Annotated in this window: 48 protein-coding genes, 5 tRNA genes, 6 rRNA genes, 1 other RNA gene and 1 other annotated feature; of the genes, 55 read left to right on the forward strand and 5 right to left on the reverse strand. The window is 42.5% G+C overall.

The window, feature by feature from the left end:
- From dnaA to rrf (AC503W_RS00065), 13 genes are all read left to right on the forward strand, one after another.
- Positions 1 to 1350, forward strand: coding sequence for a chromosomal replication initiator protein DnaA (gene dnaA / locus AC503W_RS00005; RefSeq protein WP_402869917.1), 1350 nt, complete (start codon positions 1 to 3; stop codon positions 1348 to 1350).
- Positions 1351 to 1541: 191 nt separating this feature from the next.
- Entirely contained in the window at positions 1542 to 2678 is a 1137-nt protein-coding gene (gene dnaN / locus AC503W_RS00010; protein ID WP_402869915.1) for a DNA polymerase III subunit beta, read from the forward strand.
- 212 nt (positions 2679 to 2890) lie between these two features.
- Positions 2891 to 3103: a S4 domain-containing protein YaaA gene (gene yaaA, locus AC503W_RS00015; protein WP_402869913.1), complete on the forward strand. Its 213-nt coding sequence runs from the start codon at positions 2891 to 2893 to the stop codon at positions 3101 to 3103.
- A gap of 21 nt (positions 3104 to 3124) precedes the next feature.
- Positions 3125 to 4243 (forward strand): DNA replication/repair protein RecF, encoded by a 1119-nt coding sequence (gene recF, locus AC503W_RS00020; RefSeq protein WP_402869912.1) that lies wholly within the window; start codon positions 3125 to 3127, stop codon positions 4241 to 4243.
- 12 nt (positions 4244 to 4255) lie between these two features.
- On the forward strand, positions 4256 to 4507 hold the full coding sequence (gene remB, locus AC503W_RS00025) for an extracellular matrix regulator RemB (protein WP_402869910.1): 252 nt from the start codon (positions 4256 to 4258) through the stop codon (positions 4505 to 4507).
- A gap of 73 nt (positions 4508 to 4580) precedes the next feature.
- A complete protein-coding gene (gene gyrB / locus AC503W_RS00030) occupies positions 4581 to 6506 on the forward strand; it encodes a DNA topoisomerase (ATP-hydrolyzing) subunit B (RefSeq protein WP_402871286.1) in 1926 nt (641 codons plus the stop codon).
- Between the two features lie 95 nt (positions 6507 to 6601).
- Positions 6602 to 9181 (forward strand): DNA gyrase subunit A, encoded by a 2580-nt coding sequence (gene gyrA, locus AC503W_RS00035; protein WP_402869908.1) that lies wholly within the window; start codon positions 6602 to 6604, stop codon positions 9179 to 9181.
- A 277-nt stretch (positions 9182 to 9458) separates the two neighbouring features.
- A complete protein-coding gene (locus AC503W_RS00040) occupies positions 9459 to 10454 on the forward strand; it encodes an HD-GYP domain-containing protein (protein WP_402869907.1) in 996 nt (331 codons plus the stop codon).
- A 310-nt stretch (positions 10455 to 10764) separates the two neighbouring features.
- Positions 10765 to 12315: ribosomal RNA gene (locus AC503W_RS00045) — 16S ribosomal RNA — on the forward strand.
- A gap of 113 nt (positions 12316 to 12428) precedes the next feature.
- A tRNA-Ile gene (locus AC503W_RS00050) sits at positions 12429 to 12505 on the forward strand.
- Positions 12506 to 12522: 17 nt separating this feature from the next.
- Positions 12523 to 12598, forward strand: a tRNA-Ala gene (locus tag AC503W_RS00055).
- 101 nt (positions 12599 to 12699) lie between these two features.
- Positions 12700 to 15633: ribosomal RNA gene (locus tag AC503W_RS00060) — 23S ribosomal RNA — on the forward strand.
- A 64-nt stretch (positions 15634 to 15697) separates the two neighbouring features.
- Positions 15698 to 15813: ribosomal RNA gene (gene rrf / locus AC503W_RS00065) — 5S ribosomal RNA — on the forward strand.
- The 16S, 23S and 5S rRNA genes sit together here with 2 tRNA genes alongside, the layout of an rRNA operon.
- 70 nt (positions 15814 to 15883) lie before the next feature.
- Here the strand turns inward: rrf (AC503W_RS00065) and AC503W_RS00070 are convergent.
- A complete protein-coding gene (locus AC503W_RS00070; RefSeq protein WP_494915647.1) occupies positions 15884 to 16867 on the reverse strand; it encodes a YaaC family protein in 984 nt (327 codons plus the stop codon).
- Positions 16868 to 16979: 112 nt separating this feature from the next.
- Between AC503W_RS00070 and guaB the strand changes: the two genes are divergently transcribed.
- From guaB to AC503W_RS00090, 4 genes are all read left to right on the forward strand, one after another.
- Positions 16980 to 18443 carry an IMP dehydrogenase gene (guaB, locus tag AC503W_RS00075; RefSeq protein WP_402876122.1) on the forward strand — a complete coding sequence of 488 codons (1464 nt, stop codon included), beginning with the start codon at positions 16980 to 16982 and terminating at the stop codon, positions 18441 to 18443.
- 173 nt (positions 18444 to 18616) lie between these two features.
- Positions 18617 to 19933 carry a D-alanyl-D-alanine carboxypeptidase family protein gene (locus AC503W_RS00080; RefSeq protein ID WP_402876124.1) on the forward strand — a complete coding sequence of 439 codons (1317 nt, stop codon included), beginning with the start codon at positions 18617 to 18619 and terminating at the stop codon, positions 19931 to 19933.
- A gap of 67 nt (positions 19934 to 20000) precedes the next feature.
- Positions 20001 to 20228: a binding site (T-box leader), on the forward strand.
- A gap of 62 nt (positions 20229 to 20290) precedes the next feature.
- The gene (serS, locus tag AC503W_RS00085; protein WP_402876126.1) at positions 20291 to 21571 is read left to right on the forward strand and encodes a serine--tRNA ligase; all 1281 of its coding nucleotides are present in this window, start codon (positions 20291 to 20293) and stop codon (positions 21569 to 21571) included.
- A gap of 129 nt (positions 21572 to 21700) precedes the next feature.
- Positions 21701 to 21793, forward strand: a tRNA-Ser gene (locus tag AC503W_RS00090).
- Positions 21794 to 21914: 121 nt separating this feature from the next.
- On the opposite strand, the gene AC503W_RS00095 is transcribed toward AC503W_RS00090, so the two are convergent.
- The 3 genes from AC503W_RS00095 to AC503W_RS00105 form a co-directional block, all read right to left on the reverse strand.
- Positions 21915 to 22586: a deoxynucleoside kinase gene (locus tag AC503W_RS00095; RefSeq protein WP_402876127.1), complete on the reverse strand. Its 672-nt coding sequence runs from the start codon at positions 22584 to 22586 to the stop codon at positions 21915 to 21917.
- The gene (locus AC503W_RS00100) at positions 22573 to 23223 is read right to left on the reverse strand and encodes a deoxynucleoside kinase (protein ID WP_402876129.1); all 651 of its coding nucleotides are present in this window, start codon (positions 23221 to 23223) and stop codon (positions 22573 to 22575) included. The genes AC503W_RS00095 and AC503W_RS00100 overlap by 14 nt, the downstream gene beginning before the upstream one ends.
- Before the next feature lie 153 nt (positions 23224 to 23376).
- Positions 23377 to 23925: a cysteine hydrolase family protein gene (locus AC503W_RS00105; protein WP_494915650.1), complete on the reverse strand. Its 549-nt coding sequence runs from the start codon at positions 23923 to 23925 to the stop codon at positions 23377 to 23379.
- A gap of 137 nt (positions 23926 to 24062) precedes the next feature.
- On the opposite strand from AC503W_RS00105, the gene tadA reads away from it, so the two are divergent.
- The 23 genes from tadA to rsmI all read left to right on the forward strand — a co-directional run bounded on the left by tadA (position 24063) and on the right by rsmI (position 41836).
- Entirely contained in the window at positions 24063 to 24569 is a 507-nt protein-coding gene (gene tadA, locus AC503W_RS00110; protein WP_494915651.1) for a tRNA adenosine(34) deaminase TadA, read from the forward strand.
- 142 nt (positions 24570 to 24711) lie between these two features.
- Positions 24712 to 24976: signal recognition particle sRNA large type (gene ffs / locus AC503W_RS00115), an RNA gene on the forward strand.
- A 163-nt stretch (positions 24977 to 25139) separates the two neighbouring features.
- On the forward strand, positions 25140 to 26828 hold the full coding sequence (gene dnaX / locus AC503W_RS00120) for a DNA polymerase III subunit gamma/tau (protein ID WP_407406871.1): 1689 nt from the start codon (positions 25140 to 25142) through the stop codon (positions 26826 to 26828).
- A gap of 21 nt (positions 26829 to 26849) precedes the next feature.
- Positions 26850 to 27167: a YbaB/EbfC family nucleoid-associated protein gene (locus AC503W_RS00125; protein WP_494917231.1), complete on the forward strand. Its 318-nt coding sequence runs from the start codon at positions 26850 to 26852 to the stop codon at positions 27165 to 27167.
- A gap of 60 nt (positions 27168 to 27227) precedes the next feature.
- Positions 27228 to 27824, forward strand: a complete 597-nt coding sequence (gene recR / locus AC503W_RS00130) for a recombination mediator RecR (RefSeq protein ID WP_402876135.1) — start codon at positions 27228 to 27230, stop codon at positions 27822 to 27824.
- A gap of 20 nt (positions 27825 to 27844) precedes the next feature.
- Positions 27845 to 28063, forward strand: coding sequence for a YaaL family protein (locus AC503W_RS00135; RefSeq protein ID WP_402959830.1), 219 nt, complete (start codon positions 27845 to 27847; stop codon positions 28061 to 28063).
- A gap of 102 nt (positions 28064 to 28165) precedes the next feature.
- Positions 28166 to 28435 carry a pro-sigmaK processing inhibitor BofA family protein gene (locus AC503W_RS00140; RefSeq protein ID WP_402876139.1) on the forward strand — a complete coding sequence of 90 codons (270 nt, stop codon included), beginning with the start codon at positions 28166 to 28168 and terminating at the stop codon, positions 28433 to 28435.
- A 364-nt stretch (positions 28436 to 28799) separates the two neighbouring features.
- Positions 28800 to 30350, forward strand: a 16S ribosomal RNA gene (locus AC503W_RS00145).
- Between the two features lie 113 nt (positions 30351 to 30463).
- Positions 30464 to 30540: transfer RNA gene (locus AC503W_RS00150), tRNA-Ile, on the forward strand.
- Between the two features lie 17 nt (positions 30541 to 30557).
- A tRNA-Ala gene (locus tag AC503W_RS00155) sits at positions 30558 to 30633 on the forward strand.
- 101 nt (positions 30634 to 30734) lie between these two features.
- Positions 30735 to 33668, forward strand: a 23S ribosomal RNA gene (locus AC503W_RS00160).
- A 64-nt stretch (positions 33669 to 33732) separates the two neighbouring features.
- Positions 33733 to 33848, forward strand: a 5S ribosomal RNA gene (gene rrf, locus AC503W_RS00165).
- A gap of 252 nt (positions 33849 to 34100) precedes the next feature.
- Entirely contained in the window at positions 34101 to 34319 is a 219-nt protein-coding gene (locus AC503W_RS00170) for a sigma factor G inhibitor Gin (RefSeq protein WP_402875864.1), read from the forward strand.
- Positions 34320 to 34500: 181 nt separating this feature from the next.
- Complete coding sequence (locus AC503W_RS00175; RefSeq protein WP_494915654.1) at positions 34501 to 35970, forward strand: aminotransferase class I/II-fold pyridoxal phosphate-dependent enzyme; 1470 nt, start codon at positions 34501 to 34503, stop codon at positions 35968 to 35970.
- Positions 35971 to 36009: 39 nt separating this feature from the next.
- Positions 36010 to 36645, forward strand: coding sequence for a dTMP kinase (gene tmk, locus AC503W_RS00180; protein WP_402991803.1), 636 nt, complete (start codon positions 36010 to 36012; stop codon positions 36643 to 36645).
- Between the two features lie 111 nt (positions 36646 to 36756).
- Complete coding sequence (gene darA / locus AC503W_RS00185) at positions 36757 to 37086, forward strand: cyclic di-AMP receptor DarA (RefSeq protein ID WP_402875870.1); 330 nt, start codon at positions 36757 to 36759, stop codon at positions 37084 to 37086.
- Between the two features lie 24 nt (positions 37087 to 37110).
- The gene (locus AC503W_RS00190; protein ID WP_402875872.1) at positions 37111 to 37551 is read left to right on the forward strand and encodes a YaaR family protein; all 441 of its coding nucleotides are present in this window, start codon (positions 37111 to 37113) and stop codon (positions 37549 to 37551) included.
- A 13-nt stretch (positions 37552 to 37564) separates the two neighbouring features.
- Positions 37565 to 38563: a DNA polymerase III subunit delta' gene (gene holB / locus AC503W_RS00195; protein ID WP_402875874.1), complete on the forward strand. Its 999-nt coding sequence runs from the start codon at positions 37565 to 37567 to the stop codon at positions 38561 to 38563.
- A 1-nt stretch (position 38564) separates the two neighbouring features.
- Positions 38565 to 39395 carry a competence/sporulation regulator complex protein RicT gene (gene ricT / locus AC503W_RS00200; RefSeq protein ID WP_402875876.1) on the forward strand — a complete coding sequence of 277 codons (831 nt, stop codon included), beginning with the start codon at positions 38565 to 38567 and terminating at the stop codon, positions 39393 to 39395.
- A gap of 14 nt (positions 39396 to 39409) precedes the next feature.
- Complete coding sequence (yabA, locus tag AC503W_RS00205; protein WP_402875877.1) at positions 39410 to 39784, forward strand: DNA replication initiation control protein YabA; 375 nt, start codon at positions 39410 to 39412, stop codon at positions 39782 to 39784.
- Between the two features lie 176 nt (positions 39785 to 39960).
- Positions 39961 to 40704 carry a tRNA1(Val) (adenine(37)-N6)-methyltransferase gene (locus tag AC503W_RS00210; protein WP_407407072.1) on the forward strand — a complete coding sequence of 248 codons (744 nt, stop codon included), beginning with the start codon at positions 39961 to 39963 and terminating at the stop codon, positions 40702 to 40704.
- Entirely contained in the window at positions 40691 to 40951 is a 261-nt protein-coding gene (locus AC503W_RS00215; RefSeq protein WP_402875881.1) for a GIY-YIG nuclease family protein, read from the forward strand. The genes AC503W_RS00210 and AC503W_RS00215 overlap by 14 nt, the downstream gene beginning before the upstream one ends.
- 3 nt (positions 40952 to 40954) lie before the next feature.
- Complete coding sequence (gene rsmI, locus AC503W_RS00220; protein ID WP_402959594.1) at positions 40955 to 41836, forward strand: 16S rRNA (cytidine(1402)-2'-O)-methyltransferase; 882 nt, start codon at positions 40955 to 40957, stop codon at positions 41834 to 41836.
- 45 nt (positions 41837 to 41881) lie between these two features.
- Here rsmI and abrB read toward each other — a convergent pair whose 3' ends face one another.
- Entirely contained in the window at positions 41882 to 42166 is a 285-nt protein-coding gene (gene abrB, locus AC503W_RS00225) for a transition state genes transcriptional regulator AbrB (protein WP_402875885.1), read from the reverse strand.
- A gap of 615 nt (positions 42167 to 42781) precedes the next feature.
- Between abrB and metG the strand changes: the two genes are divergently transcribed.
- The 15 genes from metG to AC503W_RS00300 all read left to right on the forward strand — a co-directional run bounded on the left by metG (position 42782) and on the right by AC503W_RS00300 (position 57496).
- Entirely contained in the window at positions 42782 to 44743 is a 1962-nt protein-coding gene (gene metG / locus AC503W_RS00230; protein ID WP_402875886.1) for a methionine--tRNA ligase, read from the forward strand.
- Between the two features lie 197 nt (positions 44744 to 44940).
- Entirely contained in the window at positions 44941 to 45708 is a 768-nt protein-coding gene (locus AC503W_RS00235) for a TatD family hydrolase (RefSeq protein WP_494915659.1), read from the forward strand.
- Between the two features lie 347 nt (positions 45709 to 46055).
- The gene (locus AC503W_RS00240) at positions 46056 to 47141 is read left to right on the forward strand and encodes a ubiquitin-like domain-containing protein (RefSeq protein WP_402959599.1); all 1086 of its coding nucleotides are present in this window, start codon (positions 46056 to 46058) and stop codon (positions 47139 to 47141) included.
- 237 nt (positions 47142 to 47378) lie between these two features.
- Positions 47379 to 47942, forward strand: a complete 564-nt coding sequence (gene rnmV, locus AC503W_RS00245; RefSeq protein WP_402875892.1) for a ribonuclease M5 — start codon at positions 47379 to 47381, stop codon at positions 47940 to 47942.
- Positions 47935 to 48813, forward strand: a complete 879-nt coding sequence (rsmA, locus tag AC503W_RS00250) for a 16S rRNA (adenine(1518)-N(6)/adenine(1519)-N(6))-dimethyltransferase RsmA (protein ID WP_402875893.1) — start codon at positions 47935 to 47937, stop codon at positions 48811 to 48813. The genes rnmV and rsmA overlap by 8 nt, the downstream gene beginning before the upstream one ends.
- A 200-nt stretch (positions 48814 to 49013) precedes the next feature.
- Positions 49014 to 49892, forward strand: a complete 879-nt coding sequence (gene yabG / locus AC503W_RS00255) for a sporulation peptidase YabG (RefSeq protein ID WP_402875895.1) — start codon at positions 49014 to 49016, stop codon at positions 49890 to 49892.
- Positions 49893 to 50200: 308 nt separating this feature from the next.
- Positions 50201 to 50452: a biofilm formation stimulator Veg gene (veg, locus tag AC503W_RS00260; RefSeq protein ID WP_402875897.1), complete on the forward strand. Its 252-nt coding sequence runs from the start codon at positions 50201 to 50203 to the stop codon at positions 50450 to 50452.
- A 148-nt stretch (positions 50453 to 50600) separates the two neighbouring features.
- Positions 50601 to 50777 carry a small, acid-soluble spore protein, alpha/beta type gene (locus AC503W_RS00265; RefSeq protein WP_402875898.1) on the forward strand — a complete coding sequence of 59 codons (177 nt, stop codon included), beginning with the start codon at positions 50601 to 50603 and terminating at the stop codon, positions 50775 to 50777.
- Positions 50778 to 51102: 325 nt separating this feature from the next.
- Positions 51103 to 51972: a 4-(cytidine 5'-diphospho)-2-C-methyl-D-erythritol kinase gene (gene ispE, locus AC503W_RS00270; protein ID WP_402875900.1), complete on the forward strand. Its 870-nt coding sequence runs from the start codon at positions 51103 to 51105 to the stop codon at positions 51970 to 51972.
- Positions 51973 to 52034: 62 nt separating this feature from the next.
- Entirely contained in the window at positions 52035 to 52859 is an 825-nt protein-coding gene (purR, locus tag AC503W_RS00275; RefSeq protein ID WP_402875902.1) for a pur operon repressor, read from the forward strand.
- A gap of 12 nt (positions 52860 to 52871) precedes the next feature.
- Complete coding sequence (locus tag AC503W_RS00280) at positions 52872 to 53246, forward strand: RidA family protein (RefSeq protein ID WP_402875903.1); 375 nt, start codon at positions 52872 to 52874, stop codon at positions 53244 to 53246.
- 191 nt (positions 53247 to 53437) lie between these two features.
- Positions 53438 to 53734: a septation regulator SpoVG gene (spoVG, locus tag AC503W_RS00285; protein ID WP_034316332.1), complete on the forward strand. Its 297-nt coding sequence runs from the start codon at positions 53438 to 53440 to the stop codon at positions 53732 to 53734.
- 574 nt (positions 53735 to 54308) lie between these two features.
- Positions 54309 to 55682, forward strand: coding sequence for a bifunctional UDP-N-acetylglucosamine diphosphorylase/glucosamine-1-phosphate N-acetyltransferase GlmU (gene glmU, locus AC503W_RS00290; protein WP_402875905.1), 1374 nt, complete (start codon positions 54309 to 54311; stop codon positions 55680 to 55682).
- Positions 55683 to 55697: 15 nt separating this feature from the next.
- Positions 55698 to 56651 (forward strand): ribose-phosphate diphosphokinase, encoded by a 954-nt coding sequence (locus AC503W_RS00295; protein ID WP_402875907.1) that lies wholly within the window; start codon positions 55698 to 55700, stop codon positions 56649 to 56651.
- 206 nt (positions 56652 to 56857) lie between these two features.
- Complete coding sequence (locus AC503W_RS00300) at positions 56858 to 57496, forward strand: 50S ribosomal protein L25/general stress protein Ctc (protein WP_402875909.1); 639 nt, start codon at positions 56858 to 56860, stop codon at positions 57494 to 57496.
- Positions 57497 to 57671: the final 175 nt, after the last annotated feature.

The following is a 57671-nucleotide window of genomic DNA, read 5'->3' on the forward strand; positions in this document are numbered from 1 at the left end:
TTGGATAACATCGATAGCCTCTGGAATCAGGCACTCGGAAAAATTGAGAAAAAGATCAGTAAACCAAGCTTTGAAACTTGGCTTAAATCAACTAAAGCTTATTTACTTCAAGGTGACATCTTAACAGTCACCGCTCCCAATGAATTTGCTAGGGATTGGCTTGAGGAACGTTATTCTCACCTTATTTCTGATGTTTTATTCGAACTGACCGGCGAAGAATTGGAAGCGAAGTTCATTATTCCGCCCAATCAGGAAGATGATGACTTTTCCGCTCCCGTTCAGCCTAAAAAGATAAAAAAACAGGATAAGGAAAACAATCCATTTCCACAGCATATGCTTAACTCGAAAAATACCTTCGATACGTTTGTCATTGGCTCCGGCAATCGTTTTGCCCATGCTGCGTCTCTCGCTGTCGCAGAAGCACCCGCCAAAGCCTATAACCCGTTGTTTATATATGGAGGAGTAGGGCTTGGTAAGACTCATTTAATGCATGCCATTGGTCATTACGTACTTGAGCATAATCCAAAGGCAAAAGTCGTTTATCTATCCTCTGAAAAATTCACGAATGAATTCATCAATTCGATCCGGGATAATAAGGCCGGGGAATTTCGTGATAGATATCGTACGGTAGATGTTTTATTAATTGATGATATTCAATTCCTAGCAGGAAAAGAACAAACTCAAGAAGAGTTTTTCCATACATTCAATGCCTTGCATGAAGAAAGTAAACAGATCGTCATCTCGAGTGATCGTCCACCCAAAGAGATTCCAACACTTGAAGATCGTCTCCGTTCCCGCTTTGAATGGGGCTTGATTACGGATATTACGCCACCTGACTTAGAAACGAGGATTGCCATTTTACGTAAAAAGGCCAAGGCGGAAGGACTCGATATTCCGAATGAAGTAATGCTTTATATAGCCAACCAAATCGATTCGAACATCAGGGAGCTTGAAGGTGCACTTATTCGTGTTGTCGCCTATTCTTCGCTGATCAATAAAGATATTAATGCTGATTTAGCTGCTGAGGCTTTGAAAGACATCATTCCAAGCTCAAAACCTAAAATAATCACGATCTTGGAAATTCAAAAAACGGTCGGTGAGCATTACAGCGTAAAACTTGAGGACTTCAAAGCGAAAAAGAGGACTAAATCCGTAGCTTTTCCAAGACAGATTGCTATGTACCTCTCCCGGGAAATGACCGACTTTTCGCTTCCTAAAATAGGCGATGAATTCGGAGGGCGAGACCATACGACCGTTATCCATGCCCATGAAAAAATCTCGAAACTTATGCAAACGGATACCCAGCTGCAACGTCAGGTCAAGGAAATCCAGGATCAATTGAAGGTATAATAGATTCTGGATAATGTGTATAACTGATGACTACTTACACACAGTCTGTCCACATGTGGATAGACTGTTTTATCTTAGCTTCAACCGGGTTATCCACATATCCACAAGCCCTACTACTATTACTACTATCTTTTTTAAATAAAATTATTAATAAATATGCCATTTAGGCAATTAAAATTGGAGGATGGAACATGAGATTCGTAATTCAAAGAGATCGATTAGTTCATAGTGTCCAAGAAGTAATGAAAGCTATCACATCGAGAACGACGATTCCTATTTTAACGGGGATAAAAATAAGTGTGACAACAGAAGGAGTTACCTTAACAGGAAGTGACTCGGATATTTCCATACAGTCATTTATTCCAGCTGAAGTAGATGGTGATGAAATCGTCGAAGTTAAAAGCAGCGGTGGAATTGTCCTTAATGCACGCTTTTTCAGTGAAATCGTCAAAAAACTACCGATGGATACAGTAGAAATCGAGGTCCAAAATAATTTTCAAACGATCATCCGGTCTGGTAAAGCTGAATTTAACTTAAATGGATTAGATCCAGAAGAATATCCTCATTTACCGATCATTGAAGAAGAAAATATCTTCAAACTTCCAACGGATCTTTTAAAAACACTGATTCGTCAAACCGGGTTTGCAGTGTCCACCTCAGAAACACGACCTATCTTAACAGGTGTAAACTTGAAGGTTCAGGATGACGAATTAACCTGTATTGCAACAGATAGCCATAGATTGGCCATGAGGACAGCTAAAATTGAGAACAAGATTAACGGAGCTTATAGTGTCGTCATTCCAGGGAAAAGCCTAAGCGAGTTAAGTAAGATTCTGGATGATACGAATGAACTTATAGAAATCGTCATCACGGATAACCAAGTCTTATTCAAAGCAGAAAACCTATTGTTCTTCTCACGTCTACTTGAAGGAAACTACCCGGACACTTCCCGATTGATTCCAACCGATAGCAAAACGGATGTGACAGTCCATACAAAAGACTTCCTGCAAGCGATTGATCGGGCATCTTTATTAGCTCGAGAGGGAAGAAATAATGTGGTTAAACTAACAACCATAGAGGGTCGCATCATCGAAGTGTCTTCCAATACACCAGAAATAGGTAAAGTGAGCGAGGAAGTACAAGCTGAAGCCATCGAAGGGGAAGACTTGAAAATATCCTTCAGTGCAAAATTTGTCATGGATGCATTAAAGGCATTAGAAGGATCCGATATCAAAATAAACTTTACTGGTGCTATGCGTCCATTTGTCATCCGACCGTTACATGATGAATCAATGCTCCAATTAATCCTGCCAGTAAGAACTTACTAAAATAATATTTCACAAAATTAAAGACCTGCTACCGGGTCTTTAATTTTTTAGCCCAAATGTATGGGGAGACAAGGATTAGCCAAGACTGCAACCTATGCAAAGAAGGTACAATCTGTTAAATAAAGGATAAGCAAAAGCTATACTTTGTCTTAATCCAATTTATTTAGTAAAATAAAGTATTAAAGACTACTTAGAAATGAGTGAGGCACCTAATGGACTCAATAAAAATAAGCACGGAATATATTACGCTAGGACAATTCTTGAAGTTGGCCGATTTAATTCAAAGCGGCGGCATGTCAAAATGGTTTTTAAGCGAATATGAGGTTTTCATCAACGGCGAATTAGATGTGAGACGAGGCAGAAAGTTACGGTCAGGCGATAAAATCGAAATCCCTGAATTCGGCACCTTCACAATAACAAGCTAAAACATAAGGGAAGAGCGGATTATGTACATTGAAAAAATAAGTTTGAAAAACTACCGCAACTATACCGAATTAGACCTTACCTTTGAAAATAAGGTCAATGTAATCCTTGGGGAAAATGCCCAAGGAAAAACAAATGTAATGGAATCCATTTTCGTATTAGCAATGGCAAAATCCCACCGTACCTCAAATGACAAAGAACTTATTCGCTGGGATGAAGAGTATGCTAAAATAGAAGGCAGAGTAAGAAAGAGAAATACATCAATCCCACTTGAGCTGACCATTTCGAAAAAGGGTAAAAAGGCGAAGTGCAACCATATTGAACAGAGAAAATTAAGTCAGTATGTCGGCAATATGAATGTGGTCATGTTTGCTCCTGAGGACTTGAATCTCGTAAAGGGAAGTCCTCAAGTCAGACGCCGTTTTATAGATATGGAAATTGGCCAGGTTTCTCCTGTATACCTTCATGATATGAGCCAATATCATAAAATACTTCAACAAAGAAATCATTACTTAAAGCTTCTGCAGACCCGTAAACAAAAGGACGAGGCGATGCTTGATGTATTAACTGACCAGATTATTCAGTATGCAGCGAAAATTGTCGAAAGAAGGTTTCACTTTCTTTCTAAGCTTCAGCAATGGGCAGAGCCGATTCATTCAGGGATCTCCAGGAATCTAGAAGTATTGAAAATCCAATATAAGCCGTCGCTTGATGTATCAGAATCCATGAATTTGACGAAAATAATAGAAGTATACACAGAAAAATTTGATAAAATAAAGGCAAGAGAAATTGAGCGGGGTGTAACCTTGATAGGACCTCACCGGGATGATTTGACTTTTTATGTAAATGATCGTGATGTCCAGACCTATGGTTCCCAGGGACAGCAGCGTACGACTGCGTTATCTTTGAAACTTGCTGAAATTGAATTGATTCATGAGGAAATCGGTGAGTATCCGATTTTACTATTGGATGATGTGTTATCGGAACTTGACGATTATCGTCAAACTCATTTACTAAATACGATACAAGGAAAAGTGCAGACGTTTGTGACGACACCTTCTATCGATGGAATCGATCATCAAACCCTCAGAGAAGCGTCCACCTTTTATGTGAGTCAAGGAAGTATAAAAAAGCTTAAATAACGAGGTGAAAGCATGTATCTCCATATTGGTGAGGATATTCTTGTGAAAACGGATGATATCATAGCTATTTTAGATAAAAAGATGCTTCACTCCTCTCCCATAATCGATGAATTCTTGGAGAAAAGGGTAGATGTGATCTCTCATTTAACAAAAAACTCGATTAAATCGATTGTAGTGACAGAAAAGCAGGTCTATTATTCACCGCTTGCCTCGGTCACCCTGAAAAAACGCTCGCTGCAGTCACCTTCCTTAATCGATGAATAAATGCTCTATAGATTATTGTTATCCTTTAAAGTGATAAATGCCAAAAGAAAAGTGTAGGTGGATACGTATGACAATGGAACAAAAAGAAGTACAAGCTCAGGCATACGATGAGAATCAGATACAGGTTTTAGAAGGCTTAGAAGCAGTACGTAAGCGTCCCGGCATGTATATCGGTACCACATCTGCAAAAGGACTTCACCATCTTGTTTGGGAAATTGTCGATAATAGTATTGATGAAGCGCTAGCAGGTTTTTGTGATGAAATAAAAGTGACAATTGAAAAGGACAACAGTATTACTGTTGTCGATAATGGTCGTGGTATACCAGTGGGTATACATGAAAAAATGGGTCGTCCTGCAGTAGAAGTAATCATGACTGTACTTCATGCTGGCGGGAAGTTCGGCGGCGGAGGCTATAAGGTTTCCGGAGGTCTGCATGGTGTAGGTGCCTCAGTCGTAAATGCCCTATCGACAGTGTTAGAAGTATTTGTTCATCGTGACGGAAAAATACACTATCAACAATTTAATCGCGGTGTACCTAAAGAGGACCTAAAGGTTATCGGAGAAACTGACCATACGGGTACAACGGTCCACTTTGTTCCGGATAAGGAAATATTCACGGAATCCATAGAATATGATTTTGATACGCTGGCAACTCGTATCCGAGAGCTCGCTTTCCTAAATAAAGGATTGAAGCTGATCATTGAAGATAAGCGTGAAGAAGAGGAAAAAATCAAGGAATTCCACTATGAAGGTGGAATTAAGTCATATGTAGAGCATTTGAACCGTTCTAAAGAAGTACTCCATGAAGAACCCATTTTCATGGAAGGTGAAAAAGATGGCATTTCTATCGAGTTAGCTCTTCAATACAATGATAGCTATATTAGTAACCTTTTTTCTTTTGCCAATAATATTCATACCTATGAAGGCGGTACGCATGAATCAGGTTTCAAGACTGCGTTGACCCGCGTAATCAATGATTACGCTAGGAAAAACGGACTTTTGAAGGAAGCGGATAATAATTTCTCTGGTGAAGATGTGCGTGAAGGATTAACCGCAATCATATCGATTAAGCACCCTGAGCCCCAATTCGAAGGGCAAACGAAAACAAAACTGGGGAACTCTGAAGTCAGGACTGTAACGGATTCCATTCTTTCCGAAAGGTTGGATTCCTTCTTATACGAAAACCCTGCAGTCGCCAGAAAAATCATAGATAAAGGGCTTATGGCTGCAAGGGCAAGAATGGCTGCCAAGAAAGCACGTGAGTTAACAAGAAGAAAAAGTGCATTGGAAGTCTCCAATCTACCGGGTAAACTGGCGGATTGTTCGTCCAAGGATCCTAGTATCAGCGAATTGTACATCGTGGAAGGAAACTCTGCCGGAGGATCTGCCAAACAAGGCCGTGACCGCCACTTCCAAGCTATTTTGCCACTACGGGGTAAAATTTTAAACGTTGAAAAAGCGCGATTGGATCGAATTCTTCATAATGAGGAGATTGGTACGATTATTACTGCACTTGGAACGGGTATTGGCGATGAATTCAATATTGAAAAGGCAAGATATCATAAAATTGTCATCATGACCGATGCGGATGTAGATGGTGCCCATATTAGAACGTTGATGCTGACATTCTTCTACCGCTATATGAGAAAAATCATCGAATATGGTTATATCTATATCGCCCAGCCACCTCTTTTCAAGATTCAACAGGGGAAAAAGGTGGATTATGCCTATAATGACCGGGAGCTTGAAACAATAATGGCAAGCCTTCCAAGCACACCGAAGCCTAACCTACAGCGCTATAAAGGGCTGGGGGAAATGAATCCAGAACAACTATGGGATACGACCATGAGCCCTGACACGAGAACGTTGCTTCAGGTTAGTTTAAAAGATGCCGTTGAAGCGGATGAAACGTTCGAGATGCTCATGGGGGATAAGGTTGAACCACGTCGAAATTTCATTGAAGAAAACGCGATTTATGTAAAAAATCTAGATATTTAATTTGTTTAACAGGATGATCTTATATCCTGTTCTTTACATAGTTCACGACCCGATCCAAAAATGAAAGTATAAGCTTTATAAAGGAGGTTGGCTCCATGTCAGAAATAGAAAGATCAGGTGTGCAAGAGATAAATATAAGCAAGGAAATGCGGACGTCCTTTTTGGATTATGCCATGAGTGTTATTGTAGCTCGGGCTTTGCCTGATGTAAGGGATGGCTTGAAACCGGTGCACCGGAGAATTCTTTATGCAATGAATGATCTTGGGATGACGTCGGATAAACCATTTAAAAAATCAGCCCGTATTGTAGGTGAAGTAATCGGTAAGTATCATCCTCATGGTGATTCTGCTGTGTATGAAACGATGGTCCGGATGGCGCAGCCCTTTAACTATCGTTATATGCTTGTCGACGGTCATGGGAACTTCGGATCTGTCGATGGTGACCAAGCGGCTGCAATGAGGTATACGGAAGCAAGGATGTCGAAAATATCGATGGAATTGCTTCGTGATTTAAACAAAGATACAGTTAGCTTCCAAGATAACTATGATGGTTCGGAAAGAGAGCCTGCTGTTATGCCGGCTCGTTTCCCAAACTTATTAGTGAATGGTTCTTCAGGGATAGCTGTCGGAATGGCAACCAATATCCCTCCTCACCAATTAGGCGAGGTAATTGATGGCGTATTGGCATTAAGTAAAAATCCAGAAATTACGATTCCAGAGTTGATGGAACACATTCCTGGACCCGATTTCCCGACTGCAGGGCTTATATTAGGCCGGAGTGGTATCAGGAAAGCCTATGAAACAGGAAAAGGTTCAATCATTCAACGTGCTAGAGTTGAAATCGAAGAGAAATCCAATGGTAAACAAGTCATTATCGTTAAGGAAATCCCTTATCAAGTGAACAAGGCAAGATTGATAGAAAAAATTGCCGAGCTTGCTCGGGATAAGAGGATTGAAGGCATAACCGATCTACGGGATGAGTCGGATCGTAACGGTATGAGAATTGTCATGGAGCTTAGGAAAGACGTAAATGCGAATGTCCTCCTAAATAATTTATACAAACATACTGCCATGCAAACGACTTTTGGAATTAACCTGCTTGCTTTGGTAAACGGTCAGCCTAAGGTCTTGAACTTGAAGGAATGCCTGTATCATTACTTGGAACATCAAAAGATTGTCATTCGTCGTAGAACGGAATTTGAACTGCGTAAAGCGGAAGCTCGGGCCCATATACTAGAGGGATTACGAGTAGCACTTGATAATTTGGATGCAGTCATTGCATTAATCCGTGGTTCACAGACTACTGAAATAGCTAGAGAAGGGTTAATGACTCAATTCTCGCTTTCAGAAAAGCAAGCCCAAGCTATTTTGGATATGCGTTTACAACGCTTAACTGGTTTGGAACGAGAAAAAATTGAAGAAGAGTATCAAGCCTTGATGGCATTGATCGCAGAATTCAAAGCGGTCTTGGCCAATGAAGAGAAGGTTCTTGAAATCATTCGTGAAGAGCTTCTAGAAATAAAAGAGCGTTTCAATGATAAGAGGAGAACTGAAATTACATTAGTAGGCTTTGAAAGTCTGGAAGATGAGGATTTAATCCCTGAAGAAAATATTATCGTGACCCTAACGCATAATGGATATATCAAAAGGTTACCTGCCACTACGTATCGTAGTCAAAAACGTGGAGGGCGAGGCATACAAGGTATGGGTACAAATGCTGACGACTTTGTCGATCATCTGTTAACGACATCGACTCACGATACATTATTATTCTTCACCAATAAAGGGAAAGTCTATCGTTCTAAAGGATATGAAATACCTGAATATGGACGGACAGCAAAAGGGCTCCCTCTTATCAATCTGTTAGAAGTTGATAAAGGAGAATGGGTCAATGCAATCATTCCAGTGAGGGAATTCACTAATGATTGGTACTTGTTCTTCACAACAAGACACGGTATATCTAAGCGTACACCGTTGTCATCCTTCGCTAATATCCGAAATAATGGATTGATAGCTGTAGGTCTCCGTGAAGATGATGAACTGATTTCGGTTCGACTCACGAATGGAGAAAAGCAAATTATCATCGGTACTAAAGCGGGAATGATGATTCGTTTCCCAGAAACCGATGTCCGTACAATGGGACGTACAGCTGCTGGGGTAAAAGGGATTTCCTTAAGAGCCTCCGATGAAGTAATCGGCATGGAGATTTTGGAAGAAGATGAAGAAGTACTGATTGTTACGAAAAATGGTTATGGAAAGCGGACAAACGCTGAGGAATACCGTATCCAAAGCCGTGGTGGTAAAGGTATCAAAACTTGTAATGTCACAGAGAAAAACGGTGAGCTTGTTGCCGTGAAAACCGTTACAGGGGAAGAAGAAGACTTGATGCTGATTACAGCTGCCGGTGTATTGATCCGAATGGAAGTTGAAGGAATTTCTAAGACAGGTCGTAATACACAGGGTGTTAAGCTTATCCGTCTTGAGTCTTCGGAAAATGAATATGTTTCGACTGTGGCTATCGTTGGACGTGAAGAGGAAGAAGAAGAACTTCTTGAACCAGTAGAAGGCATCGATGAAGATGCTCCTGTTGAGGAGTCAGTTCAAGACGCTGGTGAAACTGCAGTGAACGATGAAACTGAAATAGATGTAGATACAGATACAGATACGGAAGAATAAAAAGGTGTAGCAAAGGGGACCCAGGCTAATTTAGCTGGGCCTTTTTTTGTTGTACATACACCAATGTGGTTATAAATGCCTAACTTATTTTTTGAATCATTGAATGATTAATGGGTAATTTATCATAAAAAGATGGATATCTCCGTAAATTTCTAGTAAAATAGTCTGTGTTAAATAACTGTTACAGAGGTGAACAGTTTTGCTGGTGAAAACCGACTTTTTAGTAGAAGGTTGCATACTTTCAAAAGATATTAAGGGATACATGGGCCACCCTATCATGAACAAGAAAACGATATTGACTTCTGAATTGATAGAAGTCTTGAAAGTCTTCTTAATACAAGAAGTTAGTGTTGAAAAGATGTTGATTGACGGAGAAAGATTTATCCCGAAGGAAATCATTGATAAGGAACTAGACGATACAGAAGATTCCTCCGACTTCATCACCCACTATTTAAAAACTGTCCAAACCTATAAGCAGCTTTTTAAAAATTGGCAGGCAGGTAGTAAAGTCGAAGTGGCCATCATTCGGTCGTCTCTTATCCCTCTAGTGGTTAAAGCATTGGAAGAACCTAGTGCTATCCTGAAGCTTCATCATTACAGCAATAAAGAAGATTATATCTATCACCATGCTATATCAACTGGCTTAATAGGAGCACTCATCGCGTTTAAAATGAAATGTGAGTTAGCTGATATCTACCAAGTAGCTCTTGGTGGGTGCTTGGCTGACTGTGGGATGGCCAAACTCCCCCCCAGCATTTTCAATAAAGCCACAAGCTTGTCTTTGGAAGAGAATGAAGAGGTCCAGAATCACCCCATTTCCAGTTATCAAATGATTAAAGATAGTTCAATCATTACGGATAGCGTGAAGCTAGCAGTACTAGAGCATCACGGGAGGTTGGATGGGAGCGGGTATCCTCACAAGATGAGAGCGAAAACTATGCATCTATTCTCGAAAATAATAGCAGTGGCGGATGTTTTTCATGCAATGACATCCGAAAGAGTCTATAGAAAGAAACAGCCGCCGTTCAAAGTAGTGGAAATGATTCTCCATGATAGTTTTGGCCAATTTGACATTACGGTCGTTCAAGCGCTTTTAGCTTGCTTCTCCAGTTTTGCGGTTGGGACCAAAGTCAAATTAAATGATGGTTCCATAGCTGAGATCATGTTCATAAATGCTAATTCACAAACTAGGCCACTGGTTCGTTTATATGATAATGGTGATATAATTGATTTGGGATCCAATAGGGAAATATATATAGAGGAAATCCTATAATTTATGGGTAGCTTACTAGATTAATTAGTAAGCCTCCTTATAAAAGGGTGACGATTCAAGGTGAACCTATTGGTCATTTTATTTTATTTTAAAATAACACTTGCAATTAGTAGCGATAATAGATATACTAATTAAGTCGACAGCGAGTTAATAAAAAGTTGTTGACAACAAATAATATATTTGATATATTATTAAAGTCGCTTCAGGGCGATTGAATAATTGCTCTTTGAAAACTGAACAAAACAAAGCGCCAACGTAAATTTTGAGTGAGCACACACTATAAAAAAGCAAAATGAGCAAGTCAAACATTTCTTCGGAGAGTTTGATCCTGGCTCAGGACGAACGCTGGCGGCGTGCCTAATACATGCAAGTCGAGCGAATCGATGGGAGCTTGCTCCCTGAGATTAGCGGCGGACGGGTGAGTAACACGTGGGCAACCTGCCTATAAGACTGGGATAACTTCGGGAAACCGGAGCTAATACCGGATATGTTCTTTTCTCGCATGAGAGAAGATGGAAAGACGGTTTCGGCTGTCACTTATAGATGGGCCCGCGGCGCATTAGCTAGTTGGTGAGGTAATGGCTCACCAAGGCGACGATGCGTAGCCGACCTGAGAGGGTGATCGGCCACACTGGGACTGAGACACGGCCCAGACTCCTACGGGAGGCAGCAGTAGGGAATCTTCCGCAATGGACGAAAGTCTGACGGAGCAACGCCGCGTGAACGAAGAAGGCCTTCGGGTCGTAAAGTTCTGTTGTTAGGGAAGAACAAGTACCAGAGTAACTGCTGGTACCTTGACGGTACCTAACCAGAAAGCCACGGCTAACTACGTGCCAGCAGCCGCGGTAATACGTAGGTGGCAAGCGTTGTCCGGAATTATTGGGCGTAAAGCGCGCGCAGGTGGTTCTTTAAGTCTGATGTGAAAGCCCACGGCTCAACCGTGGAGGGTCATTGGAAACTGGGGAACTTGAGTGCAGAAGAGGAAAGTGGAATTCCAAGTGTAGCGGTGAAATGCGTAGAGATTTGGAGGAACACCAGTGGCGAAGGCGACTTTCTGGTCTGTAACTGACACTGAGGCGCGAAAGCGTGGGGAGCAAACAGGATTAGATACCCTGGTAGTCCACGCCGTAAACGATGAGTGCTAAGTGTTAGAGGGTTTCCGCCCTTTAGTGCTGCAGCTAACGCATTAAGCACTCCGCCTGGGGAGTACGACCGCAAGGTTGAAACTCAAAGGAATTGACGGGGGCCCGCACAAGCGGTGGAGCATGTGGTTTAATTCGAAGCAACGCGAAGAACCTTACCAGGTCTTGACATCCTCTGACACTCCTAGAGATAGGACGTTCCCCTTCGGGGGACAGAGTGACAGGTGGTGCATGGTTGTCGTCAGCTCGTGTCGTGAGATGTTGGGTTAAGTCCCGCAACGAGCGCAACCCTTGATCTTAGTTGCCAGCATTCAGTTGGGCACTCTAAGGTGACTGCCGGTGACAAACCGGAGGAAGGTGGGGATGACGTCAAATCATCATGCCCCTTATGACCTGGGCTACACACGTGCTACAATGGATGGTACAAAGGGCTGCAAACCTGCGAAGGTAAGCGAATCCCATAAAGCCATTCTCAGTTCGGATTGTAGGCTGCAACTCGCCTGCATGAAGCCGGAATCGCTAGTAATCGCGGATCAGCATGCCGCGGTGAATACGTTCCCGGGCCTTGTACACACCGCCCGTCACACCACGAGAGTTTGTAACACCCGAAGTCGGTGAGGTAACCTTTATGGAGCCAGCCGCCTAAGGTGGGACAGATGATTGGGGTGAAGTCGTAACAAGGTAGCCGTATCGGAAGGTGCGGCTGGATCACCTCCTTTCTAAGGATAATACGAGAGCGCTTTTGTTTTGTTCAGTTTTGAATGAGTAATTCATTCCTAAATAATATCCCACAATAAGCTTGGAAAGCAGAAGCTTATTATTTTATGTGAATGGGCCTATAGCTCAGCTGGTTAGAGCGCACGCCTGATAAGCGTGAGGTCGATGGTTCGAGTCCATTTAGGCCCACCATTCATTCCCTTTTAAATGGGGCCTTAGCTCAGCTGGGAGAGCGCCTGCCTTGCACGCAGGAGGTCAGCGGTTCGATCCCGCTAGGCTCCACCAATATTCAATCACTTTGTGATTGAGACACTTGTTCCTTGAAAACTAGATAATAGATAGAAGGCAATTAATTTTTTTCAAAGCATCAGTAAGATCTTTTTAACGGTTAAGTTAGAAAGGGCGCACGGTGGATGCCTTGGCACTAGGAGCCGATGAAGGACGGGACTAACACCGATATGCTTCGGGGAGCTGTAAGTAAGCTTTGATCCGGAGATTTCCGAATGGGGAAACCCACTGTTCGTAATGGAACAGTATCTCTACCTGAATACATAGGGTATTGAAGGCAGACCCGGGGAACTGAAACATCTAAGTACCCGGAGGAAGAGAAAGCAATAGCGATTTCCTGAGTAGCGGCGAGCGAAACGGAATGTAGCCCAAACCAAGAGGCTTGCCTCTTGGGGTTGTAGGACACTCAATATGGAGTTACAAAGGAACGGGGTAAATGAAGTGACCTGGAAAGGTCCGTCAAAGAAGGTAAAAACCCTGTAGTTGAAACTTCGTTCCCTCCTGAGTGGATCCTGAGTACGGCGGGACACGAGAAATCCCGTCGGAAGCAGGGAGGACCATCTCCCAAGGCTAAATACTACCTAGTGACCGATAGTGAACCAGTACCGTGAGGGAAAGGTGAAAAGCACCCCGGAAGGGGAGTGAAATAGATCCTGAAACCGTGTGCCTACAAGTAGTCAAAGCCCGTTAATGGGTAATGGCGTGCCTTTTGTAGAATGAACCGGCGAGTTACGATTTCATGCGAGGTTAAGTTGATAAGACGGAGCCGCAGCGAAAGCGAGTCTGAATAGGGCGAATGAGTATGAGGTCGTAGACCCGAAACCAGGTGATCTACCCATGTCCAGGGTGAAGTTCAGGTAACACTGAATGGAGGCCCGAACCCACGCACGTTGAAAAGTGCGGGGATGAGGTGTGGGTAGCGGAGAAATTCCAATCGAACCTGGAGATAGCTGGTTCTCTCCGAAATAGCTTTAGGGCTAGCCTCAAGATGAGAGTATTGGAGGTAGAGCACTGATTGGACTAGGGGCCCCCAACGGGTTACCGAATTCAGTCAAACTCCGAATGCCAAATACTTATTCTTGGGAGTCAGACTGCGAGTGATAAGATCCGTAGTCGAAAGGGAAACAGCCCAGACCACCAGCTAAGGTCCCAAAGTATACGTTAAGTGGAAAAGGATGTGGAGTTGCTTAGACAACCAGGATGTTGGCTCAGAAGCAGCCACCATTTAAAGAGTGCGTAATAGCTCACTGGTCGAGTGACTCCGCGCCGAAAATGTACCGGGGCTAAACGTATCACCGAAGCTGTGGATTGACACCGTATGGTGTCGATGGTAGGAGAGCGTTCTAAGGGCGTTGAAGTCAGACCGTAAGGACTGGTGGAGCGCTTAGAAGTGAGAATGCCGGTATGAGTAGCGAAAGAAGGGTGAGAATCCCTTCCACCGAATGCCTAAGGTTTCCTGAGGAAGGCTCGTCCGCTCAGGGTTAGTCGGGACCTAAGCCGAGGCCGAAAGGCGTAGGCGATGGACAACAGGTTGATATTCCTGTACCACCTATACATCGTTTGAACGATGGGGGGACGCAGAAGGATAGGGTAAGCGCGCTGTTGGATATGCGCGTCCAAGCAGTTAGGCCGGAAACGAGGCAAATCCCGTTTCCATTAAGGCGGAGCTGTGATGGCGAGGGAAATATAGTACCGAAGTTCCTGATTCCACACTGCCAAGAAAAGCCTCTAGTGAGATGTAAGGTGCCCGTACCGCAAACCGACACAGGTAGGCGAGGAGAGAATCCTAAGGTGTGCGAGAGAACTCTCGTTAAGGAACTCGGCAAAATGACCCCGTAACTTCGGGAGAAGGGGTGCTTTTTAGGGTGAATAGCCCAGAAAAGCCGCAGTGAATAGGCCCAGGCGACTGTTTAGCAAAAACACAGGTCTCTGCGAAGCCGCAAGGCGAAGTATAGGGGCTGACACCTGCCCGGTGCTGGAAGGTTAAGGGGAGAGGTTAGCGCAAGCGAAGCTTTGAACCGAAGCCCCAGTAAACGGCGGCCGTAACTATAACGGTCCTAAGGTAGCGAAATTCCTTGTCGGGTAAGTTCCGACCCGCACGAAAGGTGTAACGATCTGGGCACTGTCTCAACGAGAGACTCGGTGAAATTATAGTACCTGTGAAGATGCAGGTTACCCGCGACAGGACGGAAAGACCCCGTGGAGCTTTACTGCAGCCTGATATTGAATTTTGTTACAGCTTGTACAGGATAGGTAGGAGCCTGAGAAGCCGGAGCGCTAGCTTCGGTGGAGGCGTTGGTGGGATACTACCCTGGCTGTATTGAAATTCTAACCCGCGCCCCTTATCGGGGTGGGAGACAGTGTCAGGTGGGCAGTTTGACTGGGGCGGTCGCCTCCTAAAGAGTAACGGAGGCGCCCAAAGGTTCCCTCAGAATGGTTGGAAATCATTCGCAGAGTGTAAAGGCACAAGGGAGCTTGACTGCGAGACCTACAAGTCGAGCAGGGACGAAAGTCGGGCTTAGTGATCCGGTGGTTCCGCATGGAAGGGCCATCGCTCAACGGATAAAAGCTACCCCGGGGATAACAGGCTTATCTCCCCCAAGAGTCCACATCGACGGGGAGGTTTGGCACCTCGATGTCGGCTCATCGCATCCTGGGGCTGTAGTCGGTCCCAAGGGTTGGGCTGTTCGCCCATTAAAGCGGTACGCGAGCTGGGTTCAGAACGTCGTGAGACAGTTCGGTCCCTATCCGTCGCGGGCGCAGGAAATTTGAGAGGAGCTGTCCTTAGTACGAGAGGACCGGGATGGACGCACCGCTGGTGTACCAGTTGTCTTGCCAAAGGCATAGCTGGGTAGCTACGTGCGGAAGGGATAAGTGCTGAAAGCATCTAAGCATGAAGCCCCCCTCAAGATGAGATTTCCCATGGCGCAAGCTAGTAAGATCCCTGAAAGATGATCAGGTTGATAGGTCAGAGGTGGAAGCGTGGCGACATGTGGAGCTGACTGATACTAATAGATCGAGGACTTAACCAACGCTTTAAAAAGATGAACACCTTCTGATATTATCTAGTTTTGAAGGAACAACGTTCCTGATATGTTTGGTGGCGATAGCGAAGAGGTCACACCCGTTCCCATTCCGAACACGGCAGTTAAGCTCTTCAGCGCCGATGGTAGTTGGGGGTTTCCCCCTGTGAGAGTAGGACGCCGCCAAGCCATTTTAAAGGTCAGCCATTAGGCTTGGCCTTTTTTTGTGTGCAAAAAAGGGGTGTATGCCCCTAGTGACTTATGATCTTTCAGGAATTTCACCGACCAAGACTTCCAGGTTTAGCCATTCGAAGACTAACAAAGGTATCTTGGCTTGGCTTATTTTAAGGAACTGTACAATAGAGGGGTAATCATCATTCGGCATTGTTTTCAGGAGTTCTGCCCACCATTCTGTTTCATAACGAGCTATTATACTAAGGTTGTATGAGATTAAATAATGAATCAGGAGTTCAGGTAGTGAAAAAGCCGATGAATTCTTATTGAGTGATAGCATAAAAAGTTCAGCCTCCATATTGAATCGCATAGGAGATGGCCCATTCATATCGAGTGGCCCATCTACTTTTAATGATAGCTTCCCCTTCATCTCTTTCAAGTCAGTTACTTCTTTCGTTTTACCCTTCATGAATTCGAAGAAACGGTCGGCCGTCATTTGGTAGCTATCGAGTATAGAAGAAGGTAGTTCAAAACCATCATGGATATAAACGGGCGTGATGAAATTTGTTTTGGAATGGGTCCACGCAATCGATTGCAATTCAGGAATTTCTGCCAATAAGGATTCCATCGAAAACTTCTCCCCTTCCAAATGTTTAATATGGAATAAGTTTTCGGCAACCGAAGTGAAAAGTCCATTCTTCTGTGTTTTTACTTCATCCTTTAAAAAATCATATTGCTGTTTTTTTCTTTTCCTTGTCGTGACTCCATGGGCAAGTAAAGAGGTAGACTCCGGATAGTTAGGATTAACGGTAAGGAGGCAGGCTTTTAATAAATGGGTAAACCCATAAAAGGATAAGATTGGTTGTATGCAAAGAGGTGCTTTGGCTGATTGGTTATAGTAGATTTTAGAGTGCTCAATATAGTAAATGAATGGGTAACAGTTTTCATAACTTTTTTTTTCGGCATCTTCTATTTTTCCTTGCGTATAACGTTTTTGTAAAAAAAGTTGAGAAGAAGTAGCCGAAAAAAAGTGGGTAAATTTATCGAAATTATCATTGTTTTCAGGCATAATGAGTACTCCTTTTAATTAATAGAATAATCAAACATTTCATTCTTATCTTGACAGTAGTATAACCAATTGATAACCTACAAATAATATTTTTAAGTAGGAGGGGAAAAAAATGTGGGAAAATAAATTTGCAAAAGAGGGTTTAACTTTTGATGATGTCCTATTAATACCGGCAAAATCAGAGGTTTTACCGAAAGATGTTAATCTTCAGGTCAATCTAGCAGAAAATTTAAGGCTTAACCTTCCTATCATCAGTGCAGGAATGGATACCGTAACAGAAGCTGAAATGGCAATTGCGATGGCCCGTCAAGGTGGATTAGGTATCATTCATAAAAATATGTCGATTGAGGCTCAAGCTGAACTGGTTGATAAAGTAAAACGGTCAGAAAGTGGTGTCATTACGGATCCATTTTTCTTGACGCCCGATCATCAAGTGTTTGACGCAGAGCATTTAATGGGTAAATACCGGATCTCAGGTGTTCCTGTCGTTAATAATGAAGAGGAACAAAAGCTCGTTGGTATCATTACAAACCGTGACTTGCGATTTATTTCCGATTTCTCCTTGAAAATTTCCAGTGTAATGACTGTGGAGAATCTTGTGACGGCCCCGGTTGGAACAAACTTGGAACAAGCTGAAAAGATTCTTCAAAAGTATAAAATTGAAAAACTACCTCTTGTAAATGATCAAGGTGTATTAAAGGGCCTTATTACAATTAAAGATATTGAAAAAGTCATCGAGTTTCCTAATTCCGCTAAAGATAAGCAAGGTAGACTACTTGCAGGTGCAGCGGTGGGAGTAACCAAAGACACAATGAAACGTGTAGAAATGCTAGTGAAGTCTCAAGTAGATGCTATTGTACTAGATACGGCACATGGTCACTCTGCTGGGGTCCTTAACGTAGTAAAAGATATCCGTGAGGCTTATCCTAATTTAACAATCATCGCAGGAAACGTTGCAACTGCCGAAGGAACGAAAGCTTTAATCGAGGCAGGAGCCGATGTTGTTAAAGTGGGAATCGGACCAGGTTCAATTTGTACTACTCGGGTGGTTGCCGGTGTGGGTGTCCCACAAATCACCGCTGTTTACGATTGTGCTACAGAAGCAAGAAAGCATGGTAAAACGATTATCGCAGATGGAGGAATTAAATACTCGGGCGATATCGTCAAGGCACTTGCTGCAGGTGGTCATGCCGTTATGCTAGGTAGCATGTTAGCCGGAACAACTGAGAGCCCTGGAGAAACGGAAATTTTCCAAGGACGCCGTTTCAAAGTATATCGGGGAATGGGTTCCGTTGCTGCTATGGAAAAGGGTTCTAAAGATCGGTATTTCCAAGAAGATAATAAGAAATTTGTGCCAGAAGGAATTGAAGGCAGACTTCCTTATAAAGGGCCACTATCAGAAACCATCTATCAGTTAATTGGTGGAATCCGGTCCGGTATGGGTTATTGCGGAACTGGTTCATTAGAAGAGTTGAGAGATAATGCTCAGTTTGTTAAGATGACGGGTGCTGGATTAAGAGAAAGTCATCCACATGATGTACAAATTACCAAAGAAGCTCCCAATTACTCTATGTAATCAAATTAACATATGATTGTCATAAAAATTTATTGTAAAAATAGACAGGGTCTTCGATTACTCTGTCTATTTTTTTTATTTTTTCTGTGATAAACTAGACAAAGTGTCAAGGGGATTACATAGAATTCTTTGTATTCTATAGAGATAAGCTTAATAGTTGGAGGTATTGGAAATTGAAAAAAATCAGCAAGATTACTCTCGTTTTCACTTTTGTCTTTGTTCTTGTTATGTCACAATTTGCCTATCAACCACAGAAGGCTCAAGCTGAAACTGATTTAGGCTTAAAGGCAGAGGCTGCCATCATCATTGATGGAGTAACAGGGCAAATCGTCTACGAAAAAAATGCCGATAAAGTTTTAGGCATTGCTTCTATGTCAAAAATGATGACAGAGTATATCATCATGGAAGCGATTAAAAATGGGAAAATCACTTGGGATCAAAAGGTTAAAATAAATAAGTATGTTCACGATCTTTCAAAGGCACCGAACTTGTCGAATATTGGCTTAACTGAAGGAGAAGATTATACAGTTAAGGAACTATACCAAGCTATGGCTGTCTATTCAGGAAATGCTGCAACAGTAGCTCTTGCGCAGCTAATTTCTGGCAGTGAAAAGAATTTCGTGAAATTGATGAATGAAAAAGCTGGTAAATTAGGACTGAAGCATTATAAATTTGTTAACGCGAGTGGTTTAAATAACTCGGATCTTTTAGGGGAATACCCTACTGGTAAGGCTGATGAAGAGAATGTCATGACAGCTAAAGATACGGCACTTCTTGCTTATCGTCTAATTAACGACTATCCGGAAGTATTAGATTATGCCAGTATTTCTAAGCTGAAGTTCCGAGATGGAAAAGAGTATTCTAATTTCAACTGGATGTTACCTGGTCTAATTTTTGAATATGAGGGTGTAGATGGACTTAAAACAGGTTCTACAGACTACGCTGGTTACGCTCATACGGGCACAGTCATCCGAGATGGGCAGCGTTATATAACGGTAGTGATGAAATCCACTACTAAAAACGAACGTTTTGCCGATAGCACTAAGCTGATGAATTATGCATACAGTACATTTAAAAAAGAAAAAGTCCTTCCTGCTAATTACGAAGTAAAAGGTAGCAAGAGCCTGGCTGTCGTGAAAGGGAAGGAAGACAGCATTAAAGTTCAATCTAAGAAAGCGATTGAAATGCTAGTCGAAAACGGCGAAAAAGATCAATATAATACTAAAGTTGTAGTTGATAAAAGCAAGTTGAATAAAGATGGTAAGTTAACGGCCCCAATCAAAAAAGGGGAGAAGCTGGGTTATATCGCTGTAACTCCTAAGCAGGGTGAAGATTATGGATTTATTAACAGTGATACAGCGAAAGTCGATTTAGTGGCTGCTGAAACTGTTGATAAAGCTAACTGGTTCGTATTATCAATGCGCGCAATCGGTGGATTCTTCGGTGATGTATGGAGCAGTGTAGCCTCTACGGTTAAAGGCTGGTTTTAATTTTCGTGTATAAAATGGTTGCGTAATGTGTAAAATTATAGTACATTATGGAAAACAATTTGATTTCGAGAAAACCATGACAGGAAAAAGTAATAAGTGCTTCTTTCTTAAGAGAGCCGGTGGCTGGTGCAAATCGGTGTGAGAGTCTTATGAATCCCTCCTGGAGTAAAGTATGGAACGCCTTTACTAGGTTAGTAATTACTTTCGGCTAAAAGCCGTTATCGTGATAAGTGGAAGGTGTTTTTTCGTACACCTTTAACTAGGGTGGCAACGCGGGTTAACTCTCGTCCCTTCTTCAGGGGACGGGAGTTTTTTGCGTTCTCGAGTAAAATCATCAGTAAATAAGGAGGAAATGTAATGTTGGACTTGAAATACGTAAGAAATAACTTTGAAGAGTTAAAAAATGTTTTGCAATTCAGGGGAGAAGATTTGACCGATTTGGGTAAATTCGAGGAACTGGACGTTAAACGCCGGTCTTTAATTGCCGATACAGAAAAGTTAAAAAGTAAACGAAATGAAGTATCTCAACAGGTAGCCGTTTTAAAACGGGAGAAGAAAGATGCAGACCAACTGATTACGGAGATGCGTCAGGTTGGCGATCAAATAAAGGGGTATGACGAAGAACTACGTGAAGTAGAAGCGCAATTAGAGAAGTTGCTCCTTTCTATACCGAATATTCCACATGAAAGTGTTCCTGTAGGTGAAACGGAAGATGATAACGTGGAAATTCGCAAATGGGGTGAATTGCCGGAATTCACATTCGAACCTAAGCCCCATTGGGATGTGGCTGGTGATCTAGGAATACTGGACTTCGAAAGAGCTGCGAAAGTGACGGGTAGTCGTTTTGTCTTTTATAGAGGTCTTGGTGCCCGTTTGGAACGTGCATTGATTAGCTTTATGCTGGATTTACATGTCGAAGAACATGGATATGAGGAAATGCTGCCTCCTTATATGGTCAATCGTGCAAGCATGACAGGTACAGGACAGCTGCCTAAGTTCGAGGAAGACGCATTCAGAATTGAAAGCGAGGATTATTTCTTGATTCCTACTGCGGAAGTACCGGTTACCAACTTCCATCGTGATGAAATCTTGAGTGCCGATGATCTGCCAATCAGCTATGCGGCATATAGTGCATCTTTCCGTTCAGAAGCAGGTTCTGCAGGCCGGGATACACGCGGGTTAATTCGCCAGCATCAATTCAACAAAGTGGAATTAGTTAAATTCGTGAAGCCGGAAGATTCATACGCAGAATTAGAAAAGCTTACAGGTCATGCCGAGAAAGTTCTTCAATTACTTGGATTGCCTTACCGAGTGCTGAGTATGTGTACGGGTGACCTTGGATTTACTGCCGCTAAAAAATATGACCTTGAAGTATGGATTCCAAGCTATGGAACCTACCGGGAAATCTCATCATGCAGTAACTTTGAGGCATTCCAGGCTAGACGGGCCAATATCCGTTTCCGTCGTGAGGCGAAAGGCAAACCGGAACACGTTCATACATTGAATGGATCAGGTCTTGCCATTGGACGGACAGTAGCCGCTCTTTTGGAAAACTATCAACAGGAAGACGGCACGGTCATCATCCCTGAAGTATTACGCCCGTATATGCGTGGTGCGGAAGTCATCAAGCCAAAATAATGTTTAAAATCATAATGTGGACCAGACCCCGAAAAGGGTAATCTGGTCCACTAATAATTATTTTAAAAAAGTGTTCTAAGAGTGCTTGACTTCTTTTGTGAATCGGTGTAATATAATAAATGTTGATACGGAGGTATACCCAAGTTCGGCTGAAGGGATCGGTCTTGAAAACCGACAGGGGAGTCAAATCCCGCGGGGGTTCGAATCCCTCTACCTCCTCCATAACTTATTAATAACCACAGCGCATAAATTGGATATCGTTGTCCCGTTACAGAAATGTAACGGGATTTTTGTTTTCTGATATAACAAAAAAACCATTGGCAACAACGCCAATGGTTTTTCTTTATTTATTACGTAGTAAACGGGTTTGTTCCATGTATTCAGCAATCCGTTTTATAAGAGGTTCGATGCTAGCTTCATCATGCATAAGATCATATTCATTAATGTTTAAACGAAGGACCGGACAGGCATTGAATTGATTGATCCATTCCTCGTAACGATTGTGCATTTCCTGCCAATATTCAATCGGTGTATGCTGTTCCATCGGACGTCCACGTACTTGGATTCGATTAAGGATATCATCGATTGAACCCTCAAGATAGATAACCAAATCGGGGTGGGGGAAGTAAGGTGTCAGCACCATGGCGTTGAACAGGCTGGTATACGTTTCGTAGTCCACTTCATTCATAGTGCCTTTTTCATAGTGCATTTTCGCAAAAATCCCCGTATCTTCATAAATGGATCGGTCCTGAATGAAGCCACCGCCATACTCGAAAATCTTTTTCTGCTCTTTAAAACGTTCAGCGAGGAAATAGATTTGCAGGTGGAAACTCCAACGATCAAAATCATCATAGAATTTATCAAGATAAGGGTTGGCATCCACCTTTTCAAAGGATGTCCTGAATTGCAGGGCATCCGCCAAGGCATTCGTCATCGTCGATTTACCTACGCCAACCGTACCGGCTATTGTAATGACAGCATTGTTCGGGATATTATACTTTTTACGCAAGTTCATGTGGTACTACTCCTTTTTGCAGGGCATTCTCTATTTGGTTAATCATCATATTTAGATCGTTCTTGTTCCCGACGAAGTCTAAATCATCCCCATTAAATGTGAGGACGGGTATGTCTGGGTGCTGTTGTTCGAACGTTTCCATGAATATTTGATAATCTGAGGATAGCTGTTGTAGGTAACTAGGACTGATATTTTTTTCGAATTCACGCCCTCTTTTGCTAATTCGAGTTAAGAGTGTGTCTAAACTAGCATTCAAATAAATGACCATATTTGGCTTGGGCATGTCTCGAGTTAAAATATTAAATATTTCAATGTATTTATTGTACTGTTCGTCCTTTAACGTTCGTTCTGCAAAAATCAAATTCTTGAATATATGATAATCAGCCACCACGGCTTGTTCATTGGTGAGAAACTTGGTTTCAATATCTTCTAATTGCTTATAACGGTTACATAGAAAAAACATCTCTGTTTGAAAGCTCCACTCATCGATATTATCGTAAAATTTCCCGAGAAATGGATTTTCATCAACGATTTCTTTCAATAAAGAAATGTTGAAGTGATCAGAAATTACTTTTGCAAGTGATGTTTTTCCCACACCAATTGGTCCTTCGACAGTGATAAATGGGATGGTTTTCATCCATTCTGTCCTCCTTCAATGAGGTATCGGACTGAAACTTCCAGTTTGTTATGTTTTTCAGCCAAAAGATATTGTAACACAACTGGGAGGATTCTGTGGTATTTTGTTGGTTCCAAATTGTAGAGAATGACTGGTAAGCACGAAAGAAAATACTTAAAAATCCAATGAACTTTTCCTTGTAGAAGCTCTAAGGACGTGGTTCATCATGGTCAGTGCATAATAGTTATCATCCTTTGAGGCAGAAGCGATACAATCTTCAGGAACCCATAATTCATATTCTCTCATATAAGCATCGTTGGCTGTGAAAAGGACACAGATGTTACCGGCAATCCCTGTGAGGATCAAACGTTTTACATGAAGTTGATGGAGAAGCGTGTTCAGCGCCGTTCCATAAAAAGCGGAATGCTTCGGTTTGATTAAGAAGAACTCATCTTGCTCTGGTTTGATTCTTTCTATTAGATTAGCATTTCTTTCATTTTTGCAGGTCTCGATGATTTTATTGTAATCGGCCTGCCATAACTTATAGTGATCGTTAATATAAATGATTGGATAGCCATTTTCTTTCATATATCTTTTTAATTCTATTATCGGTTTCATGATAGCTTTAGTATGTTGAAGGAGCATATCACCATTATCGAAATTAAAGTCATTGATCATATCGATAATCAGTAGGGCGATTGAAGGGGAATCAGGTCGGTTCATGTAGTATCCTCCTTAAGTATGCAAAATTACTTGCGACAGGTAGCTGCTTACGGTACTATTCATTAGAATAAGTAGTTGACCTTTATTTTGTCTTATATTTGTCTATTTACTCCTACTTAGTAAAAGGGGGTTTTTTCATGAAAGATGATATATATTATATGAACATAGCCTTGGGTGAAGCTGAGAAAGCGCGCCAACTGAATGAAGTACCAATTGGGGCCGTGATAGTTATAGAAGACCGGATCGTTGCGAGAGGTCATAATTTGCGGGAAACGGACCAAAACGCGATAGCCCATGCGGAGCTGCTTGCCATCAATGAAGCGTGTGTGGAACTTGGTAGTTGGCGACTTGAAGAGGCGACGCTTTATGTCACACTGGAGCCATGCCCGATGTGTGCTGGCGCAATTCTGCAGTCAAGGGTGAAACGGGTCGTATTTGGTGCCCATGATCCAAAAGCAGGCTGTGCGGGAACCTTTATGGACTTACTTCAAGATCAGCGGTTCAATCATCAATGTGAGGTTACGAGCGGTGTGCTCGAAGAAGAGTGTGGCGGGATTTTAACAGCTTTCTTTAAACAACTGAGGAATCGAAAGAAAGCGCTGAAGCAAAAGAAAAGGGAAGAAAGCCAGGTAACAGAAAATTAATGACGTGAAACTAAGTGTCGGTTTTTCACCTCCTAAAAAATGGAGCATTGCCATTCCTTGCCCAACACTTGCGTTTTTTTTATAACCTTAGTATAATAAGATATGCGTCGTAGTGACGCTATGAATATTGGTCTCACATTTGCCGTGCTAGACGGGGAGGTAGCGGTGCCCTGTACTCGCAATCCGCTCTAGCGAGGTTGAATTCCTTCTCGAGGTTAGCATTCTGTAGGGTCTGCCTTAAGTAAGTGGTGTTGACGCCCGGGTCCTGCGCAATGGGTCTCCATGAACCATGTCAGGTCCGGAAGGAAGCAGCATTAAGTGGAAGTTCTCATGTGCCGCAGGGTTGCCTGGGCTGAGCTAACTGCTTAAGTAACGCTTATGGTTGCTAATCGACGGAAGGTGCACGGCAGTTATTTTACATAATCAAAAAACTCATTCGTAAAGGGTGGGTTTTTTTGCGCGTTAAGAAGGTAATTCGGTTCATCGGAGCATTTTTCTTTAATGGATTTTGAAATTAAGGAAACCAGTACGGTATAATAGAAATGATGGAGAAAATAAGGAGGGATTTCCGTGGGGTATCAGGCATTATACCGAGTGTGGCGGCCACAACAGTTCATTGATGTTGTTGGACAGGGGCATGTGACGAAAACGTTGCAGAATGCTCTTGTCGGGCAAAAAGTTTCCCATGCCTATTTATTCTCGGGACCGCGTGGGACAGGGAAAACGAGTGCGGCCAAAATACTTGCAAAAGCAGTTAACTGCGAACATGCGCCTACAAGTGAACCCTGTAACGAATGTGCTACTTGCCGCGGAATCACCGATGGCTCCATATCAGATGTTATTGAAATAGATGCAGCATCCAATAATGGCGTCGAAGAAATCCGTGACATTCGTGATAAGGTCAAATATGCACCGAATGCGGTTACATATAAAGTTTATATTATTGATGAGGTACACATGCTTTCGCAGGGGGCGTTTAATGCCTTATTAAAAACATTGGAAGAACCACCAAAGCACGTCATTTTCATATTGGCGACGACTGAACCTCATAAAATTCCATTAACGATCATTTCCCGCTGTCAGCGATTTGATTTTAAAAGAATACAACCACAGGACATTGTCGGACGGATGTCACAAATCATCGCCGAGAGTGGGATTTCCTGTGATGAGCAGGCTCTTCACATCATTGCCAGAGCAGCCGAGGGCGGGATGCGTGATGCGCTTAGTCTACTTGACCAGGCCATTTCATTCAGTTCCGAAACGGTATCGGTGGAAGATGCTTTAACGGTAACGGGCTCCGTGTCTCAATCGTTCTTAAGTAGATTGGCGAAAGCGATATACGATAAGGAAGTTGCCGTGGCTCTTGAAGTCCTTGATGAATTATTGGCTATGGGAAAAGACCCAGCCCGCTTCATTGAAGATATGATTTATTATTTCCGTGACATGCTTCTGTTCCAGGCTGCCCCATCTCTTGCAGAATCCTTTGAAAGGGTGTTGATTGACCCGCAATTCAAGGAGTTGGCAGAAGTGATCCCTTCTAAATCGATCTATTCGATTATTGAAAGTTTCAACCAAACGCAACAAGATATGAGGTGGACGAACCATCCCCGTATATTCCTGGAAGTTTCCCTGGTGAAGCTATGTAATGAGCAAAAGCCTAATGAAATGGATAACGGGAAGGTCCAACAATTGCTTCAAAAGATAGAAGCGTTGGAAAAACAAATGATGGATTTACAGCAAAATGGAATTGCTGCCGTTGTTTCTGAAAAACCGGCGGAACAGGCAAAACCCCAACGGTCGATGAAAAAGGCTTACAAGGCGCCGACGGGAAAGATAAACCAAGTATTGAAGCAAGCTACGAAACCTAATTTACAGGGTGTAAAGAGTAAATGGGGGGAAGTGCTTGAACAGTTAGGGCAGCAAAACCAAAAGTCACTCGCGGCTCTGTTGACGGAAGCAGAACCTGTTGCTGCGTCTACGGAAGCTTTTGTGGTAAAATTCAAATATGATATTCATTGCCAAATGGCGATGGAAAATAACCGTTTCATAGAAGTGATCGCCTCTATCATGCAGCAATTAACTGGTCATCGTATGGAGATAGCCGGAGTTCCGGAGAGTCAGTGGCAGAAGTTGCGGGAGGATTTTATTTCAACACAACAGTTTGAAGGCCCAGAAGAAACGGAATCAAAAGAAGAAGACCCTTTCATAGCCGAAGCAAGAAAGTTAGTCGGAGATGATTTGCTCGAAATTAAAGAATAATTGGAGGTAGGAAAAATGGGTATGCGTGGCGGTAATATGCAAAATATGATGAAACAAATGCAAAAAATGCAAAAGAAAATGGCAGAGGCACAAGAAGAGTTAGGTGAAAAGAAGATTGAAGGAACAGCTGGTGGCGGAATGGTAACGGTTATTGTAACCGGACATAAGGAAATCGTAGATGTCATTATCAAACAGGAAGTCGTTGACCCGGATGATATCGATATGCTGCAAGATCTAGTGTTGGCTGCTACCAATGATGCTTTGAAAAAGGCAGAAGAACTAACAAGCCAAACGATGGGACAATTCACCAAGGGAATGAACCTTCCAGGCATGTTTTAAGCAAGTTTAAAAGAAACTTCCTTTCCAGGGGGTTTCTTTTGAAATTTTAGGAGGAATTTGATGCATTATCCAGAACCGATTTCCAAGCTTATTGATAGCTTTATGAAATTGCCGGGGATAGGGCCGAAAACTGCGGCTCGATTAGCCTTTCATGTACTGAGCATGAAAGAAGATACTGTTTTGGATTTTGCGAAAGCGTTGGTGAATGCAAAGCGAAATCTCATGTACTGCACAGTATGCGGGCACATAACGGATCAGGATCCTTGCTATATTTGCGAGGATCAAAGAAGAGATAGGGACTTGATATGTGTCGTGCAGGACCCTAAGGATGTCATAGCCATGGAAAAGATGAGGGAATTCAATGGCCTGTATCATGTATTGCATGGCAGTATTTCGCCAATGGACGGTATTGGTCCGGAAGATATAAATATTCCTGATTTATTGAAGCGACTTCAAGATGAAACGGTACAGGAGGTCATATTGGCCACGAATCCTAATATCGAAGGAGAAGCGACGGCCATGTACATTTCCCGGTTGCTTAAACCATCGGGAATTAAAGTGACGCGGATTGCTCACGGACTTCCGGTTGGAGGGGACTTGGAGTATGCAGATGAAGTGACTCTATCAAAAGCAATAGAAGGAAGAAGAGAAATATAAGATAGCTTGGAGGACTCCGCGTGTTCTTTCGTAAAAAAAAACAGCTTCGAAACGAATATAATGAGGCGTTGATAGGGGAACTTGAACAGTTGAAAAGGAATTGGCATAACCAAAAATCCTTACTTGAAAAAAGTGTAGACCCATCTGTAGAAGTAATCGCACAAACGAGGTTAGCGGAAGTGAAGTATTTCTACTTATTTAGAGAAGTGAAAAGAAGAAATGTACGCATACAAAGATGATAGACCGTGGTTATAAGGGGTTTCCTTTATAACCATTTTTTTGGGCCGGTTCTTTATCTGTATCATCCAACATATAAGTGTAATACAAGCTTGTGGGGAGGTATGAGATTGGAACCAATTGTTTTTGTGGCTGTAATTGGCGGTTTGATTCTTGTTCTTTTAATTATAGGAGCACCATTGAAACCCATTCGATTTATAGGACAAGGCATTATAAAAGTCATCATTGGGGCAGCTTTTTTATTCTTCCTTAATATGCTGGGTAATCAAGCGGGTATTCATGTCCCGATCAATTTAGTGACCTCTGCGGTTGCTGGACTGCTTGGGATACCGGGAGTTGCTGCTCTAGCGGCTATCGGATACTGGATAGTATAGAAGTGAAAGCGGAAGGTGTTGAAAGAAGTTTCAAGGAAAACTCCTTGAAGCTTCTATTGATTTAACGAAAGTGGAGGCAAGCCATGTATTTTTTATAAAATAGTAAAATATCTATTGACGGAAATAAAACAACCTGATAATATATTAGGAGTCGCAACAATGACAAACAAATTAATAAACATTCAACCAACAAAACAACATAAATAAATGTTGACAAGAGTTTGGATGCGTGGTAAGATAATAAAGTCGCTTACGAGGTAAGTGATTGAATAATTGCTCTTTGAAAACTGAACAAAACAAAGCGCCAACGTAAATTTTGAGTGAGCACACACTATAAAAAAGCAAAATGAGCAAGTCAAACATTTCTTCGGAGAGTTTGATCCTGGCTCAGGACGAACGCTGGCGGCGTGCCTAATACATGCAAGTCGAGCGAATCGATGGGAGCTTGCTCCCTGAGATTAGCGGCGGACGGGTGAGTAACACGTGGGCAACCTGCCTATAAGACTGGGATAACTTCGGGAAACCGGAGCTAATACCGGATATGTTCTTTTCTCGCATGAGAGAAGATGGAAAGACGGTTTCGGCTGTCACTTATAGATGGGCCCGCGGCGCATTAGCTAGTTGGTGAGGTAATGGCTCACCAAGGCGACGATGCGTAGCCGACCTGAGAGGGTGATCGGCCACACTGGGACTGAGACACGGCCCAGACTCCTACGGGAGGCAGCAGTAGGGAATCTTCCGCAATGGACGAAAGTCTGACGGAGCAACGCCGCGTGAACGAAGAAGGCCTTCGGGTCGTAAAGTTCTGTTGTTAGGGAAGAACAAGTACCAGAGTAACTGCTGGTACCTTGACGGTACCTAACCAGAAAGCCACGGCTAACTACGTGCCAGCAGCCGCGGTAATACGTAGGTGGCAAGCGTTGTCCGGAATTATTGGGCGTAAAGCGCGCGCAGGTGGTTCTTTAAGTCTGATGTGAAAGCCCACGGCTCAACCGTGGAGGGTCATTGGAAACTGGGGAACTTGAGTGCAGAAGAGGAAAGTGGAATTCCAAGTGTAGCGGTGAAATGCGTAGAGATTTGGAGGAACACCAGTGGCGAAGGCGACTTTCTGGTCTGTAACTGACACTGAGGCGCGAAAGCGTGGGGAGCAAACAGGATTAGATACCCTGGTAGTCCACGCCGTAAACGATGAGTGCTAAGTGTTAGAGGGTTTCCGCCCTTTAGTGCTGCAGCTAACGCATTAAGCACTCCGCCTGGGGAGTACGACCGCAAGGTTGAAACTCAAAGGAATTGACGGGGGCCCGCACAAGCGGTGGAGCATGTGGTTTAATTCGAAGCAACGCGAAGAACCTTACCAGGTCTTGACATCCTCTGACACTCCTAGAGATAGGACGTTCCCCTTCGGGGGACAGAGTGACAGGTGGTGCATGGTTGTCGTCAGCTCGTGTCGTGAGATGTTGGGTTAAGTCCCGCAACGAGCGCAACCCTTGATCTTAGTTGCCAGCATTCAGTTGGGCACTCTAAGGTGACTGCCGGTGACAAACCGGAGGAAGGTGGGGATGACGTCAAATCATCATGCCCCTTATGACCTGGGCTACACACGTGCTACAATGGATGGTACAAAGGGCTGCAAACCTGCGAAGGTAAGCGAATCCCATAAAGCCATTCTCAGTTCGGATTGTAGGCTGCAACTCGCCTGCATGAAGCCGGAATCGCTAGTAATCGCGGATCAGCATGCCGCGGTGAATACGTTCCCGGGCCTTGTACACACCGCCCGTCACACCACGAGAGTTTGTAACACCCGAAGTCGGTGAGGTAACCTTTATGGAGCCAGCCGCCTAAGGTGGGACAGATGATTGGGGTGAAGTCGTAACAAGGTAGCCGTATCGGAAGGTGCGGCTGGATCACCTCCTTTCTAAGGATAATACGAGAGCGCTTTTGTTTTGTTCAGTTTTGAATGAGTAATTCATTCCTAAATAATATCCCACAATAAGCTTGGAAAGCAGAAGCTTATTATTTTATGTGAATGGGCCTATAGCTCAGCTGGTTAGAGCGCACGCCTGATAAGCGTGAGGTCGATGGTTCGAGTCCATTTAGGCCCACCATTCATTCCTTTTTAAATGGGGCCTTAGCTCAGCTGGGAGAGCGCCTGCCTTGCACGCAGGAGGTCAGCGGTTCGATCCCGCTAGGCTCCACCAATATTCAATCACTTTGTGATTGAGACACTTGTTCCTTGAAAACTAGATAATAGATAGAAGGCAATTAATTTTTTTCAAAGCATCAGTAAGATCTTTTTAACGGTTAAGTTAGAAAGGGCGCACGGTGGATGCCTTGGCACTAGGAGCCGATGAAGGACGGGACTAACACCGATATGCTTCGGGGAGCTGTAAGTAAGCTTTGATCCGGAGATTTCCGAATGGGGAAACCCACTGTTCGTAATGGAACAGTATCTCTACCTGAATACATAGGGTATTGAAGGCAGACCCGGGGAACTGAAACATCTAAGTACCCGGAGGAAGAGAAAGCAATAGCGATTTCCTGAGTAGCGGCGAGCGAAACGGAATGTAGCCCAAACCAAGAGGCTTGCCTCTTGGGGTTGTAGGACACTCAATATGGAGTTACAAAGGAACGGGGTAAATGAAGTGACCTGGAAAGGTCCGTCAAAGAAGGTAAAAACCCTGTAGTTGAAACTTCGTTCCCTCCTGAGTGGATCCTGAGTACGGCGGGACACGAGAAATCCCGTCGGAAGCAGGGAGGACCATCTCCCAAGGCTAAATACTACCTAGTGACCGATAGTGAACCAGTACCGTGAGGGAAAGGTGAAAAGCACCCCGGAAGGGGAGTGAAATAGATCCTGAAACCGTGTGCCTACAAGTAGTCAAAGCCCGTTAATGGGTAATGGCGTGCCTTTTGTAGAATGAACCGGCGAGTTACGATTTCATGCGAGGTTAAGTTGATAAGACGGAGCCGCAGCGAAAGCGAGTCTGAATAGGGCGAATGAGTATGAGGTCGTAGACCCGAAACCAGGTGATCTACCCATGTCCAGGGTGAAGTTCAGGTAACACTGAATGGAGGCCCGAACCCACGCACGTTGAAAAGTGCGGGGATGAGGTGTGGGTAGCGGAGAAATTCCAATCGAACCTGGAGATAGCTGGTTCTCTCCGAAATAGCTTTAGGGCTAGCCTCAAGATGAGAGTATTGGAGGTAGAGCACTGATTGGACTAGGGGCCCCCAACGGGTTACCGAATTCAGTCAAACTCCGAATGCCAAATACTTATTCTTGGGAGTCAGACTGCGAGTGATAAGATCCGTAGTCGAAAGGGAAACAGCCCAGACCACCAGCTAAGGTCCCAAAGTATACGTTAAGTGGAAAAGGATGTGGAGTTGCTTAGACAACCAGGATGTTGGCTCAGAAGCAGCCACCATTTAAAGAGTGCGTAATAGCTCACTGGTCGAGTGACTCCGCGCCGAAAATGTACCGGGGCTAAACGTATCACCGAAGCTGTGGATTGACACCGTATGGTGTCGATGGTAGGAGAGCGTTCTAAGGGCGTTGAAGTCAGACCGTAAGGACTGGTGGAGCGCTTAGAAGTGAGAATGCCGGTATGAGTAGCGAAAGAAGGGTGAGAATCCCTTCCACCGAATGCCTAAGGTTTCCTGAGGAAGGCTCGTCCGCTCAGGGTTAGTCGGGACCTAAGCCGAGGCCGAAAGGCGTAGGCGATGGACAACAGGTTGATATTCCTGTACCACCTATACATCGTTTGAACGATGGGGGGACGCAGAAGGATAGGGTAAGCGCGCTGTTGGATATGCGCGTCCAAGCAGTTAGGCCGGAAACGAGGCAAATCCCGTTTCCATTAAGGCGGAGCTGTGATGGCGAGGGAAATATAGTACCGAAGTTCCTGATTCCACACTGCCAAGAAAAGCCTCTAGTGAGATGTAAGGTGCCCGTACCGCAAACCGACACAGGTAGGCGAGGAGAGAATCCTAAGGTGTGCGAGAGAACTCTCGTTAAGGAACTCGGCAAAATGACCCCGTAACTTCGGGAGAAGGGGTGCTTTTTAGGGTGAATAGCCCAGAAAAGCCGCAGTGAATAGGCCCAGGCGACTGTTTAGCAAAAACACAGGTCTCTGCGAAGCCGCAAGGCGAAGTATAGGGGCTGACACCTGCCCGGTGCTGGAAGGTTAAGGGGAGAGGTTAGCGCAAGCGAAGCTTTGAACCGAAGCCCCAGTAAACGGCGGCCGTAACTATAACGGTCCTAAGGTAGCGAAATTCCTTGTCGGGTAAGTTCCGACCCGCACGAAAGGTGTAACGATCTGGGCACTGTCTCAACGAGAGACTCGGTGAAATTATAGTACCTGTGAAGATGCAGGTTACCCGCGACAGGACGGAAAGACCCCGTGGAGCTTTACTGCAGCCTGATATTGAATTTTGTTACAGCTTGTACAGGATAGGTAGGAGCCTGAGAAGCCGGAGCGCTAGCTTCGGTGGAGGCGTTGGTGGGATACTACCCTGGCTGTATTGAAATTCTAACCCGCGCCCCTTATCGGGGTGGGAGACAGTGTCAGGTGGGCAGTTTGACTGGGGCGGTCGCCTCCTAAAGAGTAACGGAGGCGCCCAAAGGTTCCCTCAGAATGGTTGGAAATCATTCGCAGAGTGTAAAGGCACAAGGGAGCTTGACTGCGAGACCTACAAGTCGAGCAGGGACGAAAGTCGGGCTTAGTGATCCGGTGGTTCCGCATGGAAGGGCCATCGCTCAACGGATAAAAGCTACCCCGGGGATAACAGGCTTATCTCCCCCAAGAGTCCACATCGACGGGGAGGTTTGGCACCTCGATGTCGGCTCATCGCATCCTGGGGCTGTAGTCGGTCCCAAGGGTTGGGCTGTTCGCCCATTAAAGCGGTACGCGAGCTGGGTTCAGAACGTCGTGAGACAGTTCGGTCCCTATCCGTCGCGGGCGCAGGAAATTTGAGAGGAGCTGTCCTTAGTACGAGAGGACCGGGATGGACGCACCGCTGGTGTACCAGTTGTCTTGCCAAAGGCATAGCTGGGTAGCTACGTGCGGAAGGGATAAGTGCTGAAAGCATCTAAGCATGAAGCCCCCCTCAAGATGAGATTTCCCATGGCGCAAGCTAGTAAGATCCCTGAAAGATGATCAGGTTGATAGGTCAGAGGTGGAAGCGTGGCGACATGTGGAGCTGACTGATACTAATAGATCGAGGACTTAACCAACGCTTTAAAAAGATGAACACCTTCTGATATTATCTAGTTTTGAAGGAACAACGTTCCTGATATGTTTGGTGGCGATAGCGAAGAGGTCACACCCGTTCCCATTCCGAACACGGCAGTTAAGCTCTTCAGCGCCGATGGTAGTTGGGGGTTTCCCCCTGTGAGAGTAGGACGCCGCCAAGCCATTTCAAAGGTCAGCCATTAGGCTTGGCCTTTTTTTGTGTGCAGAAAAAACGAGTTGCATTATGGAATCTGATTATTGAACTTCAAATGAGAAATTATTTTTTATGAAAACAATCTCGGAGACGGGGAATTTTTATATAGACATACACCTAATGTAAGCCATTATCATACATTATTAAAAGCAGCCCCGAGTTCTCTTAAACTATTTTAATTCTATGTATGCGGACAATGGTTTTTGGGGAGAATGCAGCTATGGAGGTGGAGATGTTGGGGAAAACAACAACCAAAACAACAGCAGGGGAATCGTGCGTGGTATGTGAACAAGTAAAAGGCATGGGGATACACCTATATACAACTTTCATCTGTGAAGAATGCGAAAGGGATATGATTGGGACGGATACGAATGACCCCAGGTATAAGTACTATTTGAAACAGTTAAGGAAAATTACGAATCCGGAAATTTGTTCATAATGTAAGTAGTTGTAGATAGTTGTAGAGTTAGAGAATAAAGAAATGGCGATTTCTTTATTCTCTAACTCTTTTTCCATGAGGAGGGAAACGAACGCTTGATTGAACTTTTACCTTTTAGATAAGATAATCTTGGACAAATTTGATAAAATGAAGAACATTATGATGTTGAAGGAAGAGGGAAATGAATCAATTACATACGCCATTGTTCGATGCGATGAGCAATTTATATAAAAAGGGACCCATTTCATTACATGTCCCGGGCCATAAAAATGGTCAAGTGTTCAATGAAAAAGGTCGTGCACTCTATAAGCCCCTACTTGGAATAGACGCTACGGAAATAAGTGGCCTGGATGATCTACACGCTCCAGAAGGTGTCATATTGGAAGCAGAGAGACTACTTGCTGACTTATATGGAGTCCAGAAGAGTTATTTTTTGGTCAATGGAACAACTGTAGGTAACCTAGCCATGATCCTTGCGGCCTGTGGGGAGGGAGACAAGGTACTGGTTCAAAGGAATTGTCATAAATCGATCTTGCATGGCCTGATGTTGGCAAATGTACGGCCTGTTTTTTTACAACCTATATTTTATCGGGAATGGGAAGTAGCGGGTGGCATCAGTTCAGATCTATTGGGTGAGGCCTTGGATGTACATTCGGATGCCAAGGCTGTCATATTGACCAACCCGAATTACTATGGACTTGCTGAAAAAGGATTGTCTGGCCTTGTAAAAATGGCACATGAAAGAGGTATTCCCGTGTTGGTAGATGAGGCACATGGTGCTCACTTTCAATTGGGAAGCCTTTTTCCCGACTCCGCGATACTGGCGGGAGCCGATGCAGTTGTACACTCAGCCCATAAAACATTGCCAGCCATGACGATGGGGTCCTACCTTCATATTCATTCTGATTTGTTGGATTTGGACAAGATGACTTTCTATTTACAAATGCTACAATCGAGCAGTCCTTCTTATCCCATCATGGGGTCTCTTGACTTAGCGCGCGGATATCTAGCATCATTTACAACAGAAGACCAAAACCAGCTCATCAAAAGGATTTCAGAATTCAGAGGGGAGTTGGGCAAGCTCGGCACGATACGAGTACTGGAGGCACCATTGGGAACGTCTGCCGACCCCTTGAAAGTCGTCATCCAGTCCACGACAGGCTTAAGTGGATTTCAGTTACAGAAGTTATTTGAAGGGGAAAACCTATATCCGGAACTTGCGGATCCCTACAATCTTTTGATGACTCTTCCTTTAGTAAAGGAAGAACAGTATTTTCCTTTTAAGGAAATCATCAAAAAAATCGAAAGAGCATCAAGTGCGATGAAAGATAGATCAGGAGAACAAGATGAAGAAGTTGTTCCACAAAGTGCACTCGGTAAAAACGCCATGACGAGCCTTGCCTATCCATACTCTGTCATGAAACAAAAAAGTACGGTCCAAGTTGAGTTTGGAAAAGCAATCGGTGCGGTATCTGCGGAAATGGTCATTCCTTATCCTCCTGGCATCCCCTTGATTATGACCGGGGAAATGATTACATCAGAGCATATCGATAATTTAGGGAGACTGTTAGCATTGGATTCAAGATTCCATGGAGGTTCTTTCCTTTCAAGCGGGAAGCTGATTGTTTATGAGGGCAGCCAGGTTGGATAAAATGATATACTACAAACAAAGAACCTTGGAGGTACACCAATGAATCGTGGGATTTTTATAACAATGGAAGGGCCTGAGGGAGCAGGGAAAACAACAATCATTCACATGCTCGGGAACGCCCTCCAACAAGAAGGTTATCAAGTTTTGCTAACACGGGAACCAGGTGGCATCCCGATATCCGAACAAATAAGAGAAGTTATCTTGAATAAAGACAATACAGCAATGGATTCAAGAACGGAGGCTTTACTATATGCTGCTGCAAGGCGGCAGCATTTGGTGGAAAAAGTCATCCCTGCACTAGAAAAGGGGACCATCGTCCTCTGTGACCGATTCATTGATAGCTCTTTGGCCTATCAAGGCTATGCAAGGGGCTTAGATATAGAAGATGTATACAATATTAATAAATTTGCAATTGGTGACATGATGCCTGATGCGACGTTCTTTTTCGATATAAAACCTGAAGAGGGTTTAAGACGGATACAGTCAAACGGGGACCGTGAAGTGAATCGACTGGATTTGGAAGCTCTGGAGTTTCATGAAAAGGTATATGAGGGTTATCAGCTAACCATTAGCAGATGGAAGGATCGTTACGTTATCATTGATGCCGATCAATCAATCGAGGAAGTTTTCCAAGAAGCGAAGAATCAATTAATGATAGCTTTGAAGAAGAGATAACGGTACGCTAGGATTTCCATATTATTCAACTGCACCCTATTCCATGTAAGCACAAATTGTTATAATGGGAGTAAGGTAGTGAAAATTCATAGTAAGCGGAGGATGATGAGAATGAAAATGATCATTGCTGTCGTTCAAGATAAGGATAGCCATCGGCTGCTTAATGAATTAGTGGATCATAATTTCAGGACAACCAAGCTCGCCAGTACGGGTGGGTTTTTAAAATCAGGGAATACAACCTTTATGATTGGCACGGAGGATACACGTGTCGATCAGGCGATTGAGATAATCAAGCGGAGTTGTCAGTCGCGTTCTCAATTAGTCTCCCCGGTCTCACCAATGGGTGGCAATGCCGAATCGTATGTACCATATCCGGTGGAAATTCAAGTAGGCGGTGCAACCATATTTGTCCTGCCGGTTGAAAATTTTCTGCAATTTTAACGGCTAGATATATGGAGGTTCTTTATGAAAATCAACCATGACATACCTATTAATTTGGATAAAGCCCGGCAGGATAATAAACAAATGCAATCAGGTAATGGAAGGTTTCAACAACTGGTTCAAACACAGGACCAGAAGATGCAGGTTCAAACTTTGAATCGTTTAATCGGGGACATTGAAGGGGCAGGTCAGCGCCTAGTCCGATCCCGGACCTTTAGGGAACTAGCCAAATATAAGGCATTAGTGAAGCGGTTTGTGCGCGAAGCTGTTGAGTATGGTCTTGAACTGAAGCAGTCCACGAGCTGGAATCAATACGGACAGAGTCGACCATTGAAGACCGTGGAAACGATTGATGCGAAACTGATCGAGTTAAGCGAGGAAATTTTAAATAAAGAGAAGAGTTCGCTTGAGATATTAGAAATGATAGGCGAAATTAAAGGACTGCTGATTAATTTATATACGTAAGTGAGTGATGATGTTGGATAAAACATGGCAGGAAATGAGACAAATTCAGCCGCAGGTTATGACGATGTTGCAAAATAGCATCACGAAGAACAGAGTGGCTCATGCGTATATATTTGAAGGGGATACAGGTACAGGTAAGAAAGAGGTAAGCAAAACTTTTGCAAAAAGCTTACTATGCGAGAACCCGGTCGAAGGCTTTGAGCCATGCGGACAGTGTAAGAACTGCAAACGAATTTCTAGTGGAAACCATCCGGATATCCATTTGATTGAAAAAGATGGACTGTCCATTAAAAAGGAACAAATTAAGAGTCTTCAAGAGGAATTCTCAAAGAAAAGTGTGGAAGCCAATCGGAAAGTGTACATGATTACCGATGCGGATAAGATGTCAGTCGGGGCAGCGAACAGTCTCTTGAAGTTTTTAGAAGAACCTGTAGGAGATACGGTAGCCATACTGATGACCGAACAAGTTCAGCGCATTCTACCGACCATTTTGTCGAGGTGCCAATTGATCTCGTTTAAACCGTTATCACCGGAGAATGTCAAACGAAAGCTGATGGAACAGGACGTGGACCCACAGATGGCCGCTGTCGTCGCTCATTTAACACAGAATGTGGTAGACGGAATTGACATGAGTCATGATGAATGGTTTGTACAAGGCCAAAAAATAGTGGTAAAATTGTATGAAGTGTTAAAACAGAATTCCCTGAAGGCCTTATTGTTCCTTCAGACGGATTGGTTTTCGCACTTTAAAGATAGAGAACAGGTAGACAGAGGCCTTGATTTGTTACTTCTTATTTATAAGGATTTATTATATATTCAGTTGGACAAGAAGGACCTGATTGTATTTCAAAATAAACTGAAGGAATTTGAAACTCACGCTCTTCATCTTTCTCCGAGACGACTCGCTGAACATATGGAGTTTATTTTGGAAGCGAAAAGGAAGTTGATGTCCAACACAAATCCACAGCTGTTGATGGAACAGCTTGTGCTGAATTTGCAGGAGGGATCATGATTTGTATGATGTTGTAGGTGTCCGTTTTAAAAAAGCGGGCAAAATATACTACTTTGATCCGGGCGAATTCGCCATTCCCAAGGACGATTTTGTTATAGTGGAGACTGTCCGCGGTGTTGAATTCGGTAAGGTTGTTACAGCCCGTAAACAAGTAGATGAAAATGATGTTGTCCTGCCATTGAAAAAAGTACTTCGGGTTGCAGATGCGAAAGATAAGCTAATTGTTGAGGAAAACAAGTCTGCTGCAGAAGAAGCTTATTATATATGTTGTCAAAAGGTCGATGAGCATAAGCTGGATATGAAGCTCGTTGACGTGTCCTATACCTTTGATAGAAATAAGGTAGTGTTTTACTTTACTGCGGATGGTCGCGTGGATTTCCGTGATTTAGTCAAAGATTTAGCAGCCATATTCAGAACCAGGATTGAACTTCGACAGATTGGAGTCAGGGATGAGGCTAAAATGCTTGGTGGCATTGGACCATGTGGCAGAATGCTTTGTTGCTCGACATTTCTGGGAGACTTTGAACCTGTTTCCATTAAAATGGCGAAAGATCAGAATTTATCACTAAATCCTACAAAAATCTCAGGATTATGTGGTCGATTGATGTGCTGTCTGAAATATGAAAATGACGAGTATGAGAGTGCGAAGGAAATGCTTCCTGATTTAGGTGAGATGATTGATACGCCTGGTGGCAAAGGCAAGGTAGTGGGGCTTAATATTCTAGAACGCGTACTTCAGATTGAACTAATCGAGCAGGAAAGAGTATTAGAGTATACTTTAGATGAGATTCTAAAAGAGGGAGCCGTTTCTATTCAAGCCACAGATTATTAAGGTGGTGGGAGAGCGTGGATAAGAAAGATATTTTTGAGTCGGTTACCAATATGGAAGCCCAGATAGGCCAATTATATAAACAGCTTGGAGAATTGAAGGAGAATCTTGCGGAAATCCTCGAAGGAAATCAATCGCTCAAGTTAGAAAATGAGCACTTGCGTCATCGATTGGGCCTTGCGGATGCCGAGAGTGAACCCGTTTCTATAAAAGAGAAACAAAAGACGAAGAACCGTACTGAGAGTACGAATAAGGTTATGGATATAGGGGAAGGCTATGATAATCTAGCCCGTATCTATCAAGAAGGCTTCCATATTTGTAATCTGCATTTTGGCAGTTTACGTAAAGAAGGAGATTGCCTGTTCTGTTTATCTTTTTTAAACAAGAAGTGAAAATGGAATAATATAAAAGAATGTTCCATCTCTTTTACGTGATAGATAGACCGTTTACAATATATAGTGATTCGGGGTCTGACGCATACTATGAGTCAGGCCCTTTTTGTTACGAGTGAGGGTTAAAGTAAGGGCTTAATCCTGCTTTTTCTACATATATAGGAGGGTTAATAGCAATGGTAGAACTAAAAGGGGATGAACGGCTGGATTACCTGTTGGCGGAAGATTTACGGATCATCCAGAGTCCATCGGTGTTTTCTTTTTCATTAGATGCCGTTTTATTATCCAGGTTTGTAAGCGTACCGATCCAAAAGGGAAGGCTAGTGGATCTTTGTTCAGGCAATGGCGTCATACCCTTGTTGCTAAGCACAAGGACTAAAGGGTCCATTACGGGCATCGAAATCCAGGATCGCCTATATGACATGGCTCAAAGAACCATGGAGTATAACGGGGTTTCCTCGCAGATTGAAATGGTCCATGCTGATATAAAAGAAATCCCAAAGCAAATAGGATACAGTAAATATGATGTGGTAACGTGTAACCCACCGTACTTCCCGACTCCGTCCATTGAGGAAATCAATAAAAATGAACACTTTGCGATTGCCCGTCATGAAATCATGTGCACATTGGAAGACGTCATGCGTGTTTCAAGTCAGTTACTTCGTCAGGGTGGAAAAGCGGCATTCGTCCATAGACCTGGTCGTTTGATGGATATCCTACGACTGATGAGGGAGTATCGGATTGAACCGAAGAGGTTGCAATTCGTTTATCCAAAAAGTACAAAAGAGGCCAATACGATTCTCATTGAAGGAATCAAAGACGGAAACCCGGATTTGAAAATCCTACCTCCACTCGTTGTGTACAATGAACAGAATGAATATAATCCTGAAATCAGAAGGATTTTATATGGAGACGAATAGGCACTATTTCTACGTCTTAAAATGCAGCGATGATAGTTATTACGCGGGATACACCAATAATTTAGAACGAAGGATCAATATGCATAATCAGGGGAAAGGCGCTAAATATACGCGTGGACGGACCCCTGTGGAACTGATTTATCATGAAACGTTTGAAAACCAGACTTTGGCCATGAAGGCAGAATACCAGTTCAAGCAACTAACCAGAAAACAAAAAGAAAAGTGGATGGCAAAGGAGGAGACATAATCTATGTGGCAGCAAAAGAGTTTTGAAAAAGAGGGGTTGGAACCGGCTTTATATCTAGTCCCTACTCCTATAGGCAATCTTGAAGATATGAGTTTCCGCGCTCTTAGGATTTTAAAGGAAGCAGATGTCATAGCTGCCGAGGATACGCGAAATACAAAAAAACTATGTAATTACTTTGAGATTTCTACACCTATCGTCAGTTATCATGAGCATAATAAGGAAAACAGCGGACGGCAAATGCTTGAGCGACTTCGTTCAGGCCAAGTGATCGCTCTCGTCAGTGATGCCGGTTTACCAACGATTTCCGATCCAGGCTATGAACTTGTGAGGGAGGCAATTGCTGAACAGTTTAAGGTTATCCCCTTGCCAGGAGCCAATGCGGCATTAACGGCGTTGATTGCCTCAGGGCTTTCCCCTCAACCCTTTTATTTCTATGGTTTCCTAAAGCGGGGAGCAAAAGAAAAGAAACAAGAGTTGGAAAAGTTAAAAAAAATGGAAGCTACTTGGATTGTATATGAATCGCCTCACCGCTTAAAGGAAACCTTGAAACATATGCATGAAATCCTAGGAGACCGACAAATAGTCCTATGTCGTGAATTAACCAAGAAGTTTGAAGAGTTTATTCGCGGTACATTAAGTGAAGCAATGAATTGGGCGGCTGAAAATGAGGTGCGCGGTGAGTTCTGTTTGATAATAGAGGGTGCTCAAGAACAGGAAGAAGACCCAGAAGAAGCATGGTGGTCAGCTTTCGACATTGTTGGGCATGTCAACTATTATATTGAAACGAAGAAAATGCCTTCAAAGGATGCCATAAAGCAAGTTGCAAAAGATCGAAATATGCAAAAACGCGACGTATACCAGGCATTTCATATAGATGCCAACTAAATGGACAAAAAAAAACTTCCGATATTCGGAAGTTTTTTATCTATATTAGTTAGAAGTTGCAAAGTTTTGTTGAATTTCTTTAATTAACATTTCTGCACCTTCACGGCTAAGAATTAACTTACCATTAGCAAGTGTAAGATTGTTATCAGAAACTTCACCAGTTACTTGACAAGTCATGTTAGGTTTATATTTTTTTAAGATAATGCGCTCATCATCCACATAGATTTCTAAAGCATCTTTCTCAGCGATGCCTAATGTACGGCGAAGCTCGATTGGAATAACTACCCGGCCTAACTCATCAACTTTACGAACGATTCCTGTAGATTTCATTGAAAATTCCCCTCTCAAAATACAATTTAGTACCTTTTTCTATTTTTTTCGTCATTATTCGACAATTTTTTTTATAAATTTATAATACCAGCCATTCCCATATTCGTCAATGATTTATTTTCATTTTTCTGTAAGAGCTCATTATCGCTTTTTATAAAGGATACGAAAAGTAATAAAGCAAAAAAGCCTTAGTCCTAGCTTGTCTGCGGAACCATTTACTTCACCAAGATTCGACAAACTATGATAATGGAGCTCTATCTCTTCCCTATTATAAGAGTAATGTTATTTTAGTTTCAAATCAAAAATACGGAATATAGGATAATATTCCTGTAAAACGTCCAAATAGAATGGGAGATGTTGCGCAAAATATGAATAGTAAGGTATATTTTGTTGAGGTAAGAGGTAATGCTGAAAATAGGGTGAAGACAACCTTGCAAGCATTAAGCACTGATTAGAAATTCTTTGCCTTTCATTCGAATTTCAGGATGAAATGATTGTTGATTCTTGTCGCATAGAATGACAGATAGGGTTAAAATAGAGATAATAGTTTTACTGTGCTCTAATTGGCAGGGGCAAGTCCTTAGCCAGTTTTGCAAATGATGAGGAGGCAATAAAATGCAGGAAAAATCAAATACATTTTATATTACAACACCCATATATTATCCAAGTGGTAATTTACATATAGGGCATGCGTATACGACGGTGGCAGGAGATGCTATGGCTCGTTACAAAAGGATGCGTGGCTTTGACGTTATGTACTTAACGGGAACGGATGAACATGGTCAGAAAATCCAGCGCAAAGCAGCTGAACAGGGCATTACACCTAAACAGTATGTGGACAATATCGTGTCTGGAATAAAAGAGCTTTGGAATAAGCTTGATATATCTTATGATGACTTCATAAGGACGACAGAAGACCGCCATAAAGAGGTTGTGGCAAAAATATTCAAGAAGCTGCTGGATCAGGGCGACATATACTTGGATCAATATGAAGGATTATATTGTACACCATGTGAATCTTTCTTTACGGAACGCCAAGTCGAAGAAGGTAATGGGAAATGTCCAGATTGTGGCCGACCAGTCGAGAAGGTTAAGGAAGAGTCATATTTCTTCAAGATGAGTAAGTATGCTGACCGTTTATTGAAGTTCTATGAGGAAAACCCAGAGTTCATCCAGCCTGAATCAAGAAAAAATGAAATGATCAATAACTTTATCAAACCGGGATTAGAAGATTTGGCCGTTTCTCGTACAACTTTTGACTGGGGAATTAAAGTACCGGGAGATCCGAAGCATGTCATTTATGTCTGGATTGATGCGTTGACTAACTATATTACAGCTTTAGGGTATGGGACGGATGATGATTCTAAATACAGGAATTACTGGCCGGCGGACGTTCACCTAGTAGGGAAGGAAATCGTTCGTTTCCATACCATATACTGGCCGATCATGTTAATGGCTCTCGATATGCCGCTTCCGAAAAAGGTATTTGCCCACGGCTGGTTGCTTATGAAAGACGGCAAAATGTCGAAGTCAAAAGGGAACGTGGTCGATCCGGTTACATTGATTGATCGATACGGTTTGGATTCCTTACGGTATTACCTTCTTCGTGAAGTCCCATTCGGTTCTGACGGGGTATTTACTCCAGAGGGATTTGTAGAACGGGTTAACTTTGACTTAGCGAATGATCTAGGTAATTTATTGAACAGAACCGTAGCCATGGTCAATAAGTATTTCGACGGTGTGATTCCAAACTATCAAGGGTCGAATGGCGAATTTGAAACAAACTTGCTTGAAATGAATCAAGATACGGTACATAAATATGAAGAAGCCATGGAAAAAATGGAATTCTCCGTTGCCCTTACGTCCATTTGGCAGCTTGTGAGCAGGACCAATAAGTTCATCGATGAAACCCAACCGTGGATGTTGGCTAAAGATGAAGCCAAAAAAGGGGAACTTGCAAGTGTTATGGTCCATTTGGCTGAATCTTTACGCCGGACAGCCGTCCTATTGAAACCATTTTTAACGCAGGCACCGGAAAAAGTCTTTACTCAGCTAGGCATTCAGGATGAGAACCTGAAGACATGGGATAGTCTCAGCGAGTTTGGATTAATTCCTTCCGATACAAGAGTGTTAAAAGGGGACCCTATCTTCCCGCGTTTAGATATGGAAGAGGAAGTTCAATATATTAAAGAACAAATGCAGGGTGGCACGTCCAAAGAGGAAGAAAAGGAAGAAGTCGAAATTCCGGAAGTTGATGAAATCACAATCGATGATTTCACAAAGGTTGAGTTGCGTGTAGCGCAGGTAATGGAAGTCGAGCCCGTAAAAAAAGCCGACAAACTGCTTAAGCTACAGTTGGATCTTGGGTACGAGAAGCGGCAGGTCGTATCCGGGATTGCTCAGCACTACAAACCAGAAGAATTAGTAGGGAAAAAAGTGATATGCGTGACCAATCTTAAACCAGTGAAATTACGTGGGGAGCTTTCTCAAGGAATGATTTTGGCTGGCAGCCAAGATGGCGTCCTATCTGTTGCTACAATAGATGCTTCCATTCCTAATGGATCGAAAGTGAAATAACTCAAAAAAACATAAAAGTGTTTCATATGAAACACTTTTATGTTTTTTATTTATATGCCCCAGTGCAGCAGGCATCTACTGAGACCATTCTTTAGTCCCTGCCTTCAGGGAGGGACTATGTAATCTTTTTGTTACCTAATTGAGAAACATAAAACTCTCATTACGAAATAAAATAGTGCTAGAAAGGAAGAATAAACATGCTTTTCGATACACATGTACATGTAAATGCAGAGCAATTCAATGAAGATCTTGAAGAAGTCATAGAAAGAGCGCAGGAAGCGGGCGTAAAAAACATGGTTGTCGTCGGCTTTGACCGCCCTACCATCACTAGAGCAATGGAACTAGTGGAAATATATGAGTTTATGTTTGCGGCAATCGGTTGGCATCCTGTTGATGCAATAGATATGACGGAAGAAGATCTCCAGTGGATTGAAGAACTCTCCGCACATCCTAAGGTAGTTGCTATAGGGGAAATGGGCCTTGACTATCATTGGGACAAATCGCCGAAGGAAATTCAAAAGGAAGTTTTCAGAAAACAAATACGCCTAGCAAAAAAGGTAAAGTTGCCTATCATCATTCATAATCGTGAAGCAACCGCAGATATCGTGAGCATATTAAAGGAAGAAGGTGCTTCAGAAGTGGGAGGCATCATGCATTGCTTTAGTGGTAGTGCCGAAACAGCTTTGGAATGTATCGATATGAACTTTTATATTTCATTGGGGGGCCCCGTTACCTTCAAGAATGCGAAGAAACCAAAAGAAGTAGCAGCAGCTGTGCCATTGGATCGTCTATTAATTGAGACGGATTGTCCTTACCTAGCACCCCATCCCTTTAGAGGAAAGCGTAATGAACCATCCTATGTGAAACTCGTCGCCGAGCAAATTGCAGACATCAAGCAACTTTCCGTGGAAGAAGTATCCCAGGCGACAACGAGTAATGCCAAGAAATTATTCGGCATTAATTGACATCATTTTGGGTCACGTTCTCCCGGGATTTGCTATTTAGAAAGCATTTTTTGAAGTTTCTACAAATCTCTCTCCCAACATAGGTGTTTTATGTCGAGAAGTCACCCTTTCCTTTTCTATGAGGAATATGCATAATAGGTAATAATTTCCTGAATGAGAAGTGGATGGGTTGACAGCTCGATAAGTATGTCTATATAATCACCGGGAGGAAGGAGGAGTTTTTCATTCTATCAAAAACTATGAAAAACCTTATTTCCAGACTTGTAGGTAAGAAGCGAATAGCGGTTGCGATATGCACGGCAATTCTCGTCACTACGGCGCTGGGAATACTGATCCATAAAGGAACAATGCATACAGTCACAATCATGCTTGACGGGAAAAAAGAGGTAGTGCGGACACACGCGGCTACTGTAAATGATATGTTAAAAGATTTAGAGATTACGGTTCAAGCCGCAGATTATGTACATCCTTCTGTTGACAGTGAAGTAGCTGATGATCTAGAGGTAGTGTACAAGCAGGCTCGAAAAATTGTCATGGTACAAGATGGTGAGCAAGAGGAAGTCTGGTCAACCGCCGATACCGTAGAGGAATTTATCAAGGAGCAGGAGCTCGGAGTAGATGAGAAGGATAAAGTTACTCCTTCAAAAGACACGAAGCTTAAAGCAGATATGGAAGTTAGCATCGATAGAGCCTTTTCACTGAACTTGGTGGTAGGTGGAAAAGAAAAGCAGGTTTGGTCAACTTCGACTACGGTCGCTGACTTTTTAAAGCAACAAGGTGTCAAACTCAATGATTTAGATCGAGTTGAACCAGGATTAGTGGAAAAAGTTGAAGCAAAGAATACGGTAAACGTTATTCGAATTGAAAAAGTCACCGATGTAGTGGAAGAACCTGTCGATTATGCTGTCATTACTAAAAATGATGATTCTTTATTAAAAGGGAAAGAAAAGATCGAAAAAGAAGGAAAAAAGGGTATCACTTCCAAGGAATACGAAGTGATCAAAGAAAATGGAAAAGAAGTCAAAAGGAAATTGCTTTCTGAAAAAGTTGTGAATAAAAAGCAGGATAAGGTCGTAGCGGTCGGAACTAAGAAGCTTGAAACCCAAGAATCACCGAGAGCAACGAATGTGAATTCTACCAGCGGAAAAGAAATTTACGTCTCATCAACGGCCTATACAGCAAGTTGCCACGGCTGTTCAGGTGTTACTTCAACAGGAGTGGATCTGAAAAGTAATCCTAATGCCAAAATCATAGCAGTCGATCCAAGCGTGATTCCCATGGGCTCGAAGGTCTATGTCGAGGGTTATGGCTATGCTACTGCTGCCGATAAGGGCGGAGCGATTAAGGGAAACAGAATAGATGTATTCTTTTCATCGAAAAACGACGCTTATCGTTGGGGTGTAAAGAAAGTGAAAATCCGAGTACTGGATTAATAAGTTTTCTCTCGCAGGAGATAAATTGTCTCCTGCTTTTTTGACGTTTTATTTTACCATTTGTTGAAACCAACAGTATAAACCTGCTTTAATAAAAGAGACGATTCAATAAGTCATAAAATTTCAGTGTAAACTAAAAGTGAATCGAGTGATGGCGTGAGAAGCCATCCCGATGGAAAAGTCGTGGCAAGGTCTGTTTACATAGTAAGTCTTACGCTTTTCTGTATGGAGGAAAACATGAAAAAGATTAAAGAAATCATTGTTGTTGAAGGTAAAGATGATACAGTAGCGATAAAAAGGGCGGTCAATGCGGATACCATAGAAACGAACGGTTCTGCCGTGAATCAATCCTGTATAGATCAGGTAAGGTTGGCACAAGTCACACGTGGTGTTATCATTTTTACGGATCCGGATTTTCCAGGACAAAAAATCAGAAATATCATTTCAGAACAAGTAAAGGGCTGTAAACATGCCTTTTTAACGAAGAAAGAGGCGTTGCCTAAGTCAGGCAGGGGAATAGGCGTGGAGCACGCTTCACCTGAAGCGATTCGTAATGCCTTGAAAGACGCACAACTCATGGATGAGGAAGCCCAAGAGGAAATATCCCAGCAGGATTTAATAGATGCAGGTTTAATCGGTGGTGCGGGAGCTAGAGAGCGAAGAGAAAGACTTGGTTCCATCTTAAAGATCGGTTTTACAAATGGTAAGCAATTATACAAGCGATTAAAAATGTTTCAAATATCAACTGAGGCTTTTAGCGAAGCGATTGTACAGATAAATCAGGAGGAAAATCATGAATAAAGATATAGCAACCCCTGTCAGAACGAAAGACATCCTAAAGAAGTACGGATTTTCGTTTAAAAAGAGCCTAGGGCAAAATTTCCTAATCGATACGAATATCCTGAAGCGGATTGTCGAGCATGCGGAGTTGACAGAGGAAAGTGGAGCGATTGAAATTGGGCCAGGTATAGGGGCGCTGACTGAACAATTAGCGAAAAGCAGCAAAAAGGTCACAGCCTTTGAGATAGATCAGCGCTTACTTCCGATACTAGCCGATACACTGTCTCCATACGACAATGTGAAAATCATCCATGGGGATGTCTTGAAAGCGGATGTCAAGCAGGCCATCGAGGAAGAGTTCAAGGATATCAAGGATATAATGGTCGTAGCCAACCTTCCTTACTATGTTACTACTCCCATCATTTTGAAGCTTTTGTCAGAGGACTTACCGATTAGAGGCATCGTATGTATGTTGCAAAAGGAAGTCGCCGATCGAATCGCAGCTAAGCCAGGCACGAAGGAATATGGTTCTTTATCGATTGCCATTCAATATTATACGGAAGCAGAGACGGTTATGATCGTTCCAAAAACGGTGTTCATGCCGCAACCGAATGTCGATTCGGCTGTTATTCGCCTCACAAGACGGGTTACACCGATTGTCGAAGTACAAGATGAGGACTTTTTGTTCGTCGTGACCCGGGCGAGCTTTGCACAGCGCCGAAAAACGATATTAAATAACTTAACAAGTCAGTTGCCGGAAGGAAAAGCGAAAAAGGAATTGATTCTTGCTGCTCTTAAGGCCGTAGAAGTCGACCCGACTAGGCGAGGGGAAACATTGAGCATTGAGGAATTTGGACGCTTGAGTGATGCATTACTGCCGAATTTTAAATAACCATTACCAATCTAACGTCGGAAAGGGGTTCTATTCTCCCTCATCCGGCTTTTTTTTTGGATTAGAGCGGGTAGTGAACCGATTCCCGCATATGATATACCCCAATTTTCACTTTCACCATTCGTGGGGCGTTAGCATAACTTAAGAAAGAAAACAATCTAGGGTGGGCTTTAAAATAAGTCTTCTCATGGGGTGGAGCAATGAATGTTCAGATAAATGATATTGTCGGTCGGCTCTCTTATAAATGCGACGTACTATTTCGGGTAATTGATATCCGTGATAATTACGGCAAACGTGAAGCCGTTCTTTACGGGGAAGATATTCGGCTAATCGCAGATGCACCTTTTCAGGATTTGATGATCATAAACGATAATGAGCGAAGTGTCCGTCAAAAGTCCAATGAAGCACTCCAAGAACAATCCTACCGCCTATTAACGCAAGATTTAGAGCTTCAGCAGCAAAAAAGCGGATATCAATCAAGTAATGGGTACCGCTATAGCGGAGAATACTTTCAAATACCAGGCAGAGTGCTACATGTAGACGGGGATGCTTCCTATCTTCGAAAATGCCTGGACCTTTACCAGAAATTCGGCATACCGGTGAATGGCGTCTATTGTAACGAAAAAGAAATGCCCCAGAGAATTGGCAGCCTACTGGACCATTACCGTCCAGATATCCTTGTCGTCACGGGTCATGACGCCTATTCTAAATCAAATGGACCGATGTCCGATATCAACGCCTATCGCCACTCCAAGGATTTCGTGCAAACCGTCCGTGAGGCGAGAAAGAAGGTATCACATCTAGATCAACTAGTTATATTCGCTGGTGCTTGTCAATCCCACTTTGAATCGATCATTCAAGCAGGGGCTAATTATGCAAGTTCCCCTTCGCGCGTGAATATTCATGCGCTTGATCCCGTATATATTGTCGGTAAGGTAAGTTTCACGGCCTATATGGAGAATCTTCATGTTTGGGATGTTCTTCGCAATACGTTAACAGGCGAAAAAGGATTGGGCGGGATTGAAACAAAAGGCATGCTTCGAACAGGACTCCCCTTTAAACCTTTCCAGGAAGAATGATGAGCTGCATTTTGAAAGAATGCAGCTTAATTTATTGCTTGAAATTTCGGATATCAATAATTCTGACAGGATTTTTTTAATCGAAAAAGGGAGCAGAGGACTCAGTAGCGAAAATTTTTCCTTTTTGATAATGAATAGTTCGCTTACATATATTTTCAATTACTAGGAGATAATAAAAATGTTAACGATTTTTGCGGAATTAAGTTAAAAATATATTGACTACATTTTTAACTGCTGATATAATTTATTATTTTGTTTGTGTATATTAACAATTTGTGATATACTATAATTAGTGAGGTGGACCGAAAATGCCAAAAACTCTAGCTGATATTAAAACTGCACTTGATTCAAACCTAGGTAAAAGATTGCTTTTGAAAGCAAACGGTGGAAGAAGAAAGACTGTAGAACGTTTTGGAATTTTGGCGGAAACTTATCCGGCTGTTTTTGTAATTGAACTCGACCAAGATGAAAATGCGTTTGAAAGAGTATCTTACAGCTATGCGGATGTATTAACGGAAGCCGTGGAACTAACCTTTTTAAACAAACAACAAGAGATTTAACTTAGAGGAAGTAGCAGACAATATGTTTGCTACTTTTTGATTTGTCCAAAATCCAGGTGTGACCAGTTCAGGGTGGAATAAGTAAGCATGAAATAGCGTATGTAACAAACAATAGGCATGTGACAGCATGTGAAAGGGGTTGTTTCGCTTGAGTAGAAAAAAAGGGATTATGTCCGAGGACTTTAAAGAGGAATTGGCAAAAGAACTTGGATTTTACGATGTTGTCCAAAAAGAGGGTTGGGGCGGAATCCGAGCCCGCGACGCAGGAAACATGGTAAAACTTGCAATCGAAAAAGCACAACGTCAAATGGTGGATAAAGAATAGAATCTCACTAAAATGAATCATGCTGTCCTTACGAAATGGGCCAGGCTCTTTCTTCAATGTATAGCGATATCCTTTTATGCTTACATTGTAGATACAGGAGTCTGGCCTTTTATTATAAAGAAACATAAGCGAATAACGGGCACTAAGTTGCATGGCAAGTCCTTCAAGAAGGAGCAACGGCCCCCTCTCCCCGCAGTCCTTTTCTCCCCTCTAAGGTATTCTCCACTTCAATACATTGTAAATACGATGAAAAAACCTTTAGAATAGAAACAAATATGATAGAATAGGACAAGAACTTTTAAGAACGTTAAAGTAGGTGGACATATTGAAGCTTATGGAAAAAGCCCCGGCTAAAATTAATTTAGCTTTGGATGTGCTTTTCAAACGGCCTGATGGGTATCACGAGGTGGAGATGATCATGACGACAGTCGATCTTGCCGATAGAATAGAGCTAAAAGAAATAAAAGGGAACCACATTCAAATTCTATCTCATAATCGATTCGTTCCGGATGATCATCGGAACTTGGCGTATCAAGCTGCATTCATTTTAAAGGAACGTTATGGAATTAATAAAGGTGTTTCTATTACAATAGAGAAAAATATTCCTGTAGCAGCCGGACTTGCAGGTGGAAGCAGTGATGCCGCTGCTACATTAAGAGGATTAAATAGACTGTGGAAGTTAGGACTTTCCATGGATGAACTTGCTGAAATAGGGGCAGAAATCGGTTCTGATGTTTCGTTTTGTGTGTATGGAGGGACGGCTTTGGCTACAGGACGTGGGGAAAAAATCATGCATCTTCCTACACCGCCCAAATGCTGGGTTATTTTAGCCAAACCGACTATTGGCGTATCTACCGCTGATATATATAAACGATTGCAGGTTGCCAAAATGGATCATCCTGATATTCCCGGTATGATTTCGGCCATAAGGGATAATAGTTATGAACGTGTATGCGACGGTCTGGGAAATGTACTGGAGCAGGTTACATTGCAATTGTATCCAGAGGTGGCCAACATTAAAGACCAAATGAAGACGTTCGGCGCAGATGCTGTCTTGATGAGTGGAAGCGGACCGACAGTCTTTGGACTAGTGGAACATGACTCCCGTATGCAAAGGATCTATAACGGACTACGAGGATTTTGTGATCAAGTCTATGCTGTCCGCATGTTAGGTGACCGTAGCGACCTTGAATAAATGCGGACAATGATGGTATAGTTGCATTATAATATTCGGAAATGACAGAGGGTGTGTTACAAATGAAATTTCGTCGCAGCGAGAGGCTAGTCGATATGACCAATTATTTATTAGAACATCCAGGGGAACTCGTTTCACTGACCTATTTTGCTGAGAGGTACAGTTCTGCCAAGTCTTCAATAAGTGAGGATTTGACGATCATCAAGGATACCTTTGAGCAAAGAGGAATAGGTTCTTTGACGACCGTACCGGGTGCCGCGGGTGGCGTAAAGTATATCGTTTCCATTAAACGGGAGGAAGCTGATACCTTTATAGATGAGCTTTGCGAAACAATCGCTAGTCCTGAAAGACTATTACCGGGCGGCTATCTATATATGACCGATATCTTAGGTCACCCGCAAACTGTGAATAAGGTCGGCCGGATCATCGCTTCCATGTATGCCAAGAAAAATGTCTCGGTTATAATGACGATGGCTACTAAAGGAATATCATTAGCATACGCGGTGGCGAACTATTTGAATGTTCCCGTCGTCATAGTAAGAAGGAATAATAAGGTGACAGAAGGCTCTACCGTTAGTATCAACTATGTCTCTGGCTCGTCTAAAAGAATCCAGACAATGGTCCTTTCAAAGAGAAGCTTGGTTGAGGGATCGAATGTGCTGATTGTGGATGATTTCATGAAGGCAGGAGGGACAATCAACGGGATGGTAAGCCTTCTGGATGAATTTAAGGCGACTGTTGCCGGGATTGCTGTCCTCGTAGAGTCCGAACATACGGAAGAGTGTCTCGTGGAGGATTATGTGTCATTAATCAAGCTGACGCAGGTTGTTGAAAGAGATAAAAAGATAAACGTTAGTCGTGGAAACTATTTTACTAAAAGGGATTAAGGGGGATTTTTCATGAAAAAAGTACACACGAATGAAGCACCAGCAGCAATCGGTCCATATTCACAGGGTATCATTGTGGAAAGTTTATTCTATAGTTCGGGTCAAATTCCTCTTACTGCTTCCGGGGAAATGGTGAATGGAGACGTAAAAGAACAGACGCATCAGGTATTTAGGAATCTTCAGGCTGTATTGAAAGAGGCAGGTGCTACTTTAGACACAGTCATTAAAACGACGGTATTCATTAAAAGCATGGATGACTTCAGTTCGATTAATGAGGTATATGGAGAGTATTTTTCTACACATAAACCGGCGCGGTCTTGCGTAGAGGTCGCACGTTTGCCTAAGGATGCTCTTGTGGAAATAGAAGTGATTGCGCTCGTTAAATAAACGGGCTCTTTTTTTTGCCTTTTCTAGGGGGATTGTAGTGGGTAATTTTCCAGTATTTTTAGGATGTTTTTAATATTTTTTCAAAACTAGGCTTAATTTTCTAAAAAACTTACAGATAATAGAAGGATTTCCCGTTTATTTGTTGAATATGTACTTTAAGATTTAACAACTAAAAGGGATGGTGAGCTTAAATGGAAGTTACTGACGTAAGATTACGCCGTGTGAATACGGATGGTCGTATGAGAGCAATCGCATCAATTACACTCGATAATGAATTTGTGGTTCATGATATTCGAGTAATTGACGGAAATAATGGTTTATTTGTGGCTATGCCAAGTAAACGTACTCCAGATGGGGAATTCCGTGATATTGCGCATCCGATTAATTCTTCCACACGCGGGAAAATTCAAGAAGCTGTCTTGACAGAATATCATCGTTTAGGAGAACTTGAAACCGAATTAGAGGAAGCAGGAGCAGGAGCTTCTTAAGTGTTTTACATGGTCCATTATAAATAAGTGCAACCAGAGCCTACTTCTTAAGTAGTGCTCTTTTTTATTTTTATGACTTGTAAATATTGAATCTAGAAAAGTAACTGGTACTATCTTCAAAATTACAAATACCCCTTTTGTTTTATGTATAAACATTTTTTTTAGTAAATTTTATTTTTTATAAGAAAAATAATTACTTACCATTAAAGTAAAAATTGATCAATTGTGATTGATGGTCATTACAAGGGCATTCGCCGCATTGAAAGCATTACTTTTACATAGGGAAATATGGAATGGAATCACTGTATAAACGCGGGTGTTATAGCATTTCAGGGAATGGACCTGCTACTTGATAGTCGCTTTTCACGTACATGGGTGAGGGAAATGCAGCTCATTTTGCAAAGGGGATTATAATGAATGGGGGAATTTTAATTAGTTTTTATTCCCATATTAAGGTCAAAGGTCTGATGGACAGAGGTTAACATTATCATCTACTTTCAAATGTTACCTTGAAAAGAATCCTTATTTAAGATAATATTTTTAATGGATAAAAAGGTGAAAATGGAGGCCTGTTATGAGTAATCGCTATGCAATAATTTTGGCCGCTGGGCAAGGCACTAGGATGAAATCTAAGCTTTACAAGGTTTTACACCCTGTTTGCGGAAAACCAATGGTACAACATGTTATCGATCAAGTCAATCAACTTCAAATAGAAGATATTGTAACAGTTATTGGGCATGGAGCAGAAAAAGTACAAGAACAACTTGGGGATTCATGCAAGTACGCCTTGCAAGAGCAACAATTAGGTACGGCACATGCTGTTATGCAGGCGGAAAGCGTATTAGCAGGTAAAAGTGGAATAACACTTGTTATTTGTGGGGATACGCCCTTAATCAAAGCAGAAACGATGGAAGCGCTTATCGCTTTGCATGAAAAAAGCCAGGCGAAGGCAACCATTCTGACAGCGTATGCAGATCAGCCAGATGGATATGGCAGAGTCTTACGTAGTGAAAATGGACTTGTCGAAAAAATTGTCGAGCATAAGGATGCTTCTGTTGAAGAACGATATGTTAAGGAAATTAATACGGGAACATATTGTTTCGACAATCAGGCCTTATTTAGCGCACTTAAAAAAGTTTCAAATGAAAATGTCCAAGGTGAATACTATTTACCGGATGTTATTGAAATCTTAAAACAAGCAGGCGAAACAGTTACGGCCTTTCAATCAAGTAACTTCGACGAAACTTTAGGTGTAAACGACCGCGTCGCTTTATCACAGGCGGAACAAATATTACGGAAACGCATCAATGAGTTGCACATGAGAAATGGCGTCACAATCGTTGATCCGCTTACGACGTATATTGAATCCGATGTGAAAATTGGCCAGGATTCAATCATTTATCCTGGTACAATGATTAAAGGGCGAAGTGTTATCGGAACAGATTGCCAGGTTGGCCCACAATCGGAAATCATAAATTGTGTAATCGGGAATGGAACGGAAATTCGCCAATCGGTTGCACAGGATAGCCAAATTGGTAACTCTGTGAAAGTCGGCCCGTTTGCGCATATCAGACCGGAATCGGATATACAAGATTCTGTGAAAATCGGAAATTTTGTCGAAATTAAAAAGTCCGTATTCGGAAAAGGAAGCAAAGCCTCTCATTTGAGTTATATAGGGGATGCTGAGGTTGGAGAGAATGTTAATATAGGCTGTGGATCTATTACCGTGAATTATGACGGTAAAAACAAATATTTGACGAAAATTGAAGACGATGTCTTTATTGGCTGCAATTCAAATCTCGTTGCGCCTGTAACGATTGCAAAAGGAGCATATGTTGCTGCGGGGTCAACAATCACCAAGGATGTACCGCAGGAAGCTCTGTCAGTTGCCCGGGCACGTCAAGTTAACAAAGAAGATTATGTGAAAAAATTAAAATTCAATAACTAACCCACGGAGGTCATCATGTCAAATCAGTATTTAGATCCTAATTTAAAAGTATTCTCTTTGAATTCAAACTTTGGTTTAGCCCAAGAAATTGCCGCAACAATTGGCGTTGAACTTGGAAAATGTACCGTAACGAGTTTCAGTGATGGTGAAGTTCAAATTAACATAGAAGAAAGTATTCGTGGGTGTGACGTTTATGTCATTCAATCAACGAGCCAGCCTGTAAATGAGAACTTGATGGAACTTTTAATCATGATTGATGCTTTAAAACGTGCTTCGGCAAAAACGATTAACATCGTTATGCCTTATTATGGATATGCACGCCAAGATCGTAAAGCACGCGCACGTGAGCCGATCACAGCTAAGCTAGTAGCAAATCTATTAGAAACAGCTGGCGCACACCGAGTTATTACATTAGATCTTCACGCACCGCAAATTCAAGGTTTCTTCGATATTTTAATTGATCACCTAGTAGCGGTTCCAATCTTGTCTGACTTCTTCAAAGAAAAAAATCTTGAAGATATCGTCATTGTTTCTCCTGACCATGGTGGTGTGACACGTGCCCGTAAAATGGCGGATCGTTTAAAAGCACCGATTGCTATTATCGATAAACGCCGTCCAAGACCAAATGTGGCTGAAGTAATGAACATCATCGGTAACATAGAAGGAAAAACAGCTATTCTGATTGATGACATCATCGATACAGCAGGAACCATTACACTTGCAGCGAATGCCCTTGTAGAGCATGGAGCTAAAGAAGTGTATGCATGTTGTACTCACCCGGTCCTTTCAGGTCCAGCTATTGAGCGCATTCAAAATTCATCAATCAAAGAATTAGTCATCACAAACTCAATTGTCCTTTCTGAAGAAAAGAAAATTGATAAAATTGTTGAATTGTCTGTGGCTCCATTGATTGCTGAGGCGATCATTCGTGTGCATGAAGAACAATCTGTTAGTACATTGTTCGATTGATAGTCAGTTTTAAAAAACATGGTGGGCCTTATGGTCCGCCATTTTTTTATTCTCTGGTTTTTAAAAAAGTTCTCCCTACTCCCCCTTATTCTTTCTTGGAGTCGTATTTCTAGCGTGCCAATATATGTTTAATCTTTCTCTGATAAGGGAAGATTTAAATATATAGTGAAACTGTAATATTTTATATTCAGGAAGGCGGAGGATGTATGAGTAATCTATTAGTAGCTAAAGAACGTAAGGGGACTAAACATTCTAATTTAAAGGACTTAAGGGAAAGCGGAGAAATTCCGGCCGTCGTATATGGGAATAAAAATGGCAGCACAGCCATTTCAGTCAACAACGCGGATTTCCAAAAAACAATAAAAGAAGTGGGCCGTAACGGAATTATTTCGTTAGATTTAGAAGGAACTAAACATCAGGTCATGCTTTCTGATTATCAGAAGGATCCGTTGAAAAACCATGTATTTCATGCCGATTTCTTAATCGTGGACATGAAAGCAGAACTACAAGCACAGGTACGCATCAATCTCGTAGGTACATCCAAAGGGGTTAAAGATGGTGGCGTCCTACAGCAGTCACTACATGAGGTAACTGTTTCAGCTAGACCTGATGATATCCCGGAATCAATCGACGTTGATGTCACAGAGCTTCAAGTAGGTGAAACAATCTACATATCTGACGTCCAATCAAACCAAAAAGTCACAATTGAAAACAGTGGGGAAGAAGTCATTGCTTCTGTATTACCACCTCGTCAAGAAGAGGAAATTAGTACAGGTGAACAGCAAGATGGTGGAATCCCAGAAAATGAGGAAGGCAGGGAGACTAAGCCTTCACCAGAGTCATGATGCCGGGATTATAGAAGTTAATCATGGTATAATAGGCGTAGCTCTTTATGAGTTGCGTCTTTTTTTGCTTCTCTGCATTCGTTAAGGAGTTATTGCTTTAATTAGAAATAATTTCTAATTAGTTCTCCGGTCGCTTGCGGAAATACTTAAAATTAAGGTACTATTTTTCTAAGGT

The organism is Peribacillus suis (assembly GCF_059384845.1).

Bases quoted from the DNA above. Each gene is read 5' to 3' on its own strand.
- dnaN (WP_402869915.1), top strand. From the start codon at position 1,542: ATGAGATTCGTAATTCAAAGAGATCGATTAGTTCATAGTGTCCAAGAA.
- yaaA (WP_402869913.1), top strand. From the start codon at position 2,891: ATGGACTCAATAAAAATAAGCACGGAATATATTACGCTAGGACAATTC.
- recF (WP_402869912.1), top strand. From the start codon at position 3,125: ATGTACATTGAAAAAATAAGTTTGAAAAACTACCGCAACTATACCGAA.
- remB (WP_402869910.1), top strand. From the start codon at position 4,256: ATGTATCTCCATATTGGTGAGGATATTCTTGTGAAAACGGATGATATC.
- gyrB (WP_402871286.1), top strand. From the start codon at position 4,581: ATGGAACAAAAAGAAGTACAAGCTCAGGCATACGATGAGAATCAGATA.
- gyrA (WP_402869908.1), top strand. From the start codon at position 6,602: ATGTCAGAAATAGAAAGATCAGGTGTGCAAGAGATAAATATAAGCAAG.
- AC503W_RS00040 (WP_402869907.1), top strand. From the start codon at position 9,459: ATGAACAAGAAAACGATATTGACTTCTGAATTGATAGAAGTCTTGAAA.
- AC503W_RS00070 (WP_494915647.1), bottom strand. From the start codon at position 16,867: ATGCCTGAAAACAATGATAATTTCGATAAATTTACCCACTTTTTTTCG.
- guaB (WP_402876122.1), top strand. From the start codon at position 16,980: ATGTGGGAAAATAAATTTGCAAAAGAGGGTTTAACTTTTGATGATGTC.
- serS (WP_402876126.1), top strand. From the start codon at position 20,291: ATGTTGGACTTGAAATACGTAAGAAATAACTTTGAAGAGTTAAAAAAT.
- AC503W_RS00095 (WP_402876127.1), bottom strand. From the start codon at position 22,586: ATGAACTTGCGTAAAAAGTATAATATCCCGAACAATGCTGTCATTACA.
- AC503W_RS00100 (WP_402876129.1), bottom strand. From the start codon at position 23,223: ATGAAAACCATCCCATTTATCACTGTCGAAGGACCAATTGGTGTGGGA.
- AC503W_RS00105 (WP_494915650.1), bottom strand. From the start codon at position 23,925: ATGAACCGACCTGATTCCCCTTCAATCGCCCTACTGATTATCGATATG.
- tadA (WP_494915651.1), top strand. From the start codon at position 24,063: ATGAAAGATGATATATATTATATGAACATAGCCTTGGGTGAAGCTGAG.
- AC503W_RS00125 (WP_494917231.1), top strand. From the start codon at position 26,850: ATGCGTGGCGGTAATATGCAAAATATGATGAAACAAATGCAAAAAATG.
- recR (WP_402876135.1), top strand. From the start codon at position 27,228: ATGCATTATCCAGAACCGATTTCCAAGCTTATTGATAGCTTTATGAAA.
- AC503W_RS00140 (WP_402876139.1), top strand. From the start codon at position 28,166: ATGAGATTGGAACCAATTGTTTTTGTGGCTGTAATTGGCGGTTTGATT.
- AC503W_RS00170 (WP_402875864.1), top strand. From the start codon at position 34,101: ATGGAGGTGGAGATGTTGGGGAAAACAACAACCAAAACAACAGCAGGG.
- AC503W_RS00175 (WP_494915654.1), top strand. From the start codon at position 34,501: ATGAATCAATTACATACGCCATTGTTCGATGCGATGAGCAATTTATAT.
- tmk (WP_402991803.1), top strand. From the start codon at position 36,010: ATGAATCGTGGGATTTTTATAACAATGGAAGGGCCTGAGGGAGCAGGG.
- darA (WP_402875870.1), top strand. From the start codon at position 36,757: ATGAAAATGATCATTGCTGTCGTTCAAGATAAGGATAGCCATCGGCTG.
- AC503W_RS00190 (WP_402875872.1), top strand. From the start codon at position 37,111: ATGAAAATCAACCATGACATACCTATTAATTTGGATAAAGCCCGGCAG.
- AC503W_RS00210 (WP_407407072.1), top strand. From the start codon at position 39,961: ATGGTAGAACTAAAAGGGGATGAACGGCTGGATTACCTGTTGGCGGAA.
- AC503W_RS00215 (WP_402875881.1), top strand. From the start codon at position 40,691: ATGGAGACGAATAGGCACTATTTCTACGTCTTAAAATGCAGCGATGAT.
- rsmI (WP_402959594.1), top strand. From the start codon at position 40,955: ATGTGGCAGCAAAAGAGTTTTGAAAAAGAGGGGTTGGAACCGGCTTTA.
- abrB (WP_402875885.1), bottom strand. From the start codon at position 42,166: ATGAAATCTACAGGAATCGTTCGTAAAGTTGATGAGTTAGGCCGGGTA.
- metG (WP_402875886.1), top strand. From the start codon at position 42,782: ATGCAGGAAAAATCAAATACATTTTATATTACAACACCCATATATTAT.
- AC503W_RS00235 (WP_494915659.1), top strand. From the start codon at position 44,941: ATGCTTTTCGATACACATGTACATGTAAATGCAGAGCAATTCAATGAA.
- AC503W_RS00240 (WP_402959599.1), top strand. From the start codon at position 46,056: ATGCATACAGTCACAATCATGCTTGACGGGAAAAAAGAGGTAGTGCGG.
- rnmV (WP_402875892.1), top strand. From the start codon at position 47,379: ATGAAAAAGATTAAAGAAATCATTGTTGTTGAAGGTAAAGATGATACA.
- rsmA (WP_402875893.1), top strand. From the start codon at position 47,935: ATGAATAAAGATATAGCAACCCCTGTCAGAACGAAAGACATCCTAAAG.
- yabG (WP_402875895.1), top strand. From the start codon at position 49,014: ATGAATGTTCAGATAAATGATATTGTCGGTCGGCTCTCTTATAAATGC.
- veg (WP_402875897.1), top strand. From the start codon at position 50,201: ATGCCAAAAACTCTAGCTGATATTAAAACTGCACTTGATTCAAACCTA.
- purR (WP_402875902.1), top strand. From the start codon at position 52,035: ATGAAATTTCGTCGCAGCGAGAGGCTAGTCGATATGACCAATTATTTA.
- AC503W_RS00280 (WP_402875903.1), top strand. From the start codon at position 52,872: ATGAAAAAAGTACACACGAATGAAGCACCAGCAGCAATCGGTCCATAT.
- spoVG (WP_034316332.1), top strand. From the start codon at position 53,438: ATGGAAGTTACTGACGTAAGATTACGCCGTGTGAATACGGATGGTCGT.
- glmU (WP_402875905.1), top strand. From the start codon at position 54,309: ATGAGTAATCGCTATGCAATAATTTTGGCCGCTGGGCAAGGCACTAGG.
- AC503W_RS00295 (WP_402875907.1), top strand. From the start codon at position 55,698: ATGTCAAATCAGTATTTAGATCCTAATTTAAAAGTATTCTCTTTGAAT.
- AC503W_RS00300 (WP_402875909.1), top strand. From the start codon at position 56,858: ATGAGTAATCTATTAGTAGCTAAAGAACGTAAGGGGACTAAACATTCT.